Consider the following 57,671-nt stretch of genomic DNA (forward strand, 5'->3'; position numbering starts at 1 on the left):
GGTCCGCCCCGGCGACACCTTCGAAGTGTTCTTCGACTCCGACGGCAGCGACGGCGAGGAGATGGGCGAGCTGCTCTACACCTCCATGACCGTCGGCGGCGAGATGCGCAAATTCTACCGCTTCCGCACGCCGGACGACGCGGTCGACTACTATGACGAGCACGGCAACAGCGCCAAGAAGTTCCTGATGCGCAACCCCGTCAAGGGCGGCCGCTACACCTCGGGCTTCGGCAACCGCAAGCATCCGCTGCTCCGCCGCATCCGCATGCATACCGGCGCGACTGGGCCGCGCCCTCCGGCACGCCGATCCTCGCCGCCGGCGACGGCACCATCGAGATCGCCGAGCGTCACGGCGGCTACGGCAACTATATCCGCATCCGCCACGCCAACGGCTTCGCCACCGCCTATGGCCACATGACCCGCTTCGCCCCCGGCTCCGAACCCGGCGCCTCGGTCAAGCAAGGCCAGATCATCGGCTTCGTCGGCTCGACCGGCCGCTCCACCGGCCCGCATTGCCACTTCGAGGTCCTGGTCAACAACAAGTTCGTCAACCCGATGACCATCGCCGTGCCGCGCGGCCTCCAGCTCGAAGGCCGCGAGCTCGCCGCCTTCCAGAGAGAGCGCCGCCGCATCGAGGCCCTGATGCAGCTCGATCCCGTCACCAGCCGCGTCGCCCAAGTGGTCACCCAGTAGCTTCGTCACCCAGTAAGTTTCGCTTCCCGCGCCTCTCCTTCTCCTTCCCCTACATTTTGATCTTGTTGATCTTGCGCTAACCGGCCCTATTGGATGCCCGGATCACGTCCGGGCATGACGAATGAATATGCGCTCAAGTAGGCCAGCGGCCGGTAGCGCAAAGTAACATGCGGCCACGCCGCGACGTCTCGCCGGGAAGCACCCGCGAGGCATGAGGGACAGCGCGGGGCGCGCACGAAGACCGCGTCCTGCTCGAGCTCATGGGCGGCCTTATTGGCGCGCCCCGCGCGCGGCATCTTTTTAGAGCCTCGTATCGCCGCTTATCGCCAGTGGCACAGGCGCGGTGCGAAAGCAGATGCGCGCCTCACCCGATGGCCCACGCGTTACAGCGCAGGCGGGCGAAGTAGAGACCCCCGAGGCCGGTCCGTTAGCCATGGCGCGGTGGTCCGGGCCTATCGGGAATTCCGCATCCGAGATCGGCCCATCCGTACCGCGCCACCCCGGGCGCCGCGACCCTGCCCCACGATGTCAGGTCGGTCCTAGGCACCGCATCCCTCGCTGGGGCAGGGATGGAAGTATTCTACGGGAGGTTTTGCAGGCGGGTATAAAAGAGGGGAATGTTTGTCGTCAGCGCCCGGCAACGCGCCGATTCTCGCTGATGGAGTGCGGGATAGCCACGCTTGTAGAAGCCCCGCCAACGCAAATCGCCTCTCGATAGCGCCTGTCCCGAAGGGCAAGGTGAGCGGAGTGCAAGCGGGATTTGGGAGGCGGGGATAAGGTTTGCCGCTGTCGTGGAGCGCCCTGCTTCAGTCCAACGTGCCGAGGTTCTGGAGATCGCCGAGGTCTTCGGGTTTGTCCGCGGCTGTTGAACTGGCTCGGACACTCTTGGCCGCATCCTGTACCGGCGCGAGCGCCTTGAGCGCGGCCTTCGTGCCGGAGCCGAAGCGACCATCGATCTTGCCGTTGTACACGCCTTCCTGCTTCATCAGGCGCTGTAGTTCCCGGCGGGTCTCGATACTGAGTACGCCGCTTTGCTCTTCCAAATTCCTTTTCGCGTAAGCGTCACCGCCGCGATACGCCTCAAGGAGAAGCCGTGCGGCCTCCTTCCCGTCGCGTAGTACGCCCGTCCCGTCGTTGTAGAGCATGCCCAGATTGTTCTTCGCCGTGGCCTCGCCCTTGTCCGCAGCCTTGCGATACCATTCGACAGCTTGTGAGAGGTCTTTATCGGTGCCTCTTCCGGCGTGGAAGGCATATCCGAGATTGGTCATCGCCTGGATACTGCCTTTCTCGGCTGCCCTCTTGTACCACCGGATAGCTTCCGCCTCGTCCTTGGACACGCCCTCGCCATCGGCGTAAAGCTTACCGAGCACATACATGGACTCCACGAGGCCCATGTCGGCCGCTTGGCGATGAAGCCTTGCGGCTTCTTTCATATCCTTCGACACGCCGCGGCCCTCGGCGTACATCGATGCGAGACGACTGAAGCCATCCGGCTCATTTTTTTCCATGGCCTTGCGAAACCAAGCGACAGCCTCCTGATCGCTCTGCTCTACCCCGAGTCCTGCCTTGTAGAGGTAGCCAAGCGCGATCATAGCAACGGGGTCGCCGTCATCGGACGCCTGGCGAAGCCACCGCGCAGCCTGCGCATAGTCCTTCGGCACGCCACGACCATGCCCGTAGATGAGCCCGAGATTAAGCGCCGCGCCGGCATGCCCTTTCTCGGCGACCACTCGAAACCGCCGGCGTGCCTCCTCATAGACCTTGCCGCTGAGCAGCGCGCGCGCCAGCTGAAACTGGAAGCGCTCTGTTTCCGGAGAGGCCACCACCGCCGCGCGGCAGGCCCGGATTGCCTCGTCACTGGGAATATCGTCGAAATCGATGCCCGAGATACCCTCTGCCGTATAGAGCGGATGCGCGGCCAACCGATCGCATTCATTCACCGGCGGCGATGACGCGGCCTGCTCCACTTCGGAAGCCTCTTCCGTGGCGCCAGCTTCCTTCTCCGACGGTGACGACGGGGCAGGCTCCGGCTGAGCCGGTTCTGATGCATCGCTGCCCTTGAGCTTCTCAATGCGTATCCGCGCCAGCGGCGCGAACATGCCGTCCGGATAGGCCTTGAGATAGGCCTCAAGCTCCTGTGGCTGATCGCTGTCGCGCACGCTCTCCCAGAAGCTCAGTTCGGTGGCATCAGCCTGGGCAAAAGCCGGCGCCCCGTCGAGCGCGGTTAGCATCAAGATTGCAGCAAGCGTGGTGAGCAGCTTTCTCATGCTTTCTACTTCAATCCAGCGTGCCGAGGTCCTGAAGGTCGCCGAGGTTCGGCACAGACGAAGACGGCTGGGGTGGGGTCTCGGTCCTTGCAATCTCGGCAAGTGCGGTCTTACAGGCGTCCCAGAGCCTTGCGCTGGCGGCCCGTGCACCGGACGTCGAGGCGGCAAACACCATGGCCGCTATCAGAAGGACTAAACCTGCAGTATGTCTTGGCATGACCCATCCTCGCCGCATCATCGGATGCGACAACGCCCGACAAGCGTGCCTCCCACCGTTCAGCCGCCTCGACTCGCAGGAGGCTGCGGCTTCGCCTGTGGTGTCGGGGCATTGGCCTACCTTTCTCAATCCCGCTCTCCTAGTTGGAACCGCAATGTATTGTCCCATCGCGACGGCGGTGACACTTGCTGCGTGGCCTGCCTCCGCCTCCACTTCGTGCGATGCCCTCAGCAATGGCGCCGGCAATCGCTGCCCCCACCTCAGCGCCGGAAGGTCCACGCGGAGCACGTGGCTGAGCTTGCCTGGGCCCGTAACACATAAACGAGCCGTCCCCGCGCAGCTTGCCGGCGTACCAGCCGCTTCCATACTGCTGCCGGCAACTGGAGTTGCGAGCCGACTTACCCATATTGCAGTTGAATGAGCCATCGCTCTTCATATTGCCGGCATACCAACCGCTTCCGTATTTCTGCTGACAACTGGCGTTGCGAGCCGACTTGCCCATATTGCAGCTGAATGAGCCGTCGCTGTTGACCTTGCCGGCATACCAACCGCTTCCATTGTTGTTCTCGCACCAAGCATTCGCTGCCGTCTTATCTGGAATGCAATAGTAGCTCCCGTCGGCGAGACGCTGCCGGCGCTATAGCCGCTGCCGTATTTGTTCACGCAATCGGAGGTCGCTGCCTCGATGGCTTGCTGTCCGCATTTCGCCTTCGCTTGTTCCAGCTCCGTGGCCTTATAGCGGAAAGACTTGTGCGTGCCCGAGGCGGCGCCAAGCTTCGACTGCAGCGCATCGAGCTGCTCCACGTCGCAACTCCCGATCGCCGCGTCGGCCTGCGTGAGGACGTCCTCGATCCGGGTTATCTTGCCTCTCCCCGCTGCGATCCGGTCCAGCAGACCCGGACAGGGCGGGTTGCCGTTAAGGGCCCTGACCTCGTCCTCGGCACTTTGCAACTTTGCCCTTGCTTCAGAAAGCTCGCCCGCCTTGAACGCCACATTGGCCTCATCGAACGCCGCAGTCGCCTTCGCCGACCTCGCCGCAACCCGGTCGAGCTCCGCCATCTTCTCCTGAATTATCGGATGGGGATTCTGCACCCCAGCCAACTGCCGCCGATAGTTCTCCATGCCACGGGCGTCGCAGGAATCGATTGCGGCCGTGATCTTGTCCAGTGCGCTCGTCAACGTATCGATCTTGTCCAGCCCCTTTGCGATCCGCTCGCGCAGCTCCGGGCAGGCCGTGCCACCAAGCCCGCCAATCGCATCTCGCGCGCGCAACAGCGAAGCCCGGGCAGCGCCCAAATCGCCCGCAAGATAGCTTTGATTGCCGGCCTCGAACGCGCCATTGGCCTCCTTTACGATGGGGGCATTGCGCTCAAGCTGGTTCTTTATCTGGGCGGCCCGCGGGTCACTACTAAGCGCGGCGACTTCGCTTGCCGCATGGCTCAAGACTTGGGGGTCGCAACTGGAAAGCGCCTCCTGACCCTGCCGGATGATGCTGTCCGCCGCCGCCGCCGCCGCCTGTTCTATGGTCGCGACTTTTCCCGCCATCTCCGGGCATTCCGCAATTTGACCCTTCATCGTCGGAAGTTTGGTTTTGGCGGCGTCGATTTTCGCAGCCGATACGGGTCCTTGAAGTTCCGCTATGGCGCGATCAGCCTGGATGCCGGCGGTCGTGCATCGGGCAAGCCGAGCTTCTTCCTTGACGATCGGATCATCGAAATAGTCGGGAATGAATTCGCTCGGATGGGGCCCGGCAATGCTCCGATCGCGCTCATATCCTCCCAGTTGCCTCGGGTCCAGGGTGCGCACGGCGACCTTGGCATCGATGCTGGCCTTTTCCGGGTTGAACGGAGTTCCCCCAAACCAACCAAGCCATTTGGAGGCATGTTCCCAAAGAACGCCGCCGGTCGCATCGGTTCCGCCATGAACGGAGCCGAGCGCCATGACGCCGAACGTATGATACCACGGCCCCAATTTGTCTCCCGTGGCTGTCGGATCGGCGCGCAAGTTCTGCAGCCGCGACGCGATTTCGCTATGGGGCCGCAACTGCTTGCGAAGATCGGCCATCTGCCGGTCGTATTCGGCCTGCGAGATAGTGCCTCTGGACAATGCCGCGACGCGGGTTTGCATCTTTTCGATGATTTCACGACCGCGTTTGGTATGGCTCTTGAGCACGCTGTGGGCAGTCAGGGTGGCAATCGGATAGTTGCCGCCGGACGCATCAAGCGCCATGTCCATCACGCGCGCAGGTGTCAGACTCCCCTTTGGCGCGGCGAGCATGCTGTCCCGCAGCCGATCTTCGGTTTTGGCTGTAAGTCTGGCATACGGGTTCGTGTCACGAACGTCTTCCGGCAATGTGTCGCCGCGCAGAATCTCTCCCATCTGGGTCCCAAACAGAGGGTCGCCTGTGGCCCCGGTCGCATGCTCGCGCACCGACTCTCCGGGAATGGCAACATCCGTCGTGAGGTCCCTTCTGTTCTTAACCGTCTCGACCAGATCATCCAGGGAGCGATCGATGTCCCGCTCCCAGACGTTAGGGGCGGTCGGGGGATCGTGACGGCCTTGGAAATCTATGACCTCGGGAATTGAGTTCAGGTCCGCAGCTTCCGCTGTTACGACAGCAAAGATGGCCAGGCCGATACTGAACACGAGGCGACATGACAGCAATCTAGCGATGCCGCGAACCTGGCGCGCCCAATCCGCCTCAACCCGTGATGAAGACTCTGTCATGCCATGTCCGCGCCAACGCTACTTTCGTTGCGCCCCTGGTTCCTGCCAGAGATTTCGGGGACGACAGCTCGCGGACTGCCTCGCGGCTCTCCGCCCTCAGCTGAAGGCAAGCTAGATCATCGGAGCCTGAACTGGCTCTGATTCAGGTCAAGTTCGCGCGCAAATGGCCAAGCCCGACTCACGAGTCTGACATGGGTCAGAAGCGGACATCCGGCGGGCACACCCCAGCCGCCGGTAAACCCTAAGCCGCCTTGGCCTTGCTCGCAGCAGCCCCATTGAACATGAGCCCGTCCTTGCCGGCGGTGATCTTCACCGTCTCGCCGTCATGGATCTTGCCGGCGAGCACCATCTCGGCCAGCGGGTCTTGCACATATTTCTGGATCACGCGCTTTAAGGGGCGCGCGCCATAGGCCGGGTCGTAGCCCTTGGTGCCGAGCCAGTCCTTGGCCTGATCGTCGAGCTCCAGCGTGATCTTGCGGTCGGCCAGGAGCTTGGCGAGGCGCTTCAGCTGGATGTCGACGATCGCGCCCATATGCTCGCGGCGCAAGCGATGGAACAGGATGATCTCGTCCACGCGGTTGAGGAACTCTGGCCGGAAGTGCGAGCGCACCACATCCATGACTTGGGCCTCGACCGCCGATGAATCCTCGCCCTCCTTCTGGTTGACGAGATATTCGGAGCCGAGATTGGACGTCATGATGATGAGCGTGTTGCGGAAGTCGACCGTGCGGCCTTGGCCGTCCGTCAGCCTGCCGTCGTCGAGCACTTGCAGCAGCACGTTGAACACGTCCGGATGCGCCTTCTCGATCTCGTCGAACAGGATGACTTGATACGGCCTGCGGCGCACGGCCTCGGTGAGCGCGCCGCCCTCCTCATAGCCCACATAGCCGGGAGGCGCGCCGATCAGCCGGGCCACCGCGTGCTTCTCCATATATTCGCTCATGTCGACGCGGAGGATGGCGTGCTCGTCGTCGAACAGGAACTCGGCGAGCGCGCGGGAAAGCTCCGTCTTGCCGACGCCGGTCGGGCCTAAGAACATGAACGAACCCATGGGCCGGTTGGGGTCTTGCAGGCCGGCGCGGCTGCGGCGCACCGCGGTGGACACGGCCTCGACCGCCTCCTGCTGGCCGACCACGCGCTTGGCGATCTGCGTCTCCATCTGAAGCAGCTTCTCGCGCTCGCCTTCCAGCATCTTGTCGACGGGAATGCCGGTCCAGCGCGACACCACTTGCGCGATCATGTCGGGGGTGACGACCTCTTGCGCGAGGCTGCCGGCCTGGCCCTCTTCCTCTTCGATCTTGGCGAGCTTCGCCTCGAGATCGGGGATCTTGCCGTAGGCCAGCTCGCCGGCCTTGGCGAGGTCGCCCGCGCGCTGGGCCTGCTCCAGCTCGTTGCGCGCATGATCGAGGTCTTCCTTGATCTTCTGCGCCTGTCCGAGCTTCTCCTTCTCTTCCTGCCAGCGGCCGGCGAGCGCGTTGGCGCTCTCCTCCAGATTGGCGATCTCCTTCTCGAGCTTGGCGAGCCGGTCCTGAGAGGCGCTGTCGGTCTCCTTCTTCAACGCCTCGCGCTCGATCTTGAGCTGCATCAGGCGCCGGTCCGAGCTCGTCGAGCGCCTCGGGCTTGGAGTCCACCTGCATGCGCAGCGCGACGCCGCCTCGTCCATCAGGTCGATGGCCTTGTCGGGCAGGAAACGGTCGGTGATGTAGCGGTTTGACAGGGTGGCGGCGACCACGAGCGAGGCATCGGAAATGCGCACGCCGTGATGCAGCTCGTATTTCTCCTTCAGGCCGCGCAGGATGGAGATGGTGTCCTCCACCGTTGGCTCGGGCACGAACACCGGCTGGAAGCGCCGGGCGAGGGCCGCGTCCTTCTCCACATGCTTGCGATATTCGTCGAGCGTGGTGGCGCCGACGCAATGCAGCTCGCCGCGGGCGAGCGCGGGCTTCAGCAGGTTGGAGGCGTCCATGGCGCCCTCCGCGCCGCCGGCACCCACCAGCGTATGCATCTCGTCGATGAACAGGATGATCTGGCCGTGGGAGGCCTCGATCTCGCTGAGCACGGCCTTGAGCCGCTCCTCGAACTCGCCGCGATATTTGGCCCCGGCGATGAGCGCGCCCATGTCGAGGGACAGCACCTTCTTGTCCTTCAGGCTCTCCGGCACGTCGCCCTTGACGATGCGGTGCGCCAGGCCCTCGACGATGGCCGTCTTGCCGACGCCCGGCTCGCCGATGAGCACGGGATTGTTCTTGGTGCGCCGCGACAGCACTTGGATGGTGCGGCGGATCTCCTCGTCGCGGCCGATCACCGGATCGAGCTCGCCCTTCTCCGCGGCGTCCGTGAAGTCGCGGGTGTAGCGCTTCAGCGCGTCATATTGCTGCTCGGCGCCGGCGCTATCGGCGGTGCGGCCCTTGCGTAAGTCGTTGATCGCCTCGTTGAGGCTCTGCGGCGTCACGCCAGCGTCTTTGAGGATGCTGGCGGTGTCGCCCTCTTTCGTCATGGCCAGCGCCTGTAGCGCCCGCTCCACGGTGACGAAACTATCGCCGGCCTTCTTCGCCACCTGCTCCGCCTGGTCGAGCACCCGCGACAGCGCCGGGGTCATTTGCGGCTGGGTGGCGCCCGAACCGGACACTTTGGGCAGCTTGGCGAGCGCCGCGTCGGTCCGCATCAGGGCGGTCTTGGGGTCGCCGCCGGCGCGGCCGATCAGCCCCGCGGCCAGTCCTTCCGGGTCGTCGAGCAGGGCTTTGAGGAAATGCTCTGGCGTGATCTGCGGATTGCCGTCACGCACGGCGATGGTCTGCGCGGCTTGCAGGAATCCCTTAAGGCGGTCGGAAAGCTTCTCGAAATCCATAATCTTCCCTCTTGGATCGGGTCGGGCTTGAGGGTGGGCCGGCAAGGACGGTCAAACCGGCGGGGGGGGGTGCCGTTGTCGTGAACCTGATACCCCAGGCCCCGTTAACGGACATATAGCGAGCCGCTTAGCGCACAAAAAGAGGGGGCGACTTGATGGAGAGCAAACCGGCCGCGCGCGCCACCGTTAGCAAACGGTTAGCCGCAGCGCCGATATCGGACGCGCCGCGCCGTCAATCGAACCACCCGTAAGACTTTGAGACTGGAAGCTTAGCTCACGACGTCGGGAGCGTTCTCGCTTTCGTCGGAGGCTTGCGCCTCGCCCGGCTCGGCGCCATTGGCGTCACGCACGCCCCCGCCGCTCCCATTGCCGCCTTGCGGCCGGCGGCCCCGCTCGCGTCCGCCACCATGATGCTCCCGGTCGCCCGTGTGGCGCTCCCGGTCCTGGCTGCCGCCACCGGTCTGCCCGCTGGCCATGGATGCCGACTCGTCGGAGCCTTCTTCGTCGGAATCGGAGTGCCAGCGGCTCTGAGGCTGCTGTCCGCCGCCGCCATTCGGGGACTCGCCCGGCTGGGCGCCACCTTGCGGGCTGAGCTGCGTCTGAGCCGCCATGACGATGCGATTATAATGCTCAGCGTGCTGGAGATAGCTCTCCGCCGCGATCATGTCGCCGGAGGCCAGCGCGTCACGCGCTAGCGACATGTATTTCTCCGCCACATGGGACGCGGTCCCCCGGATCTTCACGTCCGGTCCGTTCGACTCGTAGTTCCGCGCCAGTGGATTTTGGGGCTTACGGCCGCGGCCGCGGCCCCTGCGATTCTGTTGTTGTCCTTGCCTCATGAGCCTTGTTCACCTGATTGGCGGCCGATACGCCGCGTCCTTCGTTCCCTGTCACTCTCCACGACCAGCGCTCAAGGTCCCACGCACTTTGCGCCGGAAAGCCGGATGGGCCACGCAGTCGTCAAAACGCTGTTTTTTCTTGCTGCCTTGTCTTGGGTCGGCCTCGGCGCTACGCGTCTTGAATCCTTGGGCCAGCGCCAGCCAACCAAATCTGATGGGCGGTTGAGCGTCTCCTGAACAACCCGAGAGGCACACCGCCTGTCAATCGAGGTTCACGAGATATCCGCTCTTGTTGCCATGCAACCGGCCGCGTTCAAAAGCCACGCTTGGCCGAAGATTTTCATTCCCTTGCCTCGAACCTACCCCGAACATCCCCGTTTTCCAAGCTCATTTTTGGGGGCCATGCGACCTTCTAGCCGGCCCTCGGAGGGGCCCCGGCGAGGACGCAGCGGGGCCGTCCGGCCAAATCGAACCGCACATCGTCCGCCTCGACCGTGAGGCCCGCCGCCCGGAACAGCGCGGCTACGGCCCCGGCCTGGGTGGGGCCGATCTCAACCAAAATGCTCCCCCCAGGCGCCAGCACCGAGCGAGCGCTCTCGGCGATGCGCCGGTAGGCATCGAGCCCATCCGCCCCGCCATCGAGCGCCGCCCGCGGATCGTAGGCCGCCACGTCCCGGGCAAGGCCGGCGATCTCCTCGGACGGGATATACGGCGGATTGGACACGATGAGGTCAAACGAGCCCTCGATCCCGTCGAGCCAATCGGCGGCGATGAACCGGGCGCGGGGCGCCAGCCCCAGACGCTCCGCGTTCTCAGCGGCAAGCCGCAACGCACCGTCGCACATGTCGGTGCCGAGGCCTTGGGCTTCCGGCAACTCGGCGAGCAGCGTGAGCAGGATGCAGCCGGAGCCGGTGCCGAGATCGAGGAGCTTGAGCGGCCGACGCTGCCCGCCATCCCGGCCAATGACGTCCAGCACCGCGGCGATCAGCGTCTCGGTGTCGGGGCGCGGGTCGAGCGTATCGCGGCCGACGAGAAAGTCCCGGCCGTAGAATTCCCGCACGCCGCGGATGCGCGAGACCGGCTCGCCCTGGAGTCGCCGCGCGACAAAACTCGCAAGCTGCGCCGCCACGTCCGACGAAACCTCATCGCGGCTTCGCGCGATCAGCGCCTCATGGCTGAGGCCTGCGGCATGGCAGAGCAGCAGCCGCGCATCCAGGGCCGGCGTGTCGATGCCGGCCTCCCGCAGCGTCCGCGTGGCCGCCCCGCGCGCCGCCTCGAGCGTCCCGGTCACGCTTCGTGCTCCTGCATGTCGGCAAGTTGGCTCGTCTGCTGCTCGGTGATCAGCGCATCGATGATCTCATCCAGCGCCGGCTCGCCCTCCAGCACCATTTGCAACTGGTGCGTGGTGAGACCGATACGGTGATCGGTGACGCGGCCTTGCGGGAAATTATAGGTGCGGATGCGCTGGGACCGGTCGCCCGTGCCGATCTGGCTGCGGCGGTCTTGCGCCCGCTCCTCGTCGAGCTTGGCGCGTTCCAGATCGTAGAGCCGCGCGCGCAGCACCTTCATGGCTTTCGCCCGGTTCTTGTGTTGCGACTTCTCGTCTTGCTGGATGACCACGAGACCCGAAGGGATATGCGTGATCCGGACCGCGCTGTCGGTGGTGTTCACCGACTGTCCGCCGGGACCGCTCGCCCGGTACACGTCGACGCGCAAATCCTTCTCGTCAACCTTGACGTCGACCTCCTCCTCGGGAAGCACGGCCACCGTCGCCGCCGAGGTATGAATGCGCCCTTGCGCTTCGGTTTCCGGCACGCGCTGCACCCGGTGCACGCCGGACTCGAATTTCATCCGGGCGAACACGCCCTTGCCGGTGATATTGGCGATGATCTCTTTATATCCACCATTGGCGGACTCGCTCGCCGACATGACATTGACCTTCCAGCCCTGCCGGTCCGCATAGCGCTGATACATGCGGAACAGATCGCCCGCGAACAGCGCCGCCTCTTCGCCGCCGGTACCTGCCCGGACCTCGAGGATCGCGCTCTTCTCGTCGGCTTCGTCCTTGGGCAGCAGCTGGATTTTCAGGTGGTGCTCTAGCTCTTCGATCTTCGCGTCGAGCCCTTCGATCTCCTCCTCGGCGAGCGTCAACATGGCCTTGTCCGAGGTGCGGTCGTCGATGATTTCCTGCAAGCCGTCACGCTCGTGCTGCGCCTCGCGCAGCGCCGTGATGGTGGCGACGATGGGATCGAGCTCTGAAAACTCGCGGGAGAGACGCACATAGCTCTCCTGGTCGGCACCGGCGGCAAGGCTGTCTTGCACCGTCTGCCAACGGGCGACGAGATGGTCGAGCTTCTCGGCTGGAATAGTCGTCATGGGATGAGGCGGGAAAGCCTAGAAATTGTTCGGAAGCCGGTCAGCCTTGCGGCTGCGCGGGTCGTCCGGATCCAAGACGGGATCGGAGGTGTCGAAAGACCCCGAGGACGACGTCGGACCGGATGAATCGCTCAACGCCATCCATAGTCCAAAGCCGATCACCGACGCAATCAGCGCGACGAGGCCCCATTTCAGCAAAGCGGGCCTCTTGCGCGCCGGCGCCGACTCCGCCTCGCCCATGAACGCGGCGTCTTCCACCGGTTGCGGCGCACCCCCGGCCTCGAAGCCCGCATCCGCCTCGAAGCTCGCGTCGCCTCGAAGCCCGCGTCCGGCGGGAGGCCGTAGGGATCGGGCTGGAAGCCGCCGGGGTCCGGCTGGAGGCCATGGGGATCCGGCTGGAATTGGGCATCCGGCTGGAACCCGTGAGGATCGGGCTGGAGGCCCTGGGGCTCAGGCGGGAAGGCTTGCGGTGCCGGCTGACGGGCCGGCTGCTGCGGCCGAACCGGTTGTTGCGGTTGCGCCGGACGGGCCTGCGGCTGCGGCGCGGCTTGCGGACCATTCTGCCAGGCGGGCGCCTGCGGCGCGGGAGCTTGCGGCGCCGAGGCCCTGGGTGCAGGTGCCTGGGGTGCCGGAGCCTGGCCGGCCTGCTTTGGCATGCCTTGCATCCCGCCTTGCGGGAATTGCGGCGCGCCGCCCGGCCACGGAGCCTGGGGCTGCGCCCTCACTTGCTGTCCGTTCGGCCAATTCGGCGCTTGCGGCATGGGCGGCAGGGACGGGGCGGCATTGCCGCCGCCCTGGGGCGCCATGACCGGAACGTCAGGCATGGTCTTCGGCCGCAACTCGACGATTCCCGCTTCGATCTGCGCATAAATGCGCCGTAGCAACGGACGGGTATCGAGATTGAGCAGCGTGCCATAGGCGTTGACGACGCGGCAGGTCTCCGGCCAGGGCGGCAGCGCGTAAAGCGCGCCCTGCTCAAGCGCCTGGACCACCTCGATGGGGGCGGCGATCTGGGCGGCGAGATCTGTTTCGGTCAGGCTGCTGGCAGCCCTCAAGTCCCGAAACAACTCGGCCACTTCCGCATCATAGCCGGCTGGCATTTCTCAATCCCGTGAATATCAAGACGCCCGCCGTCCGCGGGCGGCGACGGGTCTGCTGGTAACTGCTACGGCCCCGCTTTCGTTGCTCGGCCGGCCCCATCTCCTGCGATCCTTCGGCTAACACAAGCCCAATGTCGGCGAGTTTGCAAGCCTTCGAAAGGCTACCATATTGCTGCGCCAATTGCCGACTCCTCGCTCGCCCCTGCGGCTAAATCTGCACGCCACTGTCGGCGGCGAAGCGTTTCAAATCTTCGCGAAGCGAGGTCTTCTTGGTGTCGAGCAGCTCATCCAGCCGTTGCTGGAGATTGCCGGCGTCGAGCGACAAGATCATGGCCTTGACCGGGCCCACGGAGGCCGGCGCCATCGAGATCGAGCGGAAGCCGAGGCCGATCAGCGCCATCGCCTCGAGCGGCTTTCCGGCCATTTCGCCGCACAGCGTGAGCGGCACGTCATGCTTATCCGCCGACCGCACGATGTGGCGGAATGCTTTGAGCGCGGCCGGGTTGAGGCTGTCGAAGCGGTCCGACACGCGGACATTGCCGCGGTCCGCGGCGAACAGGAACTGCATCAGATCGTTGGACCCCACCGAGGCGAAATCGGCGAGCGGAAGGACGCTGTCGAGTTGCCACAGTAGGGCCGGCACCTCGATCATGGCGCCGACCATGAGCCGCTTCGGCTCCGGGCGGCCGTGCCGCATGAGGATCTTCACCTCGCGGTCGATCAGCCGGCGCGCCGCCTCGAACTCCGACACGTCGGAGATCATCGGCAGCATGATGCGGATCTCGCGCCCATTCGCCGCCCTGAGCAGTGCCCGGATCTGGGTGCGGAACAGGGCCGGCCGGTCGAGCGCCATGCGGATCGCCCGCCAGCCGAGCGCCGGGTTTTCTTCCCGCGCCGGCGCGGAAATAGGGCAGCACCTTGTCGCCGCCGTCGAGCGAGCGGAACACCACGGCCGATCGCCGGCGGCATCGAGGATCGCCTTATAGAGGCGCGTCTGCTGGTTCAGCCGCGGGAAGGTCGACGAGATCATGAACTGCAGCTCGGTGCGGAAGAGGCCGATGCCGTCGGCACCGGACTGGTCGAGATGCGGCAGATCGAACAACAGCCCCGCGTTGATGTTCAGGCTCACCCGCTGGTCGTCGAGGGTCATGGCGGGCACATCGCGCAGCGCCGCGTATTGCGCCTGCCGCCGCGCCATGAAGCGGACCTTGTCCGAATAGGCCGAGATGACCTCTTGGGTCGGCCGCAGATGCAACTCGCCGCCCGCAGCGTCGAGAATGGCCGCGTCGCCCTGCTCGACGGCATCGAGTACGCCGTCGCATTGTGTGATGGCGGCGATGCCGAGCGCCCGGGCCACGATGGCCACATGGCTGTTGGCGCCGCCCTCCTCCAGCACGAGACCGCGCAGGCGCTGGCGGTCGTAATCGAGCAGCTCGCCCGGCCCCATGGTGCGGGCGATGACGATGGCGTCCTCGGGCAGATTGCCCGTGGCGCCCGTCTCCGTGCCGCCCGACAACAGACGCAGCAGACGGTTGGACAGATCGTCGATGTCGTGCAGGCGGTCGCGGAACCGCTGATCGGGCATGCGCAGCATGCGCGCGCGGGTATCGTTGCGCACGCGCTGCACGGCGGCCTCGGCGGTCAATCCCGTGGCCAGCGCCTCGTCGAGCCGCCGCCGCCAGCCGTGGTCATGGGCGAACATGCGGAATGCCTCGAGCACTTCCCGGTGCTCGCCGGCCCGCGCCATGTCGCCCCGGTCCATCATCTCGTCGATCATGGTGGTGAGGTCTTCGATGGCCTGGAGCAGCCGCCGCCGCTCGAGCTCGACGTCCTCGGCGATGAGGCGAGTGACCACGATGCGCGGCTCGTGCAGCACGATATGGCCGAGCGCCACGCCCTCGGAGATGGGCTGGCCGGTGAACCGCGCATTGGCGTCGCGGCGGGTTTCGGCCGTGACCTCCTCGGTGACGAATCCGCCCGAGGCGATCATCTCGGCGATCACCATCGCCGTGGTCTGGAGCGCCTCGACCTCCTCGTCGCTATATTGGCGCATGGTCCGGTTCTGCACCGTCAGCACGCCGATCGTGTGGCCGCCGCGCAGGATCGGCACGCCGACGAAGGAGTGATAGATCTCCTCGCCCGTCTCCGGCCGGTAGGAGAAAGCCGGGTGATGCTGGGCGTCGGCGAATTGCTTCGGCTCGGCCTGCTCGGCGATCAAGCCGACCAGACCCTCGCCCGGCTTCAAATGGGTGTTGTGGACGGCGCCCGGGTTCAGGCCCTCCGTGGCCACCAGCTCCAGCGTGCCGTCGCGCCGCCGCAAATAGAGCGAGCACACCTCGGCCACGATGTTGGAGGCGATCAGCACCACCACCTTGTCGAGGCGAGCCTGCGCGCTCTCGTGCTCCGCCATCACCTCGCGGAGGCGACGGAGCATCTGTCTTGGGGCACCAACTGACGCAGGCATAGCTACCCGTCCTCGCCGACCGGAGAAGCGGCGGACCTAGCGTCTCAAAGAGAAGAGAGTAAGGCTGGCCGCTTCATCCGCTAACGGTCTAATCCGAACAAGGAATGCAAGGTCCGCACCGCAAGCTCGGCATAGGCCGCATCGATCAATACGCTGATTTTGATCTCGGATGTCGAGATCGCCTCGATATTGATGCCCTTTTCGGCAAGCGCGCTGAACATTTGCGCGGCAACCCCAGCGTGGCTCCGCATACCGACGCCAATCGCCGACACCTTGGCGATGTCGGTCGAGCCACGCAAGTCCAAATAGCCGATGGAGTCCTTGGAATTCCTCAAAACTTCGAGCGCCCGGTCGAGATCGGCGCTCTGCACCGTGAAGGTCATATCGGTGTGGCGCCCGTCGTCGGACACATTCTGCACGATCATGTCGACATTGATGTGGGCCTCGGCCAGCGGGCCGAACACTTGCGCCGCGACGCCCGGCTTATCGGCCACTTTGAGCAGAGTCACCTTGGCCTCGTCCCGCGCATAGGCAATTCCACTGACGACGTTTTGCTCCACGATCTCATCCTCATGGCAAACGAGTGTTCCCAGTCCCCCGCCGGTCTCGGCATCGCCCTTGCCGGCCAGGTCGGGCGCATCAAAGCTCGAGCGCACGAGCACCCGCACGCCCTTCTGCATGGCAAGCTCGACCGATCGCGTCTGTAGCACCTTGGCCCCTTGCGAGGCCATTTCCAGCATTTCCTCGTAGGAGATGCGGTCGAGGCGATGCGCCTTCGGCACCACGCGGGGATCGGTGGTGTAGACCCCATCCACGTCCGTATAGATGTCGCAGCGGTCGGCTTGCAACGCCGCCGCCAAGGCCACGGCACTCGTATCGGAGCCGCCGCGCCCGAGCGTCGCGATACGGTTCCCCGGCGCGATGCCCTGGAAGCCGGCGATGACGGCCACCTCGCCGTCGAGCATCCGCGCCTTGAGCTCGCCCACCTCCACGCCGGTGATGCGCGCGGCGCGGTGGGCCGCGTCGGTCCGCAACGGGATCTGCCAGCCCTGCCAGGACCGGGCCTGCACGCCGGCAGCCTGGAGCACGAGCGCCAGCAGCCCCGAGGTCACCTGCTCGCCGGAGGACACCACCGCGTCATATTCGCGGGTGTCGTAATGGGCCGAAGCCGCCGCGCCGTTCTGGCTGCGCACCTTGTAGCCCCACGCCTCCTCGACGAGCGCCACGAGCTGGTTGGTCTGCCCGGCCATGGCCGATACCACGACGGCGCAAGCGTTTCCGCCGTCGACCTCGCGCTTCACATGCGCCGCGACATTGCGGATGCGCTCGAGATCGGCCACCGACGTGCCGCCAAATTTCAACACCAGCAGGGACATGACTGCTCACAAGAAGAGGGCCGGCCCCATTTTTGGACCGGCCGGCAAAATTCGGCTCTTTCATACTGATTGGGGCCGAAAGCCGCAACATGGCTCTGGGCTCCTTGACAGGCGGTGAAGGCCAAAGGTCAATGGCCCTCCCATGGCCCCCGCCACCGACAAGTCCACGAGCGAGAGCTCGACCACCCTCGATACCGACGAGGTCGCCCGCTTCGCCAAGCTGGCCGCCGAATGGTGGGACACCAAGGGCCCGTTCGCGCCGCTCCACCGCATCAACCCGACCCGGCTCACTTATATCCGGGACCAGCTCTGCACCCATTTCGGCCGCGATCCCAAGGCGGCGCCCAGCCTCTCAGGCTCACGGTGCTCGATATCGGCTGCGGCGGCGGGTTGGTGGCCGAGCCCCTGACCCGCCTCGGGGCGCATGTCACCGGTATCGACCCGGCGCCAGAGACTATCGAGGCGGCCAAGACCCATTCCCAGGCGCGGGCCTCGACATCGCCTATCGGGCGGCGACCGCGGAAGAGCTCGCCGGCGAGGGCCAGCAGTTCGACGCCGTGCTTCTGCTTGAGGTGGTCGAGCATGTGCCGGACGTGCCGGCTTTCCTGAAGCGCCTCGCGCCCTGGTGAAGCCCGGCGGCGTGATGATCCTGTCGACCCTCAACCGCACGCTGAAGGCCTATGCGCTGGCCATCGTCGCGCCGAGCTCGTCCTGCGCTGGGTACCGGTCGGCACCCACCAATGGGAGCGGTTTGTCCGGCCGGAGGAGTTGAAATCAGCCCTGAGCGCCGCAGGCCTCACCCCGGGCGGCACCAAGGGCATGGTCTACAATCCGCTGACGGATGTGTGGAGCCTGTCAGGCGACACCGACGTGAACTATTTCGCCACCGCCACCAAGGCGTGAGCCGAAGATCCGCCTAGTAGCCCGGAGGACGGAACCAACGCTGGCCACGCTGACGCTGCTGGCGCTGGGCCGGAGGGGCCTCGTAATAGGGCTGGAACAGACGACGGCGCTTGCGGCGGACCGGCGGCGCCTCGTCGTAATAGCCGTAGCGGCCGTAATAGCCGTTCTGATCGCGGCCCCGGTAGTCGGGATAGGCCGGCTGCCGCTGACGCTGGCTCGCCACATTGGACTCACCGCCGGGCGAGACGCCCGTCAACACCACCTGGGTGTTTTTCAGGCCCTTCTCCTCGACCAGCTTGAACAGGGTCTCGGCGTTCTTCGGCGCCAGGCGCACGCACCATGGCTGGCGGGGCTGCCGAGCTTCTTCGTTTCATTGCTGGCGTGGATCGCGTGCCCCTTCTTCGTGAAGAAGATGGCGTGCGGCATGGCCGCGTTGTCCCACTGCTTGCTGTACCAAATCTTGTTCATCGACGAGGCGGTATAGCTCCCCGACGGGGTGGAATAGCCGCGCATGCCGGTGGACACGGGCCAGCTATACGTCTCGACGCCGTCCACGAACACCGTCATCTGCTGCGTGGTCTTGTCCACATCCACGAGCACCTGGGAGGCCGGCTCGGTGTCGACAGGGTCGGTATCGGCGGTTTCGGTATCGCTCGTGTCCGTATCGCCGGTCTCGGGATTTGCCTGCGGGTCGCTGGTGACGGTCTCGATCTCGGCATCGGTGTCCGCGTCCGGCTGGGTGGCCGCCGAATCGGTCTCCGATTCGTTTTGCGGACCGGCGAGACGCGACGGTGATTCGGTGGCTTGAGCCTCGGGCGCGGTGGCGTGATCGGCCGGCTCGGCGCTCACCGGAAAGGCCAGCATGACGGCCAAAAGACCGGCGGCGAGCACCTGAAATGGCAGATTTCTGTGATTTAGCAGATTAGAGAGGCGCATTTTGTCGTTCCCTGGTTACGCGCAAACCACCGCCCGGCAGCCTTAGAATACAGGCTAACAAGGCCTTACCAGGCGCCTCGCGAGAAGTTGTCCCGACTTTTGTACCGGAGGCCCCCAAACAAGACGTTACCTCACAATGACAAACCTATGATGGCAACGTCCGGATTTCAAACGTCCCCACCGCAATTCCGTTCCTCAGTTCCGCTCCTCAGTTCCGCTCCTTGGGCAATGGCGGCAACGGCAGGACCGGGACACCCTCCTCCTGGAGCGAGTTGGCCTCCTCCGTCGTCACCTCACCATAGATGCTGCGGGCTTCGGCCTCGCCGTAGTGAATCTTCCGGGCTTCCTCCGGAAACGCCTTGCCCACATCCTCGGCATTGGCTTTGAGATAGTCCCGCAAGCCTTCGAGGACCGCATAGGTTTGCTGACCGCCGCCCTCTTGCGGCTTTTCGCCCGGCTCCGATCCATCCTCGCCCTCGGACCTCGACTTGCCGCGGAGCACCGCGGGCGCCATCGGCGCCTTCTCCACCCTGTCGCTGCCACAATCCGGGCAAGTGATGACGCCGGCCTCCGCCTGCTCGTCATAGGAGGCTCCGGATGAGAACCAGGCATCGAAGCCGTGGCCTTGATCGCAAGCGAGCGCGAAGCGGATCATGACGCCTCCTTCTGGGCCGGCGTCGGCTTAGCGACCACGATCTCGAACGGCCGCCCATGCTTGAGGGCGGGGATCCGGGCCCGCGCCGCCTCCGACTGACCCACGTCGATATCGGCGAAAACCACGCAAGGAGCCTCGCCCGCCTCGGCCAGGATCTCGCCCCACGGCGACACGATCATGCTGTGCCCGAACGTCTCCCGGCCATTCTCGTGCAGGCCCCCTTGTGTGGCGGCGAACACGAAGGCGCCCGTCTCGATGGCCCGCGCCCGCACCAGCACATGCCAATGGGCTTGGCCGGTCTGCTTGGTAAAGGCAGCGGGGATGGCGATGAGGTTGGCGCCGGCGGTGGCGAGCGCGCGGTAGAGCGCGGGAAACCGCAAGTCGTAACAGATGGTCATGCCGAGCCGCCCGAACGGCAGATCGACGAGCACCGCCTTCGAGCCCGGCCCGTAATATTGCGACTCGCGGTAGCTCTCGCCGCCAGCAAGGTCGACGTCGAACATATGGAGCTTGTCGTAGCGCGCGGCGATCTCGCCATGCGGATCGAGAAGGAAGGAGCGGTTGGCGACGCGCTCGCCGAGCGTGATGCCGAGCGAGCCCACATGCAGCCAGATGCCGAGTTCGGCGGCCAGCGCCCGCAACCGGGCGAGCGGCTCGCTGTCGGCCTCGGACCGCACCAGCCTGAGCACCCGGGCCGGCTCGAGCTCCATCAGCGCCGTATTCTCCGGCGTCTGCACGTAAATGGCACCGCCCTTCGCCGCTCGGCGAATCAGCGCCTCGGCCCGATCGAGATTGGACGCAATATCGCGGCCCGCCCGCGTTTGCACGAGCGCCGCCCGGAACGTGGTCTCGGGCCCGGTGGTCATGGCTCGACCGGCTCGCGTTCGATCCAGGCTTCGAGCTCGCCGGCCCTCTCCAGCGCGCTGAGTTCGGCATGGCCGCCGACGTGATGACCGTGGATGAAGATCTGCGGCACGGTCCGCCGACCGCCGGCGCGGTCCATCATCTCGCTGCGCTTCTCGTTGTCGGCGCTCACATCGATTTCCTCGAAGTCGAGGCCCTTACTCGCCAGCAGGCGCTTGGCCGCCTGGCAAAAGCCGCAATACGGGGTCGTGTAGAGAACAATCATGATCTTTGTCTCAGGGAGAGGGCCGGAAGCCCCCGCCCATCGGGCCAGAGTTTCAGGTCATGGTAACTGGGTTGTTAACCGGCCCCGCGCAAGTCTTTTAGAGCACGAGGCGGTGGCTCGACCGCCCGCGCCAGCGCCAGCACATCCACCCGCGCCGCCTTTGCCCGCTTGAGCGCCCGCGCGCAAGCCTCCGCCGTGGCCCCCGTGGTGATGACGTCGTCCACGACCACGATCCGCCTGCCTTTGACGATTTGGGCCCGGGACGGCTCGACCTTGAAGGCGCCCGCCACGTTGCGGACGCGCTGCTCCGCGGAAAGCCCCACCTGGCTCGCCGTCCGCCGCACGCGCTTGAGGACGAAACAGTCGCAGGCGATGCCGGTCAGCTTCGAGATTCGTTGCGCCAGCATGGCCGACTGGTTGAACCGCCGCCACCACAGCCGTGAGCGATAAAGCGGCACCGGCAGGATCAAATCGGCGTCGGCCAGAAGCTCGGCCCCGGCATGGACCAGCCAGCGGCTGAACAGAGCCAGCCCCTCTTGGCGGTCGCGGTATTTGAAGCTCTGGATCAGATCGCGCATGGTCTGGGAATAGCGCGCCACGGCCCGCGCCCGGTCATAGACTGGCGGTGCGGCGATCGCCGCCGCCGACAGGCTCGGGGTCCCCGCGTCGTAGGGCAGCGGCACGCCGAGCCGCGCGCAGACGGGAGGCGCGATGAAGTCGACCTTGGCGAAGCAGTCGCCGCAGAGAAGGCCATGGCCCATGATGCGTGCCCGGCAAGCGATGCAGACCGGCGGCAGTAGCAGATCGGCGACCGCATCGAGGCCCGCCCGCCAAGACGGCGGGGGCATCACGGGCGTCGGGCGCGCCGCCCGAGGCTCTGTGTCGCTGGACCACATGGTCCCATGATACATCGTTTATCGAAGATGGGATTGTCAGGAACGCCATGAGCGACGAGCACCTGTTCGACCGTAAACTGCTGCGCCGGCGCCGCGCCCGCTTCGCTCACGAAATTGCGCGCGCGAGTTCGTCATCGCCCATGTGGCGCGCGAGATCGCCGAGCGCGTGGAGATCATGCTGCGGGAGTTTCCCTTGGGCCTCGACCTCGGCGCCTTTCACGGCCTGCTCGGGCGCACCGTCGCGGCACTCCCCTCGGTGGGCGACATGATCTATGCCGAGAGCGCGCTGGCGTTTGCGCAGCTCTGCCCGCGGCCGGCGCTCGTCTGCGACGAGGACCTGCTGCCCTTCAAGGACGCCAGCTTCAATCTCATCGTCTCAGGCCTCGCGCTTCACCGCGTCAACGACCTGCCGGGCAGCCTCATCCAGATCCGCCGCGCCCTCGCTCCCGACGGCCTGTTCATGGCGGCGGCGCTCGGGGCCCGCGCGCTCAGTGAGCTACGCGAGGCGCTGATCGAGGCGGAAGGCGAGATGGAGGGCGGCGCCTCCCCGCGCGTCTCGCCCTTCGGCGATGTCAGGGCCTATGGCGCGCTGCTTCAGCGTGCCGGCTTCGCCCTGCCCGTCGCCGACGCGGAAATTCTGAAAGTCGCTTACCCCTCGCCGCGCGAGGTGATGCGCGAGGTGCGCGCGCTGGGGGGCGGCAACGTTCTCATGGCACGCAAGCGCGAGCCGCTGCCCCGGCGCACATTGGAGCGGGCCGAGGAAATTTATCGCGCGCGGCACGGGACCCCCGACGGCAAGGTGACCGCGACTTTCGAGTTCGTGTTCATGAGCGGCTGGGCGCCGCATGCGAGCCAGCAGAAGCCGTTGCAGCCCGGCAGCGCCGCCCAGCGCCTGGCCGATGCGCTGCACACGCAAGAGCAACCGGCGGGCGACAAGGCATCCTTCCCGCAAGCAAAGAATAAGAAGACGGAGGACTAAGAGCGCGTCTAGCTGCCGAACAGGGCGGCCAAACCCGCATAGAGCTCGGACACCGAGCCTTTCAACACGCCGACCGCGGCCGCCACGGCCGCACCGAGAAGGGCGCCGATCAGGATATACTCCATGGCGATGGCGCCGGAGCGGTTGGACGCGAAGCGCCGCGTGGCGTGACGGAAGCGTGCCCGCACGCGTGCTGCCTGCATCATCTCGCGCACCATCGTTAGAAATCCCCTGACAGTCCCAACAACCCGGGCAGGATCTGCTTTAGCGGTTCGTCCGCCGGCGGCATGGCGTAGGCGGTTAGCGCCTCCGGCCTTACCCAAGCGAGGTCCTGCCCCTCGTTTGCAGCCACCTCGCCTGTCCAATGCCGGCATAGATAGACCGGCATGAGGAGGTGGAACGCGGGGTAAGTGTAACTGGCAAACGTTAAAGGAGTGAGAGCCGGCGCTGCGACGTCGATGCCGAGTTCTTCGTCGAGCTCGCGTATCAGGGCGTGTTCCGGCGTTTCACACGCCTCGACCTTGCCGCCGGGAAACTCCCAAAGTCCCGCGAGCGGTTTGCCTTCGGGGCGTTTGGTGATGAGCACGAGCCCGGCATCGTCCACCAGAACACAAGCCGCGACGAGAATGAGCACGGGAGCTTCGCCGCCGCTCGACGGCTTCACGACCGGTAGTCGGCGTTGATGGCGATATACTCTTTGGTCAGATCGCAGGTCCAAACCGTCGCCGCCGCCTCGCCGACGCCGACATCGACGGCGATCTCGAGCTCGGCGCGCTTCATATAGGCCGCGCCCTGTTCCTCGCGATAGCCGGACGCCACGCCGCCATTTTCGGCCACGAGGATGTCGCCGAAGCGGATGGCGAGCTTGTCGCGATCCGCCGCCTCGCCCGCCTTGCCGACCGCCATGACGATGCGGCCCCAATTGGGGTCCTCGCCGGCGAGCGCCGTCTTCACCAGCGGCGAGTTGGCGATCGACAACGCGATGGTCCGCGCCGCCGCCTTGGTCTCGGCGCCGGTGACCGTGAGCTTCACGAACTTGGTCAACCCTTCGCCGTCCTTGACGATCTGATGCGCCAGATCGGTCATCAGTTCGCCGAGCGCCTCACGAAAGCCCGCGAGCCGCTCGTCGTCGCCGCGCGCGATGCGTGGCGCGCCGCGCTTAGTGGCCGTGCCGGTCGCGAAGATGAGGCACGTGTCGCTGGTCGAGGTGTCGCTGTCGATGGTGATGGCGTTGAAGCTGTCCTCCACGAGCGGCGCCATAACGTCGTGCAAGGCGCCCGGCTCGATCGCCGCGTCGGTAAACAGAAAAGCCAGCATGGTCGCCATGTCCGGCGCGATCATGCCGGCGCCCTTGGCGATGCCGTTGAGGGTGACCGAGACCCCATCGATCTCGCAACTGCGCGTGGCGAGCTTCGGGAAGGTGTCGGTGGTCATGATCGCCCGCGCCGCCATCTCATAGGCATCGGCTTGCGCGTTCTCGGCGAGGCCGGCGAGCAGGCCTACGAACTTGCCCGGGTCGAGCGGCTCGCCGATCACGCCGGTCGAGGCGATATAGACATCGGACTCAAGACAGTCCGCCACATTCGCCGCGGCGTGCGCCGTCGCCTTCACCGCCTCACGGCCAGCCATGCCGGTAAAGGCGTTGGCATTGCCCGAATTGACCACGAGTGCGCGCGCCATGCCGTGCTTGAGATGCGCCCGGCACCACTCGACCGGCGCCGAGGCGGTCTTGGAGCGGGTGAGCACGCCGGCCACGGTCGTCGTCGGCTCGAACAGCGCCAAAAGCAGATCCGTGCGTCCCGGATAGCGGATGCCGGCCGCGCAGGCCGCCATACGCACCCCGTCAATGACGGGTAACGCAGGCAGCCGCGTGGGCGCGAATGGCGAGATATTAGCCAAGGCTCAATTCAGACCGGCTGATCGGGATCGGCTTAGTGATCCTCGTTATCCTCTGGCTCCGGCAGCGGCGGGGCTTCACCGCGCAGCGCGGCGTCATCCATGGACCGCTTGATCTCGGGATCGACGATCTCGATCTTGGCTGCATTGCGCAATCCCGTCACCACGGCTTGCGCCTTCTGCTGCACGAGTTGCGCCTCGATGGCCGACTTGACCTGGTCGAAGCTCGGCACTGCCTGGTCGCGCTTCTCCTCGACCTTGATGATGTGCCAGCCGAACTGGGTCTGCACCGGATCGGAGATCTCCCCGACATCCAGGGCGAACGCCGCATCCTCGAACGGCTTCAGCATCTGCCCGCGGGCAAAGAAGCCGAGATCGCCGCCTTCGGCATTGGTATCCTTCGACTTCTCCTTGGCCAGCGCGGCGAAGTCCTCGCCCTTCTTCAAGCGCTCGGCGATCTCCTTGGCCTCTTCCTCGGTCCCCACGAGGATATGCCGGGCATGCACTTCCTGCTCCGGCGTCATGCTGGCGATCTTCTCGTCGTAAATCTTCTTGGCGTCCGCGTCGGTCACCCCGCCGGTGATGCTCGCGTCGAAATAGGCATCGCGCAGCGCGCGCCGCGAATGATATTTGACCCGCGCGGGGAAGGTATCGGTCTGGTCGAGCTTGTCCTTCTCGCCCGCCGCCGCCATCAGCTCATTCTCGATGACATATTGCAGAAGGACGCGCTTGCGGTCCTCCGGGCGGTAATTGCCGAGCCGGGGTCCGACCTCGGAGGCGGCGAAATCGAGATCCGACTGTTTGATCTCGACGCCGTCGATGCGCGCCATGACCGCGTCGTCGGCAGCGGCAGACAGCGGCACAAGAGTGATGAAGGCTGCAAAGAGCAGCAACGATGAACGGGTTTTCACAGGTGGATCCTCGTCTTCTGCTCGCCCTTAAGTGCTCCGGATGAGGGCTGGCGAGCGGTTTGGGCGCTTCCCCCGCGCCATCTTTAGCGTTGGCCATGCCCATTGCCAAGCGGCGGAATTGACGGACGGCTAATATTTCGATATATCCAGAAACATGGATACATTGGATGCGGTCGGCGCCCTCGGTGCGCTTGCACAGGAAAGCCGGCTCAAGGTCTTTCGCCTGCTTATTCGAACTGGCCCGACCGGTATGGCGGCCGGGGACATCGCCCGCGCGCTCGACGTACCCGCCAACACGATGTCGTCGCATCTCGCCATTCTCTCCCGGGCCAAGCTGGTCACGCCCGGAAAGAAGGCCGCTCGGTGATCTACGCAGTGGACCTGACCGGCACCCGCGATCTGTTGCTGTTCCTGGTGGCGGATTGCTGTCAGGGGGAGCCATCGGTCTGCGGGCCGGCGATCGAATCCACCCTGAACGCATGCTGTACAAGTTAGCTGGAGGAAATCGCCATGAAGGTCGTCAGCAGCCAAGAACCCCTCAACGTCTTGTTTCTCTGCACAGGCAACTCGGCCCGGTCGATCCTGGCCGAATGCATCCTCAATCGCGAGGGAATGGGCCGCTTCCACGCCTTTAGCGCCGGCAGCATGCCACCGGCAAGGTCAATCCGCATGCCCTCCATCTTCTGAAGCGGCTCAATTACGACGTATCCGGGCTGCGCTCGAAATCCTGGGAGGAGTTCGCCGAGGATGGCGCACCGAAGCTCGATTTCGTCTTCACCGTCTGCGACAACGCGGCCAACGAGGTCTGCCCGATCTGGCCCGGCCAGCCGATGACCGCTCATTGGGGCGTGCCGGATCCGGCGGCGGTCGAGGGCACCGACGCGGAGAGGGCCTTCGCCTTCGACGACACCTACCGCATGCTCAATCAGCGCATCTCGATCTTCGTCAATCTGCCGTTGCAGAGCCTGAGCAAGCTCTCGCTCCAGAAGCAGCTGGACGAGATCGGCCAAACGGCCTCCTCCAAGGAGCCCGCCTGAGCCACCGGCCCGGCCCGCGCCTCGCGTTGACAAGGGTTGGGCTGCCTCTTATGTCTCAACCGCGTTGATCCCGGCACTTTTCGTCACATTTCTCTAGCCTGACGAGGACCGGCGGGGACCGTCGCGCTCAAGACACCACACGGCCTCAGGGGCTTTCGTCGCAAAGCCCCGCGGGACCGTATCATGCCATAAGAGGCTCCTGATCCATGCTTTCCTTTGGCGCCCTCGCCACCAAGGTCTTCGGCTCCGCCAACGACCGCAAGCTCAAGCCCTACGCGGCCGTCGTCGCCCGCATCAACGCGCTGGAGCCTGAAGTCGCCGCGCTCTCGGACGAAGCCTTGCGCGCCCGCACCGACGAGTTTCGCAAGCGCCTCGACGGCGGCGAGACTCTCGACGATCTGCTTCCCGAAGCCTTCGCCACGGTGCGCGAAGCCGCCAAGCGCACGCTTGGGCAACGCCACTTCGACGTTCAGCTCATCGGCGGCATGGTTCTGCATGAGGGCCGCATCGCCGAGATGAAGACCGGCGAAGGTAAGACGCTGGTGGCGACGCTGCCCGTCTATCTCAACGCGCTTACCGGGCGCGGCGTGCACGTGGTCACGGTCAACGACTATCTCGCCGCCCGCGACGCCGCGTGGATGAGCGCGGTCTACAAATTCCTGGGCCTCACCGTCGGCACCATCGTGCACGACATGAACGACCAGCAGCGCAAGGTGCAATATGCCTGCGACGTCACCTACGGCACCAACAACGAGTTCGGCTTCGACTATCTGCGCGACAACATGAAATACGCCGACTCGGAGCTTGCGCAGCGTGGCCACTACTTCGCCATCGTCGATGAGGTGGACTCGATCCTGATCGACGAAGCGCGCACGCCGCTGATCATTTCCGGCCCGCTCGACGACCGCTCGGACTTCTACACCACGATCGACGTGTTCATTCCGAAGCTAAACGACGAGGACTTCGAGCTCGACGAGAAGACCCGTCACGTGAGCCTGACCGAAGCCGGTAATGAGCATGTCGAGCAGCTGCTCAGCGACGCGGACCTCCTCAAAGGCGAGTCCCTCTACGACGTCGAGAATGTCAGCGTCGTCCATCATGTCCAGCAGGCGCTCCGCGCGCACAAGCTGTTCCTCAAGGACCGCGACTACATCGTCAAGAACGACGAGGTCGTGATCATCGACGAGTTCACCGGCCGCATGATGTCCGGGCGGCGCTATTCGGAAGGTCTGCACCAGGCGCTCGAGGCCAAGGAGCACGTGACCATCCAGCCCGAGAATCAGACGCTGGCCACCATCACCTTCCAGAACTATTTTCGCCTCTACGACAAGCTCGGCGGCATGACCGGCACGGCCGCCACCGAGGCCGACGAGTTCATCGACATTTACGGCCTCGACGTGGTCGAGGTGCCGACCAACGCCGACATGATCCGGCTCGACGAGGATGACGAGGTCTATCGTACCGCCAAGGAAAAATACCGGGCGATCATCGAGCTCATCAAGGATGCGCAGAAGCGCGGCCAGCCCATGCTGGTCGGCACCACCTCCATCGAGAAGTCGGAGCTCCTGGCCGAGTTGCTCAAGAAGGACAAGGTTCCGCACAAAGTGCTGAACGCGCGCTATCACGAGCAAGAGGCGCATATCATCGCCCAGGCCGGCGTGCCCGGCGCCGTCACCATCGCCACCAATATGGCCGGCCGTGGCACCGACATTCAGCTCGGCGGCAACCCGGATAGCTCGAGGACTGGCTCGCGACGCAGAAGGAAAAGGGCAAGGAGCCCACGCCCGAAGAGGTCGAGAAGCAGCGCGCCGAGATCGCCGCCGACATCGCCAAAGAAGAAGAGGCAGGCGCTGGACGCCGGCGGCTTATACGTGATCGGCACCGAGCGTCACGAAAGCCGGCGCATCGACAATCAGCTGCGTGGCCGTTCGGGCCGCCAGGGCGACCCGGGCCGCTCGCGCTTCTTCCTGTCGCTCGAGGACGACCTCATGCGCATCTTCGGCTCGGAGCGCATGGACGGCATGCTCAAGGCGCTTGGGCTGAAAGAGGACGAGGCCATCGTCCATCCTTGGATCAACAAGGCGCTGGAGAAGGCGCAAGCGAAGGTCGAGGCGCGGAACTTCGACATCCGCAAGAACCTGCTCAAATACGACAACGTGATGAACGACCAGCGCAAGGCGATCTTCGATCAGCGCCGCGAGTTGCTGGGTGACGCGGATCTCAACGAGACCGTCGCCGAGATGCGCCGCTACGTGGTCGACGATCTGGTCGCGCAAGCCATTCCCGAAAAGTCCTACGCCGAGCAGTGGGACATCGACGGGCTGAAGGAGCAGGTCCACAACATCTTCGATCTCGACCTGCCGGTCGCCGATTGGGCCGCCGAGGAAGGGATCGCCGAAGCGGAGATCCACGAGCGGCTGATCAAGGCGACCGACGAGCGCGCCGCCAAGAAGGCGGCCGAATTCGGCCCGCAGATCATGCGCCAGATCGAACGCGCCGTGCTGTTGCAAACCCTCGACGGGCTATGGCGCGAGCATCTGGTGACGCTCGAGCATCTGCGCCAGGTCATCGGCTTGCGCGGTTACGGCCAGCGCGATCCGCTGAACGAGTATAAGAGCGAGAGCTTCACCCTGTTCGAGCAGATGCTGGCGCGGCTGCGCGAGGCGGTGACCGGGCAACTGATGCATGTGGAGATTGCCCAGCAGGACGACGTGCCGCCGCTCGACGCCGCGGAGCTGCCGCCCATGGAGGCACATCACATCGATCCCACCACCGGCGAGGACGAGTTCGCCTTGGAGGCGGCCAATGCGGGTCCGGCCAGCGGCGGGACGAGCGCGGCGAAGGCGGCGCGCGTGCGAAAGGCGGCGACGGCCGTCAATCCCGCCGATCCCTCCACCTGGGGCAAGGTCCAGCGCAACGCGCCGTGCCCGTGCGGGTCCGGCAAGAAATACAAGCACTGCCACGGCGCCTATAGCTAAGGGCCCCGCTCCGCACTAAGACTTGGGCGCTCGTAAAGCTCGAGTGCTTCCAAGCGGCGTTTTGGCTCGTGATTCACGGGAACTGAAACCGTCCTTGGGCTCTTTGGTCTGGACGCAGGGGAACCCCAGAACACCATGACGCTCGACCAGGCGCTCGCTTTCGCTGTCATTGCCGGCATGATGGCGCTCTTCATCTGGGGGCGCCTTCGCTACGACCTCGTCGCCGTACTGTCGCTTCTGGCGGCCATCGCCGCGGGCATCGTACCGCCGGACAAGGCCTTCTCCGGCTTCAGCGACGACATCGTGATCATCATCGCCAGCGCCCTCGTGGTCAGCGCCGCCGTGGCCCAGTCGGGCGTGATCGAGCGCGTGGTCCGCAAGTTCGGACCCTATCTCACCAACGTCTATCGCCAGGTCGCGGCACTCGTCGGCTCGGTCACGGTGATGTCGGGCTTCGTCAAGAATATCGGCGCGCTGGCCATGCTGATGCCCATCGCTTTCCAGTTCGCGCGCCGTACCGGCACTTCGCCCTCGTCTCTGCTCATGCCCATGTCGTTCGGGGCGCTGCTTGGCGGCATCGTCACCCTGGTCGGCACCTCGCCCAATATCATCGTGTCGCGCGTGCGCGAGCAGATCCTCGGCGAGCCGTTCCATATGTTCGACTTCACGCCCGTTGGGGCGAGCCTGGCTGTCATCGGCTTCGTGTTTCTGATCTTCGGCTGGCGCCTTCTACCCACCGGCCGCAAGGGCGCCGTATCCATGGACGCCGCCTTCAATCTGTCGGGCTACACCACGGAGGTCACGGTGCCGAAGGACTCGCCCGCCGCGGGATTGACGGTGAAAGGACTGGAGGATCTCGGCGAGAACGAGATCGAGGTCATCACCTTGGTCCGCGCCGGCAAGCGGCGCGCCGAGCCTGCCGGGAACGTCGTCATCAAACCCGACGACATTCTGATCATCCGCGGCGAGCCGTCCGCGCTGGAGCGCATCGTGGCGCTGGAGAAACTGACCCTCTTGCGTGACGAGGACAGCAGGGCCTCGGACACGCCGACCGACGAGATCGGCATCATGGAGGCGGTCATCACGCCGGACTCGCAGTTGATCGGGTCATCCGTCGGCCAGCTCCGGCTCTACGACCATTACGGCATCAGCCTCCTCGCCGTAAGCCGCACCGGACGGCGCATCGCCAACCGCTTGCGCACGGTGAAGCTCCGGGCCGGCGACGTCATCGTGCTGCAAGGCAATCTCTCGATCATGCCGGAGACTCTGGGGGAGCTGCATTGCCTGCCGCTGGCCGAGCGCGATCTTCGCATTGGCCGCAAAGGGAGCCTCGTTCCCATCGGTATTCTCGCCGTGGCCATGGGACTGGTCGCCTTCAATCTGGTTCCAGTCGCCATCGCCTTCTTCGGCGCCGCCGTCCTGTTGCTGCTGTTCCGCTCGCTCTCTTTGCGCGAGGCCTATGAGGCGATCGAATGGCCGATCCTGGTGATGCTCGGCGCCCTGATCCCGGTCAGTGACGCGCTGCGCACCACCGGCGGCACCGAGCTCATCGCCGCGTGGCTGTCGGACACGGCCATGTCGCTGCCGGCCTGGGGGGCGCTCGCCCTCCTGATCGCCGCCGCCATGGCGGTGACGCCCTTCCTGAACAACGCGGCCACCGTGCTGGTCATGGCCCCCATTGCAGCGACCTTCGCCACCAACCTCGACTACAACCCCGATCCGTTCCTCATGGCGGTGGCGATCGGCGCGGCCTGCGACTTTCTCACGCCCATCGGGCACCAGTGCAATACCCTGGTGATGGGCCCGGGAGGCTACCGGTTCGGCGATTACTGGCGGCTGGGGTTACCGCTCTCCGTCCTCGTGCTGATCGCCGGTACGCCGCTCATTCTGTTTTTCTGGCCGCTCTAGCACGTCATGAGTTGCCGGCCATGTCGGGCGGGCAGCGTTCCTCGACGTCGCTTGCGACCGTCGCCGCGCTTCCCGGCTCGAACACGTAACGGCCCTCGCACACGCTGACCACCGGCGGGACGCGGGATTGCTCGAACAGGTCGGAGCCAGTCTTGAGATTGGCCCAGAAGCCGCTCCACTCATCCCCCTGACGTAGCCGCAAATTGCGCTCGGTCATGCGGAACGGGAAGGCATGCACCGGGATGCGCGCCTGGCCCTGGTCGAGCGCCGCGGTAACGAAGGCCCAGATCTCGTCCACCACGGCATCGGTGACGGCATAGCAGCCAATCGACGCGCAGCCGCCATGGACCATGAGGAAGGACCCGGTCCGCCCCTTGCCGCGGTCATACACGTTGGGGAAGCCGAGATTGAAGGACAGATGCATGCGGCTGTTCGGATTGAGCGCGTCCTTGCTCACCGTGTAGAAGCCTTCCGGCGCCTGCTGGTCGCCCTCTCTCAGCTTCGGTCCGAGCCGTCCCGACCACATGCACATCGGATAGGTGGCAAACAGCTCGAAGCGGCCATCCTTCTCGACCCACAGCTCGATCTCGGACTCGAGCTTGAACACGCGGAGATAGACCGGCATGCCGGGCGCGATCCCCGCCGCCTTGAGGCGCGCATCGAGCCGGGCCAGGTCCGGCGTGCCCGGCAGCGGCTTACCGGCCTCGTGATGCGCCCTGTTCTCCGCACGCTGCATGTTGATATGCACGCGGTCGATGAGCTGACGGCCTTGCGGCGTGAACAGGAAATAGCCGCCGGCGGCGAGCGCCACGAGAACAAGGGAGACGAGGAGGTGCCGCAACATCACCGCTCACTGAAAGCCGATTGAAAGGGCGAGATGATGAAGTATAGCGCGAGACGGGCGGCTGTCCGCGCCGCATCGAAACGCTATTTTTTCTTCTTCTTGTCGCTCGCGATCGAAGGCGTCGCGGGACCAAGCGTCATCGCGCGATAGGTCGGCGTGACCGAGCCGAAGCTCAAGCCCATGACGCTGCCCAGCGGCTTGGCCAGCGAAGCCTGCGACATGGTCTTCTTGCCGTCATCCTTCGACGGCTTGAAGGCCACCACCGGCAGCTTCCGGTAGGCCGGGCAGGCGCCGGCCGGGTTCGGCCTGACATTGTTGTTGAATGCCGCATTGACGAGATAGCGCTTCTCGCACACCGCCACCGTCGGCGGCAGCCGCGTCGTTTCGAAATAGTCGTAGCCTTCTTTCAGGTTCCGCCAGAAATCGTACCAGTCGTCCTTGGTATGCGCCGCCAGATTGGCGGACGTCATGCGGAACGGATAGGCCTGGACCTGAAACGACGCCTGGCCCGCGTTCAACGCCTCGCGCGCCAGGATGTAGATTTCCTCGATCACCGCATCGGTCATGGCGTAGCAGCCCGCCGACGTGCAATCGCCATGCACCATCAGGTTGGAACCGGTACGGCCCAAGGAGCGGTCATAGGCGTTGGGGAAGCCGATATTGAAGGCGAGGTGATATTTGCTGCGCGGATTCAGCTGGTCGCGGCTGATGAGGTAGAACCCTTCCGGCGCTTGCCGGTCGCCTTGCTTCACCTTCGGCCCGAGCCCGCCGGAATAGGCGCAGATCGGATAGGTCTTGAAGTGGTAATAGCGCCCGTCGTCCTTCTGCTTCCAAACTTCAAGTTCCGACTCGGCCTTGAAGATGCGGACGAGGACCGGCTGCTCCTCGGTCATACCCTTTTCGGCGAGCAGCGCGCGCGTCTGCGGCGCGAGCGGCTTCATGTATGGCGGAGAGAATTGACCACAGCCGGATAGCGCGGCGGCAAAAGCCACCACGCTCGCCGCGAAGACGGCCGTGATAAACCTTGAACGAAGCATACGCAGTGCCCCTCGCGCACCTCGGCCAAGATCAGTTTGATGGGTTAAAGCACGGTTAGCGCGACCCCCGCGCCAAGCCTCCGGCTTCCCCCGATTTGGCCCCTTATTATACGCTCGCCAGCAGCCCAGGTGGACTAAAAAAAAGGCGGTTTTTGGGGCAAATACCCAGGTGTTAGACGGTGCGGCCCATGGCCAGGAATTTTTCGCGCCGTTCCTTACGAATCTCATCCGGGGTCATGTCGTCATACTCGACAAGGGCCCGGACCAGTAGGTCGCCCGCCGCCTGCACCACCCCGGCCGCGTCCCGATGGGCCCCGCCGACCGGCTCGGGGATGATTCCATCGATAATTCTGAGCCTTAGCAGGTCCTGAGCGGTGATTTTCATGTTCGTGGCGGCATCCACGGCCCGGGTCGAGTCGCGCCACAGGATAGAGGCCGCCGCCTCCGGCGAGGCCACCGTGTAGATCGAATGCTCCAGCATGTAGATGCGGTTCGCCGTGGCGATGGCCACCGCGCCGCCTGAGCCGCCCTCGCCGATGATCAGCGACAGGACCGGCACCCGCAGGCCCATGCAGCAATCGGTGGACCGGGCGATCGCCTCGGCCTGGCCGCGCTCCTCCGCGCCGATGCCGGGATAGGCGCCCGCCGTATCGACGAGGCTGATGACGGGAAGCGAGAAGCGGTCGGCCATCTCCATCAGGCGCACCGCCTTGCGGTAAGCCTCGGGCCGGGCCATGCCGAAATTATGCTTGATGCGGCCCTCGGTGTCGGAGCCCTTCTCGTGGCCGATGACCAGGACCGACCGGCCCGACATCCGTCCGATGCCGCCGATGATCGCCTGGTCCTCGCCGAAATAGCGGTCGCCCGCCAGCGGCGTGAAGTCCCGCACGAGACCGTGGATATAGTGCTTGAAATGGGGCCGCTCGGGGTGGCGGGCGACTTGCGTCTTCTGCCACGGCGTGAGTTCCGAATAGGTCTCTTGGAGCGCTTCCCGCGCCTTGCCCTCGAGCCTGGCGAGCTCATCCGCGATCGCCACGGAGGCCTGCTCACCGGCGAGCGCTTTCAGCTCGGCGACTTTGCTCTCAAGCTCGGCGATCGGCTTTTCAAAATCGAGATAGGTACGCATGCGGCTTGGGACCCCTTGGGGAACCCCGATTTCCCGGGCGGCCATCCATGGAACTGGGATAAGGCAACGGGAATTCGGTTGTAAGTGGCCTTGCTAGGATACCCTGTCAACAGGTGACCCGCTCGTGCCCGGCCAAGAGATTAGCGCCGCTTGGTTAAATGAGCCTGAGCCAAGGGGTGATGTTCCTCCACCAGCCGACGCAAGCGCTCCTCGATAACATGGGTATAGATCTGCGTCGTCGAGATGTCGGCGTGGCCGAGAAGCTGCTGCACCGTGCGCAGATCGGCCCCCCGCTCCAGCAGGTGGCTGGCGAAGGCATGGCGCAGCACATGCGACGACACCCGGGCCGGATCGAGATTGGCGGCGAGCGCCAGCCCCTTCAATTCCTGGCCGAAGCGCTGGCGGGTGAGGTGCTGACCGCCGTCGCCAGTGGGAAACAGCCATCCCGAGACGGCTTTGCCGGCCGCTTCGGCCTCCGCCATGGCCGCCACATGGGCGGCAAGCGCGCCCCGCGCCGCGTCGTTCAACGGCACCAGCCGTTCGCGCCCGCCTTTGCCCTTGATGGTCAGCACCCGGTCGTCAGCGGCGAGCGCGTTGCGAGGCAGCGCGATCAGCTCCGATACCCGCAGGCCCGAGGCATAGAGCGTCTCGATCAGCGCGTAGAGGCGCAAAGCGCGGCGGCGCGGCGCGCCATCCGCCGCCGTCATGGACGCCTGCTTCGCGGTCTCGATCAGCGTCTCGACCTCGGCGAGAGACAGGATCTTGGGCAGCGGCCGGCCGAGCTTCGGGCTGTCGATGGCCGAGGACGGATCGTCGGTGCGCAGGCCCTCGGCCAGAAGAAAGCGGAAGAACTGACGGATGGCCGACAGCTTCCGCGCCCGCGACGTGGGCGCCAGCCCTTTGCGCGAAAGCCCGGCGAGATAGGCCCGCAAGTGATCGGCGTCGGCCCCTCGCGCCGTCGCGCCCTTGCTCGCCAGGAAGGCGAGAAAATCGGAGATGTCCCTCGTATAGGCCTGGATGGTATTGGCGGTGGCGCCGCGCTCGGCCATGAGCATGTCGAGAAACAGCGCAAGCTCGGAGCTCCCAGCCCCCTTCGATGCGGTTTTCCCGGGGCTCAAGGCCTCAAATCCCTGCAAATGGGGGATTATTGCGCGCGATGGCTCGGCGGCGCGGTGAAGGATGGCGCGGCCGAAGTATCCGTGGACGCCGTGGAGTTCGGCTCGTCCACGGGTTGCGCCTTGACGTTGCGCAGAGCTTTGGAGATTTCCTTGGGCTCAGGCTGAAAGTATTCGGCGAGCACATAGAGGCTTCCAGCGACGACACCGACGATCGTGCACAAAATCATGAGGAAACGAAACAATGTTGGCATCGAGGCGCTCGTGTTCCTAACTGTCTATCGGTCCCGGACAGGGCCCCAGTATGACTCAAAACCACCGGGCGCCTTAACCCACAAATCGTATCATGGATGATTCGACACTGCCCTGTCAGCATGGGACAAATAAGGCCCTCCCTTCGAAGATGACCCTAGACTTGGCTGAACATAGCAAAGACGACCGCGACCGTCGGTTGGCGGAAATCCGCCAATCCCTGGGCGCGCGCTCGATCGTGCTGATCGGGCTGATGGGCGCGGGCAAGACCGCGGTCGGCCGGCGCTTGGCCAACCGGCTCGATCTGCCCTTCATCGACGCCGACACCGAAATCGAGCTGGCCGCGGGTCAGAGCATCAAGGAGATCTTCGCCGAGCACGGCGAGGACTATTTCCGCGAGGGCGAGCGGAAAGTCATCGCCCGCCTCCTCGAAGGGGGCCCGCAAGTGCTTGCCACCGGCGGCGGGGCCTATATGAACCCGCAGACGCGGGACGCCATCAAGGCGCATGGGCTCTCGGTCTGGCTCAAAGCCGATTTGCGCGTGCTGATGAAGCGCGTGCAGCGCCGCGACCACCGGCCCTTGCTGGCCACCGGCGACCCCGAGACCGTGATGAGGAAACTGATGGCCGAGCGCAATCCCGTCTATGCCGAGGCGGACATCACCGTGGAGAGCCGCGAGGTACCCCATGACGTCATCGTCGGCGCGGTGATCGACGCGCTCGCCGCTAAGCTCGGCTGCATGACAGCGAAGAGCGCCCCCGCCGCGCGCCGCAAGGGAGGCCGATGATGGGCGACGACACAGCCACGCTCAGCCAGCCCAAGAGCGACAAACCCAACAGCGAGACGACCATCGCCGTAGACCTGCCCGAGCGGCGTTACGACATCGTCATCGGCGAGGACCTCCTCGCCACGGCGGGCGAGCGTCTCGCCGCGGCCCTGCCCCGCGCCCGCTACGCGGTGGTCAGCGACTCGAATGTCGCGGCCTTGCATCTGGCGCCGCTCAAGGCGAGCCTCGAGCGGCAGGGCAGCTTCCTCGGCTCCGCCGTGGTGGCGCCGGGCGAAGCGACCAAATGCTTTCCCGTTCTGGCCAAGCTCTGCGAGACCCTGCTCGATCTCGGCGTCGAGCGCGGCGATTGCGTCATCGCCTTTGGCGGCGGTGTGGTGGGCGACCTGGGCGGCTTCGCCGCCTCGATCCTGCGCCGCGGCGTGCGCGTGGTGCAGATGCCGACCACGCTCCTCGCCCAAGTGGACTCCGCCATCGGCGGCAAGACCGGCATCGACACCAAGCAGGGCAAGAATCTGATCGGCACCTTCCATCAGCCGAGCCTGGTGCTCGCCGATGTCGCGGTGCTGTCGACCTTGAGCGAGCGCGAGTTCCGCGCCGGCTATGCCGAGGTGGCGAAATACGGGCTCCTCGGCGATGAGCCCTTCTTCGCCTGGCTCGAGCAGAATTGGGGCGATGTGTTCTCCGGTCACGACGGCAAGCGCCGCCACGCCGTGGAGACGAGTGCCCGCGCCAAGGCCGAGGTCGTCGTCGCCGACGAGCGCGAGGAGAGCGGCCGGCGCGCGCTGCTCAATCTCGGTCACACCTTCGGCCACGCGCTGGAAGCCTTCGCCGGCTATTCCGACCGTCTGCTGCACGGCGAGGCCATCGCCATCGGCATGCGGCTCGCCTTCACCTATTCCGTCGAGCATGGGCTGTGCCCGCCCGAGGACGCGGTACGCGTCGAGAAGCATTTCGCCGCCGTCGGCCTGCCAACCGAGATCGCCGCCATTCCGGGCGACAAGCCCACCACCGGCGAGCTGTTGCGGCTCATGGCCCAGGACAAGAAGGTCAAGGGCGGCAAGCTCGCGCTCGTGCTCGCCCGTGGCATCGGCCAGGCCTTCGTCGAGGACGACGTCGCCATGGATCGGCTGACCGAGTTCCTCAAGAAGGAGTGCGCCGGCCGATGACCTTAGGGTTAGGCATCACGCTCGGCGCCATCATCGGCCTGCTCATCGTCTCGGCCTTCTTCTCGGGCTCCGAGACGGCGCTGACGGCGGCGTCGCGCGCGCGCATGCATGGGCTCGAAGAGGACGACAACAAGCGCGCCAAGCTCGTGAACCGGCTGCTGTCCTCTCGCGAACGGCTGATCGGCGCCATCCTGCTCGGCAACAATCTCGCCAACATCGCCGCTTCGGCGCTCGCCACCACCTTGTTCCTGTCGGTGTTCGGCGAGGCCGGCGTCGCCTATGCGACGATCGTGATGACCGTCGTCGTCGTCGTGTTCGCCGAGGTGCTGCCCAAGACCTACGCCATCGTCAATGCTGACCGCATGGCGCTCGCCGTGGCGCCTCTCATCCGCGTCATCGTCGCGGTGTTCGCGCCGGTGACCCGCGCCATGCAGCTCCTCGTGCGCCAGACACTCAAGCTGTTCGGCGCCGAGGTGGGCGAGGATACCGACGTGCTGGCGGCCCATGAGGAGATCCGCGGCGCCATCGAGCTGCACCACAAGGAAGGCGGCGTGGTGAAGGTCACCCGCGACATGCTGGGCGGCGTGCTCGATCTACGCGAGCTCACCGTGTCGGACATCATGGTGCACCGGACCAATATGGATGCGCTCGACGCGGACCTGCCGCCCGGCGAGATCGTCGATGCGGCGCTGAAGAGCTCGCACACGCGGCTGCCGTTGTGGCGCGGCGAGCGCGAGGAGATCGTCGGCGTGCTCCATGCGCGGCCCCTACTGCGCGCGCTGCGCGATTCCAAAGGCGACGTGAGCAAGATCGACGTCATGGCGCTCGCCACGCCGCCCTGGTTCGTGCCCGACACCACCAATCTCAAGGATCAGCTCAACGCCTTCCTCAAGCGCAAGGCGCATTTCGCCATCGTCGTCGACGAGTACGGCGAGGTCATGGGCGTGCTGACGCTCGAGGACATCATCGAGGAGATCGTCGGCGAGATCACCGACGAGACCGACATCGCCGCGGCGCTGGCCAAGCCGCAAGTCGACGGCTCGCTGATCGTGGACGGCATCGTGCCCATCCGTGACGTGAACCGGCTGATGGATTGGGACCTGCCCGACGAGGAGGCGACCACCATCGCCGGGCTCGTGATCCACGAGGCCCAGACCATCCCCAACCCGGGTCAGGCCTTCACCTTCCACGATTTCCGCTTCGAGGTGCTGCGCCGCCAGCGCAATCGCGTCACCTCCTTGCGCGTGACGCCGCTCGGCAAGGCAGCCACGGTCGCCGCCAAGGAAGACAACGCGGCCTCATGAGGCCCGCTTGCCTTCCTCCGGGCTCAGCGCCGTGATGGCGAGCGCGTGGATCTTGCCGGCGAGCTCGTCCGCCAGCACGGCATTGACCATGCGGTGACGCTCCACCCGAGACTTGCCGTCGAACGCCGCCGATACCACTTTAACGGTGAAATGACTCTCGCCGGTGCCAGGCGACCCGGCATGGCCGGCATGGTGGTGGGAGTCGTTGACGACGTCGAGCGCCTCGGGGGCGAAGGCTTGCGTCAACTTTTCTCTGATTGAATTCTCGATGGTCATGCTGCGAAGGTCCTTCGAAAGTATGATGCATGCGCCGGCGCTCAACCGATCAGACTATCGCTTTTGCTGGCGCGGAGCCATTCTTGTTGTGACGGACACCGCTTCCCATAATGCCGAGTCCATGAAGCTCGATTCAAAATTCCTCGACCGCTTGCGGGTTAAGCCTGACAAGGATCGCCTGCTGCGCGACGCCTGCCCGTCATGCGATTGGGAGGGCTGCAACCAGCCGGGTCTGCACCCCGCGCCGAAAGGCCGCGGCCTGGAAGGGCAGTATCATCGCTACTGCCTGGAGCACGTGCGCGAGTACAACAAGGGCTACAACTATTTTTCCGGCCTGCCCGACGAGGAGGTCGTCGAGCAGCAGAAATCCGACGCCACGGGCAACCGCCCGACCTGGTTCGTGGGCGTGAATTCCTGGGCCCGTAACCGGAGCAAGAAGGGCAGCCCCCCGCCACGCAGCGGTTTTGCCCATCGTTTTTCGACGCAGGACCCGTTCGGCGTGTTCGGCGACGGGGCGCCAGGCGGGGCCCAGCCGGGCGCCGCGCCGCGCCGGCCGCTGAAGCGGCTCGAGCGCAAATGCATGCGCCACCTCAATCTCGACGACAATGCCACCAAGGCGGAGATCAAGGCCCGCTTCAAGGAATTGGTTAAGCGGCTCCATCCCGATCACAACAACGGCGACCGGTCCTCGGAGGACAAGTTGCGCGAAGTGATCCAAGCCTATAACTATTTGAAGCAGGCGGGGCTTGCTTAAGCCGCCCTGCCGCCCCCAGCAAAATCAGGGCTTTGCTCCAGGCGAGCCCCAACGCAAACGCGACATATAGGCTCTCATCGATCATGACACTTGAAGCGGCTCAGAACGGCGCACGCTTGCCGGACATGACAGTGTCCGCGCGCCAGGTCTTCGGCATCGACTCCGATTTCGAGGTGCCGGCTTACTCACAGCCCGACGAGCACGTTCCCGACATCGACCCCGATTACCTCTTCAACAAGGAGGTGACGCTCGCCATTCTCGCCGGCTTCAAGCACAACCGCCGCGTGATGGTCCAGGGCTACCATGGCACCGGCAAGTCGACCCATATCGAGCAGGTCGCGGCACGGCTCAACTGGCCATGCATGCGCATCAATCTCGACAGCCATGTGAGCCGCATCGACCTTGTCGGCAAGGACGCCATCGTCATCAAGGACGGCATGCAGGTGACCGAGTTCCGCGAGGGCATCCTGCCTTACGCGCTCCAGTCCAACACCGCCTTGTGCTTCGACGAGTACGATGCCGGCCGCCCCGACGTGATGTTCGTCATCCAGCGGGTGCTGGAAGTCTCCGGCAAGCTCACCCTGCTCGACCAGTCCAAGGTCATCAAGCCGCACCCCGCTTTCCGCCTGTTCGCCACCACGAACACGATCGGTCTCGGCGACACGAGCGGCCTCTATCACGGCACCCAGCAGATCAATCAGGGTCAGATGGACCGCTGGTCCATCGTCGTCACCCTCAACTATCTGCCCCATGACGACGAGGTGGACATCGTTCTCGCCAAGGCCAAAGCCTGGAACACCGAGGAAGGGCGAAAGACCGTGTCGAACATGGTCCGTCTCGCCGAGCTGACGCGCAACGCTTTCATCAACGGCGACCTGTCGACGGTGATGAGCCCGCGCACGGTGATCACCTGGGCCGAGAACGCCGAGATCTTCGGCGACGTGGGCACCGCCTTCGAGCTGTCCTTCCTCAACAAATGCGACGAGTTGGAGCGCGGCCAGATCGCCGAGTTCTATCAGCGCTGCTTCGGTGAGGATCTGCCGCAATCGACGGCCAACGTGGCCTTGAGCTAGTCCCATGACGGCGACCAAGCGGAAAGAGGCGCCCCTCGATCCGTTCAAGCGCGCGCTGACGCTGACCCCGCTCCATCGCCGCCGACGGATCGTCGAGGTGGTCTTCACCAGCGAGCCACCGGGCCTCGCCGGCAAGACCGCCCGCGTGCCCGAGCCCTCGCGCGTTCCCACCAAGGACGAGATCGCCGTGATCCGCGGCCACGCGGACGCGGCCGCCCTCGCCGTGGCCTGCCACGACGACGGCCTGCACCCGGCGCTGGCGCCGTCGGGCGGCGATGCCCGCGCCGTGTTCGAGGCCATCGAGCAGGCGCGCGTCGAGGCGATCGGCGCCAAGCGTATGGAAGGCGTGGCCGCCAATCTCAATGCCCGCATGGAAAACCGCTATGCGCGGAGCCGCGTGACGCCGGAGACCGAACGGTCCGAGGCGCCGCTGTCCGATGCGCTGGCGCTTCTGGTGCGCGAGCGGCTGACCGGCCTCGCGCCGCCGGCCAAGGCGCGTGCTCTCGTCAATCTGTGGCGCCCCTGGATCGAGGAACGCGCCCGCACCCTGCTTGATCGCATGCCGGAGACACTGCTCGATCAGGACGCGTTTGGCCGGCTGGCACGCGATCTCCTCGCCGCCCTCAATCTCGCCGATCAGCTCGACCAGGGCGACGAGCAGAGCGAGTCCGACCAGAACGGGGAATCCGATCCGGACGCGTCCGACGATCAGGACGAGAACGCCGAAAGCCAGGACCGGGCCGAACTCGCCTCGGAATCCCGGGCCGAGCAGGACGACGCCAGCGACGAGACCCTGGACGACCAGGAGGACGGCGCCACCGATCAACTCGACCGCGACAGCGAATCGGCCGATCTACCGCGCCGCTCCGAACCGTGGCGGCCCAACACCTCCGTCCTCGATGACCCGGAGGCCTTCGGCTACAAGGTCTTCACCCGCGCCTATGACGAGATCGTCGCCGCCGAGGATCTGTGCGACCAGGACGAGCTCGACCGCTTGCGTGCCTTTCTCGACAAGCAGCTGCAAGCGCTGCATGGGGCCGTCTCCCGCCTCGCCAACCGCTTGCAGCGGAGATTGCTGGCCCAGCAGAACCGCGGCTGGGACTTCGACCTCGACGAAGGGACCATCGACGCCGCCAGGCTCGCCCGCGTCGTCGTCGATCCCATGCATCCCCTGATGTTCAAGCAGGAACGCGAAACCCAGTTCCGCGACACCGTGGTCACGCTCGTGCTCGACAATTCCGGCTCCATGCGCGGCCGGCCCATCATGGTGGCCGCCTGCTGTGCCGACATCCTGGCGCGGACCCTTGAGCGTTGCGGCGTGAAGGTCGAGATCCTCGGATTCACCACCCGCGCCTGGAAGGGCGGCCATTCGCGGGAGGCTTGGTTGAACGCCATGAAGCCGCCTTTGCCCGGGCGCCTCAACGACCTGCGCCACATCATCTACAAGTCGGCCGACATGCCGTGGCGGCGCGCCCGGCGCAATCTCGGCCTGATGATGCGCGAGGGATTGCTGAAGGAGAATATCGACGGCGAGGCGCTGGCCTGGGCGCATCAGCGCCTGCTGGCGCGGCCGGAGCAGCGGCGCATCCTGATGATGATCTCGGACGGCGCCCCGGTCGACGATTCCACCCTGTCGGTCAACTCCGGCTCCTATCTGGAGCGCCATCTGCGCCAGGTGATCGAGGAGATCGAGACCCGCTCGCCGGTCGAGCTGCTGGCCATCGGCATCGGCCACGATGTCACCCGCTACTACCGGCGCGCCGTCACCGTCACCGATGCCGAGGAACTCGCCGGCGTGATGACCGAGAAGTTGGCCGAGCTGTTCGATGAGGAGCACGCGAGGCGGCAACTCCACCGGTCCACCCCGTCGATGGTCCGCGCCAAGCGGCGGAAGCTGCACTAGGTGCATCGCCCGCGACGCAAGAGGTTGCTCGTCCCGGCGCTGGCCGGACTTGCGGCGATCTCGATCTTCGGGCTGGGTGCCCTCCTCGTCGCCCCGGCGCTCGCCGACAAGCCGGCGGACGCGCTGACCGCGCCGATCACCACCCCCGTCACCGCCATCCCCATCACCTTCGACCGCGACGAGCCCGAGCGCACGGCCTTCGGCAAGCTCGTGTTCCGGGGCGGGCTCAACCTGTTCGGCAAGTCGCGCCATTTCGGCGGCTTCTCGGGTATCGCGTTGGATGCCTCGGGAACGACGCTGCTGGCGGTCTCCGACGCCGGCACGTGGATGCGCGCCAAACTCGACTATGACGGCCGCAAGCTGAAGGCGCTTCAGAACGTGGTGCTCGGCCCGATCCTCGGCCATGACGGCAAACCGCTGAAGACCGATGCCGAACGCGATTCCGAGGGCCTGGCGCTCGCCACCGGCGACACACGCCAGGGGGCCGCCTTCGTCTCCTTCGAGCGCGAGCAGCGCATCATGCGCTATCCGTTCACCGCTACCCGCTTCGGCCCGCCCGACCGTGCCGTTCCCTTGCCGAAGGAGTCGAAGCGCATGAGCGCCAATCGCGGCATCGAGGCCGTGGCCCTGATCCGGGCCGGGCGGCTGAAGGGGACGATCGTCGCCTTCTCCGAGCGCCTGACCGACCGGGCCGGCAATCTCAAGGGCTGGCTCATCGGCGGACGCGGAGCCGACACCATCACCTTACGGCGCCTTGGCGGCTTCGACATCACCGACGCGGCTGGCCTGCCGGATGGGGGGATCGTTCTGCTCGAGCGCCGCTTCCGCTACAGCGAGGGCGTCAAGATGCGCATAAGGCGGATCGCCGCCACCGAGCTCAAGCCCGGCGCACTGATCGAGGGCGAGACCCTGCTCGAGGCCCACGACAATCTCAACATCGACAATATGGAAGCGATCACGGCAACCCGGTCGGCCGCCGGCGAGACCATCCTGACGCTCATGTCGGACGATAATTTCAGCCCGCTTCAGCGCTCGCTGATCATGCAATTCGCGCTGCCCGCGGACAAGCGCGTGGCCGCCGAGCCACGCCGCTCCGCGAACTGACGTCTTCGAATTGGAGCCGGAAAGCCTTAGGAGGCGGCGGCTTGCGCCTCATGCGCCTTGGCAACCTGGCGCTTAAGACGCCGGGCCTTCAAGGACAGCTCGTCGTCGCCAGCCTTGAGCAGATAGGCGTCAAGGCCGCCGCGATGCTCGACCGAGCGCAGCGCATTGGCGGAGATGGTGAGCCGGACGTGCTTCTTGAGCGCATCGCTCTGCAGCGTCACGTTGCACAGATTCGGCAGAAAACGGCGCCTTGTCCTGCGTTTGGCATGGCTCACATTGTTCCCGGTGAGCACGGCCTTGCCGGACAGCTCGCAGCGACGGGCCATAGTCCTTGTCCTTCTTCGTATCTCTATGAAAGCCGGTTGCGGCTCGTGACTATCCACAAGCGCGGCAGCCATTTGCCGGAGATATACGGGGATGGCCCTATTCGGTCAAGGCACCGCCTAGATTACCGCCTATGTTGCCGGAATTGACGAATCCGCGAAATACCTGGACATTCGCGGACCCCGGGGCTTTCTCGCGGGTTGACGTCTTCTAGGGGCCGGGACGGATGTGGGCAGCACGACATGGCTTGAGCCTTTTGGCTGTCGCTGGCTTGACCTTGGGTCTCGGCGGCACCTTCGAGGACGAGCGCGCCCATGCCGAGTCGGCCCCTGCCTCCGCCCGCATCGTCGCCATCTACCGGGTCGATCTCGGCAGCTTCAACCTGGGCGATTTTCGGGTCACCACCACCTTCCGCGGCGACGGCTACGAGATGCGCGGCGAAGGCCGCTTCTCCATTCTCGAGGGCCTGGTCTATGACTGGCGCGGGTCCTCGGCCAGCGCCGGCCGGGTGACGCCCGATGGCCCCGAGCCGTCTATGTACGCCCTGAACTATACGGACGGCGGCAAGCGGGGCGAGCAGCTGCGCATGACGTTCGACGACGGCGCCGTGCGGAACATCTCCATCCAGCCGCGCACGCGCGCCCTCCCCGGCACCATTCCGGTGACGCGCGAGCAGCTCGAAGGCGTGCTCGATCCCTTGAGCGGCGCCTTCCTCACCGCCCGCTCGGCAATCCCAACGGCGACCTCAGCGTCTGCAACCAGATGCTGCCGGTGTTCGATGGCAAGCAGCGCTTCGATCTCGTGCTCAAGCCGAAGAAGGCGGTGCGGGTGCAGAACCGCTCGGCCACCGCCTATTCGGGACCGGCGGTGATCTGCCGGGTGAAGTTCATCCCCATCGCCGGCTACAAGGCGAACGATCCCGGGATCAAGTTCATGGCGCAGAGCAACGAGATCGAGGTTTGGCTGATCCCCGTCAGCAGGACCAACATGTATGTGCCCTATCGGATCGTCCTGCCGACGCCGGTGGGCTATGGTACGGCCGTAGTCACGTCGATCCAGGTCGCCGGCTCGAAACGCGCGAGCGCCGACTGAGCGGAACCTCCGAGGCGCCCTCCCGAAAGCACCAAGTGTTAACGCGAAAGCCCCAAAACCCAACATGTCGTAGGGAACGGATGACGAAAATTTACGCTCCCCTGATTCGACCACGCTCCGTTCCCGTTGTGACCCCGAAAAGCTAGAGGCCCGACGCGCAGCAAAATCGAGATGTAGGTTCGAGCCCGATCACGCGAGGGTCGCCGCCGGAGCAGGGCCGAGGCGCGACGGTTGTGCCATTTTGGGGCAGGAACGAAAACGGACTCGGCAGAGTCAGCGATTCGGACGAGATTCGTTCTGCCCCCGTTCCTGTCCGGACGAGAGTCACGTAAAGAACACCATAAGATGAGCCGGTCCTTTTCCCCGCAATCCACAGGTCTCGCCAAAGGCCGCGGCGTCACCGCCGTGCTTGGGCCCACCAACACGGGCAAGACCCACCTCGCCATCGAGCGCATGCTCGCCCATGACGTCGGCGTCATCGGCCTGCCCCTGCGCCTGTTGGCGCGCGAGTCTACGACAAGGTGGTGGCCCGCGCCGGCGTCGGCCAGGTCGCGCTCATAACCGGCGAGGAGAAGATCAAGCCGCCGGGCGCGCGCTTCTATGTGTGCACGGTCGAGGCCATGCCCCAGGAACTCGAGGCGGACTTCGTCGCCGTCGACGAGATCCAGCTCGCCGCGGACGCCGAGCGCGGCCACGTGTTCACCAACCGCCTGTTTCACGCACGCGGCCTCAACGAGACGCTGCTGCTCGGCGCGGCGACCATGCGCGATGCCATTCGCGAGCTGCTTCCCGGCGCCAATCTCGTGTCGCGCCCGCGCCTGTCTCACCTCTCCTATGCCGGCGAGAAGAAGATCACCCGCCTGCCCCGCCGCTCGGCCATCGTCGCCTTCTCGGTCAACGACGTTTACGCCATCGCCGAGCTGGTGCGCCGTCAGCGCGGCGGCGCCGCGGTGGTGCTCGGCGCGCTCAGCCCGCGCACGCGCAACGCCCAGGTCGAGCTCTATCAGAACGGCGACGTGGATTTTCTGGTGGCGACCGACGCCATTGGCATGGGGCTAAACCTCGATCTCGACCATGTGGCTTTCGCCGGCATCCGCAAATTCGACGGCCACAACCATCGCAACCTGACCCCGGCGGAGATCGGCCAGATCGCCGGCCGCGCCGGCCGCCATATGAATGACGGCACCTTCGGCGTCACCGGCCAGGTGCCGCCCTTCGAGGCCGAGCTGATCGAGCGGCTGGAGAACCACAATTTCGATCAGGTCGGCGTGCTGCAGTGGCGCAGCCGCAAGCTCGATTTCACCTCGATCGACGCGCTGAAGGAGAGCTTGCGCGAGATGCCGGACCACCGGCGCCTCACCCGCTCCCGCATGGTCGACGACGTGATCGCGCTCGAGAACGTGACCCGCGACGAGGCCGTGCTCGATGCGGCCCGGGGACCGGCGGCGGTGGGCCTCCTATGGGAGATGTGCCAAATCCCCGACTATCGCCGGGTGTCGCCGGCAAATCATGCCGAGCTCGCCGCCACGCTCTACCGCTTCGTCATGAGCGAGGAGGGCAAGATTCCGGAGGACTGGTTCGCCAATCAGGTCGCCCAATCCGACCGCACCGACGGCGACCTCGATACCCTGTCGAACCGCCTCGCCCAAATTCGCACCTGGACATTCGTGTCCCATCGCGCCCAATGGCTGCACGATCCCGAGCATTGGCAAGACCGGACGCGGGCGATTGAGGACACATTGTCCGACGCCCTTCATGAACGCCTGACACAACGTTTCGTTGACCGCCGCACCAGCGTCCTCATGCGGCGACTACGCGATAAGGAGGAGATGATGGCCGAGATCAGTTCTGACGGTCAGATTCTTGTCGAGAATCATTATGTCGGCCGCCTCGACGGCTTCCGCTTCACGCCCGATGGGGCAAGCGATGGCATCGACGGCAAGGCGGCGCGCCACGCGGCCACGCAAGTGCTCGCCACCGAGCTCGCCACGCGGGCCGCAGCACTTGCCGCCGCGCCCGACGCCGCCATCACGTTGTCGCCCGGCGGGCGGATCATCTGGCAGGCGTCCGAGATCGGGAAGCTTGAGCGCGGCGAGACCGCGCTGAAGCCCCGCTTCCAGATCTTCTCCGACGAGCATCTCGCCCCCGCCGACTTGGAGCGGATCGAGACCCGCCTGCAAGGCTGGCTCGCCGCGCATCTCGAGGAGCGGCTGAAGCCGCTGGTGGCCTTGAGCGAAGCCCCGGACCTCTCCGGTCTGTCGCGCGGGCTTGCCTTCCGCCTGACCGAGAATCTCGGCGTGCTCCGCCGCGATACGGCCTCCGCCGAGATCAAGGCGCTCGACCAGACGCGCGCGGCCAATTGCGCAAATACGGCGTCCGCTTCGGCGCCTTCAATCTCTACTTCCCCGCCCTGCTCAAACCGGCGGCGGCGGAGTTGCTGTTGCTGCTGTGGGCGCTGCACGACGGCCAAGCCCACGGCGTCGACCCAGACAACCTCCCGGCGCGCCCGCAACAGGGCCTCACCTCGGTCCCCGCCGACCCGGCCCTGCCCGAGCCCTATTGGCGCACCGCCGGCTTCCATGTGGCCGCACCCGCGCCGTGCGCATCGACATGCTGGAGCGGCTGTCCGATCTGATCCGCACGCGTGTCACTTGGCGGCCGACGAAGAACGAGGGGAACGAAGCCACCGCCGCGGCGGAAGCCGCGGCCGAAGGCGACTCCCCGACGGAAGCCGCCGCGCCCGCGCAAGACGCAGCCCTCAACAAGCCGGACGGCGCCTCAGACAACCCGGCGCCCGTGCCATCTGGCGCCACCGGCGACGGGGGCTTCCGGGTCGTGCCGGAGCTCATGTCCATGGTCGGCTGTTCGGGCGATGAGTTCGCCTCGATCCTGCGCGCGCTCGGCTTCCGGCTGGAACGGCGCAAGCTCGAGGCCGGCAACGGCGCCGGCGAGGCGGCCGTCTCCGAGCCAGCGCCGCAAGAGGCCGCAGAGCCCGAGCAGACCGCGAAGGCCGAAGTGGTGGCTTCGTCTGAAGACGCTCCCGCGAGCGCCCAGCCGGCCGAACCGGCCTTTGATGAGATTTGGCGTCCCGGCAGGCGCAAGGAGCCCCATCGCCCACCCCGTGCCGCGGCCAAGTCGCCGCGGGGCGACCGGGCCAGAGAGGGCGCCAAGGACCGCACGAAGGACCGCCCCAAGGGCGCCCAGCGCCCACCGCGCCGGGGTCACGGTCAGGGCAAGGGCCGCGACCATGCCGAAGCGCAGCGCCAGGCCGAGCAGCGCCAAGCCAAGCGCGAGCGCGCCGCCGCCGCCATGGAGAACTCGCCCTTCGCCGCCCTCAAGGAGCTGCGGGCGACCCTTGTCGCGCGCGACCGGTCCGAGACCAGCTGACGCTCGCCTCTCATGCTTGAGCAGCGGCTCGACAAATGGCTCTGGTGCGCCAGGCTCACGAAGACCCGCACCGGCGCCGCACGCCTGATCGCCGAGGGCAAGGTCCGGATCAACGGCGACCGCGTGCTCAAGCCGAGCCGACTGGTTCATGGCGGCGACGTGGTGACGGCGACCCATGGGGGACGGCTGTCGGTTGTGCGCGTGGCCGATTTCACCGAGCGCCGCGGCCCGGCGAGCCTGGCACAGACACTCTATGACGACCTCACGCCGGCGGACGCGCCGGAGCCCGACAAGGCTTCACGAACCGGCAAGCGGCCGACCAAGCGTGATCGCCGCCGCCTGGACGCCTTTCTCGGCGGCGACAGCTAAACCTCGTCACGCCGCCGAGGTGAATTGGGCTTCGCCGGGGCCGGTGCGATCCGTCCTTCGCGGAGGATCGCGGTGGCATCGCGGCCGTCACCGGCCGGCTGAAATAATAGCCTTGGGCCTGCTCGCAACCGGCGCCGATCAGAAAGCGCATCTGCGCTTCGGTCTCGACACCCTCGGCGATCACGTCGAGACCGAGCTCGTGCGCGAGCCGGATGGCGGCCCTGACCACCGCGGCGTTGCGATAGTCGACGGTGACGCGGAACACGAACTCCTGCGCCAGCTTCAGCCGGTTGACCGGATAGGTGGTCAGATATTTGAGCGACGAGTAGCCGGTGCCGAAATCGTCGATGGCGATCCTCGTCCCCAGCCGGCGCAAATTCTCCAGCGTGTTGCTGTGCCGCTGGGTAACCTCCATGAGCACCGACTCGGTGAGCTCCAGCTCAACGTCATTCGGATTGACGTTCCATCTCACCAGGCTCGCCTCGACTTCACGCTCGAGCTCGGCCCCGCTCTTGAGTTGAATGCCGGAAACATTGACCGCGAGCACTTCCGGCGCCACCCCCTCGGCGTGCCACGCCTTCATCTGCCGGCACGCCTCGTCGAACACCCAATTTCCGAGCGGCAAAATGGCGCCTGTCCGTTCGGCGATCGGCACGAACGAGGCGGGCGTCAGCAACCCCCTTGTCTTGTGGTTCCAGCGCACCAACGCCTCAAGACCCGTCACGCGGCCCGTGGCCAGCTCCACCTGCGGCTGGTAATAGAGTTCGAGCTCCCCTTCATCCAGCGCCGTTCGCAGTTCGTCGGCCACCCGCACGCGTTCGTGCACCTGCTGGTCGAGATTCTCGCTATGAAAGCGGAAGCAGTTGCGCCCTTCATCCTTGGCGCCATAAAGCGCCAGATCGGCTTGAACCATCATCGCGTCCGGTCCGGAGACCTCCCGCGAGAACATCGCGATGCCGATACTCGAGGTGACGGAGATCTTGTGGTCGTCGATCATGAAGGGTTCGGCAAGCACCTCGCCGATCCGCGCCGCCAATGTGCCGGCCTCCGTCGGCTCGCTCACATTCCCGGTCAGGACCGCGAATTCGTCACCGCCGAAGCGCGCCACCAGGTCGTCTTCCCGCACGACGGCCTTCAGCCGTTCGACGATGGCCATCAACAGCTTGTCACCCATGGCATGACCGAGCGTATCGTTCACGTCCTTGAAATCGTCGATGTCGAGATAGAGCACCGCAAAGGGCGGAGCGCCACGCAAGCTCGCCGCGAAGGCCATGGTCAGACGCTTCATGAAGGCCCGGCGGTTCGCCAGCGTCGTCAGAATATCGGTCTGGGCGAGCTGGAGGATCCTTTGGTTGGCGCGCTCGAGCCGCAATGCGTCGCGCAAGCTTGCCCACATATAGGCCAGCACGGCGGCGAACACCAAAGCGACCAGAGCTGCGGCGAACCAAGACCGATAGAAATTGATCAGCCCCGCTTTCGTCGGCACGGCGAACAGATCCCAATGCACATCGCCGACAGAAATTGGTCTTGACCAGTGGGGCAGGCCTTCGACTTGCGCCTTGGTCACGGGCGGGACGGACAGATGGGGCACGGAAGCGACTTCACGCGCATAGACGGGCATGGTGTTGCCCTCAGCGTTCGCCGAATAGAGATAGAGGTCAACGCTCTGGGGCAGCTCAACCTCGTCAATGATGCGATTGATCAGCGGCTTGGTGCGAAAGGAAGCGGCGACCACGCCGAGAAGATCTTGGCGCCGACTCTGTAGTGGGCTGCCTCTGTAGACCGGCAGCGCAACGAAGAAGCCGCGCGCCTCGCCGCCCCCGCGCCGGAGCGTGACGTTCTGGGCCGTCGCCATGCCGCCGTCGGCCAAAGCACGCTGAATAGCGTCGCGGCGCGAAGGCTCCGAATAGAGGTCGAGGCCGATCAGAGACGATGCCTCGGGACCCGTCGCGAACAACACCGGGAAATATTCGGGCCGCTGCGCTTCGGGCCGGATAGGACCGGTCAATGTCCAACGCGCGATTGTGAAGTCCGTCAGTCCGCGTCCTCTCTGTGCCCGCTCGAATGCCGACCGCTCCTGGCCGGTCACAAGGGGGCTCCAGGTGACTTGCATCAGGGAGTCGTGACCGTGGCTGTCGATGACGCGACTCGTGAAGAGGATGAACTCCTCGGCGTCGACAGTCTTGGAAGCGTCGTAGAAGGCGCGCACCGCGAAGATGTCGCCGACATAGTGGTCAAACCCGTTTTGCAGAACCGTCGCATAGTCGCCGGCGACGTCGTTGAACTTCGCCTTGGCGAGCCGCTTCTCCCACACCGACACGGCGACCCAGGCGGCCACGGCCAGTGCCAAGCCAAGCATCCCGACGGCGAGCAATGGCCAGACATGCGTCATCTGCTGACGCTTGCCGCTCACCTCGGTCAGGTCGTGCATCGGGTTATTCCATCCCCCAGTGGCGAGCGCTCGTGCTCAAACTCTTCGGGTGCCATAAATTGATTGACGCGGGCTTAGGGAGAACCGTGAAATTCAACCTAAAGCTGCCCGCCACAACCCGGGGGCCATCCTGAAAATCACCGTTTGCCGGGCGGTACAGCGCCTTGTGCTGCTGGCGCGATTGTTATAGGCAGGGCGCTCCCAGGGCTCATCCGTCAGCCCGCAAGGGCTTAGAATAATGGGCTGGGCGAAGCCGAAAGCGTGTGGGAACGATGACGTACGTCGTCACTGAAGTCTGCATCAAGTGCAAGTACACCGACTGTGTCGAGGTCTGCCCCGTGGATTGCTTCTACGAGGGCGCCAACATGCTGGTCATCCATCCGGACGAATGCATCGATTGCGGCGTCTGTGAGCCGGAATGCCCCGTGGACGCCATCAAGCCCGACACCGAGCCGGAGCTCGACCAGTGGCTCGAGGTGAACCGGCAATATTCCGAGACTTGGCCGAACATCACGACCAAGAAGGATGCCCCAGCCAACGCCGACGATTTCGTGGCCGAGCCCGACAAATTTCAGAAATATTTCTCCGCCGACCCCGGCGAAGGGGACTAAGCCCTTCAACGGGTTAAGCGTTAACCTTAGTGCCAAAATGTCGCATATTGCGGCGCCGAAAGGGCCGTGCTGCGGCACAGCACGCCTTTCAGATTCACTAAATTTGTGTTATGGTCCTTTTGAAATGGCGCAGACTGTCGGCGCGTGAAGCACCAAGAGGGCGACGCCGTTTAGGCGCGCTTTTTTTTCTGACTTGGGGGAGTTGGCGCGATCAGGCCACCTGATCGACCGCTCATCTTGTGCCCGCACCCCGCCCAAAGGCGGATGCCAGTATATTTTCGCTGGCATAAAGAAGCGGGCGAGCTCACGCCACTCGGTTTTGCGCCCACTAAACAATTTCAATAGATGAGGCGAGAGTATGCCCGAGAAAAAGAGACCCCAGCAAAGACACGGTTTCCGGACGAACGAGTATATCGTTTATCCGGCGCACGGCGTTGGCCGAATCGTGAGCATCGAAGAGCAGGAAATTGCTGGTGCTAAGCTCGAGCTATTCGTGATCAACTTCGAGAAGGACAAGATGACCCTGCGGGTCCCGACCTCGAAGCTTGAGAGCGTCGGCATGCGCAAGCTCTCGGAAGACAAGATCCTCAAGAAGGCCCTCACCACGCTCAAGGGCAAGGCGCGCGTCAAGCGCACCATGTGGTCCCGGCGCGCCCAGGAATACGAAGCCAAGATCAACTCCGGCGATCTCATCTCCATCGCGAGGTGGTCCGCGACCTGTACCGCTCCGAGGCCCAGCCCGAGCAGTCCTATTCCGAGCGTCAGCTCTATGAAGCCGCGCTGGACCGCATGGCCCGCGAACTGGCCGCCGTGGAGAAGCTGGACGAGGCGTCCGCCATCGCCAAGATCGACGATGTGCTCGCCAAGACGGCCCGCCACAACAAGATGGCCGCAGAAGACGCCGCGCGCACCAAGGCCGCGTAAGGCACCTCGGCCGCGACATCCGCAATTCGGTCAGGGCCGGGCGACAACGCCCGGCCCTTTCCTTTTGTGGGGCAGCCCGCTCAGAGCGCGGGCGCCGGGTCCAGGACCTCGATCTGCTCTGGGGTCGTGGCGGCGATCATCGGTCCATTCCACCATTCGACGACGCCCCGCACCCGCACGCGTTTGCCGGCAAGCCGCTCGAGGTCGAGACCGGCGGCCTCGAACGCGGCCAAGTCTTTTCGCGCGATGGTGATGGTGAAGTCGTGCCGCCAGTCCTTGGCGAAGTTCACATAGATCAGCTTGCGCCCCTCGCCGACCGCGTGAACCTGTCCCTCGACCAGCTGATAGCTATGGGTGAGCCGGCCCAGGCGCTTCACGTCGCCGGCGTCTTCCACGCGATAAGCCCATGAACGCCAAAGGCCGCGCCGGGTACGGCGTGCCTCATCCTCCCGCGCCAAGAGTTCGGCGACACAAGCGCGGGTGCGGGAAAGGGAGTAGACCCGGGCAAAGCCGCGCGCGACGAGGTCGTCTTGCAGCCACAGCCTCTCCTCGCCCCGTAGCACGGTGACCTGGGCCAGGAGATGGCCGTACCGGTCCTGCCGGCGCTCGTCGAAGCCGAGCTCGACCGTGGCACCCGTCGCAAGCCGCGCGAGCGCCGCTGTCGCCTCCGCAACGAACGGCCAAGGATCCTCGCCCTTCCAGCCGAGCGGCGCCGACGGAGCCTTGATACCAAGCAGCCGCACCTTGCGGCCGTCGGTGAGCTCGAGGGTTTCTCCGTCTTCGACCGAGGCAACGGTCGCGGTCTCGGCTACCGGCAGGTCGCAAGCAACGGCGGGCGGCGCAAGCCAGAGGGCTGCGCCGACAAACCCAATCAAGCGGCGCGTGAACCGGCATCCCATGGCAGACTCTTATGCCGGCGGATGCGCCCTGATGCCGAAAATGGCGATGGCGCCCTTGCCTTTGACCTCGATCTCGCCCAACGACTCGCCGTGGAAGGAGGACGACAGCTGCTCCCAGATTTCCCGCGTGGCGGCGACGCTCCCCGATGCGCCCATGCCGACCATGCGCGCCGCGAGATTGACCGTGTCGCCCCAGATATCGAACTGATACCGCTCCTGGCCGACGACACCGGCGACCACGGGCCCGGCATGGACGCCGACCCTCACCTCCCAGCCGAGATGCGCTTCGACCAGGGTCGAGGCCATCTCCAGACCGCAGCGCACCGCCGAGCCGATAGGATCTTCGATCTCGTGCAGCAAGCCCGCCGCCGCCATGAAGCCGTCGCCGATGGTCTTGATTTTCTCCAACCCGTGCTTCGCCGCGACGCGCTCGAAGATGACGAACAGCGCGTCGAGCCGTGACACCACCTCCTCGGGCTCATGCTGATCGCAATAGGCGGTGAAATTAGTCACGTCGCAGAACAGCACGGCGACATTCTCATAGCGCCGCGGAATCACGGTTCCGAAATTACGAATCTCGTCGGCGGCCTTTTTCGGCAACAGCGCATGGAGCAACTGGTCGGCTTGCGCGCGCGCCTCTTGCGCCTCGCTCACCGCCTCCTGCAACGCCAGTTGCGTCTTCACCCTGGCGAGAACGATTGGCGTCGAGAACGGCTTATGAATGTAGTCGACGGCGCCGACCTCGAACCCCTTCTCCTCGTCGACGGAGTCGGTCTTCGCCGTCAGGAAGATGATGGGGATCTCGGCCGTGTCGGGATTCGCCTTGAGGCGGCGGCAAACCTCGTAGCCGTCCATGCCCGGCATCATCACGTCGAGCAGGATGAGATCCGGCTTCTCAAGCCCCATGGCGATCGCCAGCGCCTTCTCGCCATTGGTCGCCACCTTGGTGCGGAACTGATCCTTAAGCACTCCCGACACCACGGTGACGTTGGTCGGCGTGTCGTCGACGATGAGCACGAGCTTCCGGTGCGAGCTCAACATCACTGCCCTCCAATGTCGAGCGAGAGGCGGGAGGCGATTCCCGATAGGCATTTCAGCGCCGCCTCGAACTCGAAATTGCCGACCTGATCGGTGAGCGCTTTGACCTCCGCCGGGGTGAGAACGCCGGCGAGCTGAGGCTTGACCTCGATCATGAAGTCCGCGGCCTCCCCGTCGTCGGTTTCCAGAAGCTGCTTGAGACGGGCGAGCGGCGCGGCGACGGCGTCCGGATCTCCGCCCGGGGCTTGGCTGGAGCCATCGGCTTCGGCGGGCAGTGAGGTCATGATGGACTTGATCACCGGATCGAGCTCATCGACAAGGATCTCAGCGTATCCTCCGCATCCCGCCCTTCCCTGACGGCGCTCTCCGTCTCGGCCGCGGCGACCGCCAGCTGTGCCGCCCCGAGCGTCGCGGCGGAGCCTTTGAGCGAGTGGCCGCGCGCTCAGCCGCCGCCGCGTCGCCATTCGACAGCGCCAGCCGAATGATCTCTACCGTGCCACCTTGTTGTTCGGCGAATTTGCCCAAGAGAGCCACGTAGCGTTTGCGGCTCCCCCCGGTGAAGCGCAAGCCCGCATCGGCATCGATGCCCTTGAGCTCCAAGGACTCCCAGCCCCCGTCGTCTTCCGCGCCGCGCTTGGCCTCCGCGCCATTCGTGGCCTCAGGACCACTGTCAGGCTCGTCCCGACGGATCCACCGCAGTAAAGTGCCGAACAACTGGTGGGGAATCGATCGGCTTGGCGATGTGATCGTTCATGCCGACCTCCAGGCACAACTCACGATCGGTCGACAGTGCGTTGGCGGTCATGGCGATGATCGGCAAGTCCTGATAGCGCCGGTCGGACCGCAAGATGCGCGTAGCAGCGACCCCATCCATCACCGGCATCTGCATGTCCATCAGCACCACGTCGTAATCATTCTTCTCGATCAACCGGATGGCCTGCTCGCCGTTCTCCGCCACGTCGACGAAGACGTCGGCGTCCTCGAGCTGGCCCACGGCCACTTCCTGATTGATCACATTGTCTTCGACCAACAGGACTCTGGCGCCACGCAAGCGAGCGACGTCCAAGGATGGACTCGTGTTGGCCGGCTCCATGCCGCCCAGCTCGCCGCCGAGCGCCACGACCGCGGTGTCGAACAGGATCGACGATGTCACCGGCTTGATCAGGACATTCTCGAAGCCGCTCTCTTCGGCTTGCTTCAGCACCTCCTCGCGGCCATACGCCGTGACCATCACCAGATGAGGCGGCTTTGCGCCGTCGAGCAACTCGCGGATGCGCTTGCCCGTCTCGATGCCGTCGAGGCCGGGCATCTGCCAGTCGATGAACACGATCTCGTAACGGGCGCCCGACTGCCCCGCCTGGCGCAGCATCTCGAGCGCTTCCTCGCCCGACGCCGCCTCGTCGGCCATGAAAGTCATGCTATTCAGCATCGTCGCCAGCACGGTCCGCGCATGCGAATTGTCGTCGATGACCAGGACGCGCCGGCCGCGCAGGTCGGACTGCAGCAACCGCGGACGCGGCGCCGCGGAACTCTTGCCGAGCCGCGCCGTGAAGCGGAACACGCTGCCCTCGCCTGGCGTGCTCTCGACCTCGACGGACCCGCCCATGAGTTCGATGAGCTGTTTGGAGATGGCAAGCCCGAGGCCTGTGCCGCCATACCGGCGGGTGGTCGAGGCGTCCGCCTGCTCGAAAGCCTGGAACAGGCGCTCGACCTGCTCCTGGGTCATGCCGATCCCGGTATCGGTGACCGAGAAGTCGACGAGCTGGCTGTCGGCGCAGTCCTCGGCTACGCGGACCTGTACCCAGATCTCGCCGGTCTCGGTGAACTTCACGGCATTCGAGCAGAAATTGATCAGGATCTGTCCGAGGCGCAACGGATCGCCCTTGAAATGGGCCGACACCCCTTGCTCGACGTCGAAGATCAACTCCAGCCCCTTGGCCGAGGCTTTCTCGGACATCAAGTTCGCGACATTCTCCAGCACCTTGTCGAGATCGAAGTCGATATTCTCGATCGACAACTTGCCTGCCTCGATCTTCGAGAAATCGAGAACGTCGTTGATGATGCCGAGCAGATGCTGGCCCGAGCTCTTGATCTTAAGCACGTAGTCGCGCTGGCGCGGGCTCAGGTCCGTTTTCAGCGCGAGATGGGACAGGCCGATAATGGCGTTCATCGGCGTCCTGATTTCGTGACTCATATTGGCGAGGAAGATGCTCTTGGCCTCGTTCGCCTCGAGCGCGGCCTCGGTCGCCTTGGCCAACTCGATCTGGGACGCCTGGAATGCCTCTTCAGCCTCTTTGCGCGCGTCGATATTGCTCCACGAGCCCACCACCTCGATCGGGTTTCCCTGCTTGTCACGGATGAGCTGCTGTTCGTCGCTAAGCCAGCAATAGGAGCCGTGCTTGTCGAGGAAGCGGTATTCGGCGAGATGCATACCCTTGCTGAACACTTCCGACTGCTGCGCCTCGAGTCTCGGCAGATCGTCGGGATGCACGTGATCCCGCCAGAAGCCGGCGCCCTCCAGATACTCTTCCTGCCGGTAGCCGAGCAGCCGCTGGATATTCGCGCTCACGAAGGTCGGCGCGAAATCGCCGGTCGCGGCGAAGCTGTAGATCACCACGGGCGCCACATCGAGCAGCAGGTCGAGCCGCTCCCGTGCCGCGCGCCTCTCCGCCTCTGCTTCCTTGCGCTCGGTCACGTCGGTCCAGGAGCCCGCGATCTCG

The 57,671-nt window shown here is 65.3% G+C and carries 46 protein-coding genes and 7 pseudogenes (2 of these 53 running past the window's edge); 21 read left to right on the forward strand and 32 right to left on the reverse strand.

Going from position 1 to position 57,671, the window contains the following annotated elements:
• Positions 1–418, forward strand: the end of a protein-coding gene (locus AUC69_RS06690) for a hypothetical protein (protein ID WP_069441452.1). Its footprint begins 488 nt before the window's first position; 418 of the gene's 906 nt are visible here — the last part of the coding sequence; the start codon falls outside the window, past its left edge; it ends in the stop codon at positions 416–418.
• Positions 337–693, forward strand: a complete 357-nt coding sequence (locus AUC69_RS06695; protein WP_244500149.1) for a M23 family metallopeptidase — start codon at positions 337–339, stop codon at positions 691–693. Before AUC69_RS06690 ends, AUC69_RS06695 begins: the two co-directional genes overlap by 82 nt.
• 806 nt (positions 694–1,499) lie before the next feature.
• Here the strand turns inward: AUC69_RS06695 and AUC69_RS06705 are convergent.
• The 9 genes and pseudogenes from AUC69_RS06705 to AUC69_RS06750 all read right to left on the reverse strand — a co-directional run bounded on the left by AUC69_RS06705 (position 1,500) and on the right by AUC69_RS06750 (position 16,907).
• Complete coding sequence (locus AUC69_RS06705) at positions 1,500–2,960, reverse strand: SEL1-like repeat protein (RefSeq protein WP_069441455.1); 1,461 nt, start codon at positions 2,958–2,960, stop codon at positions 1,500–1,502.
• A 649-nt stretch (positions 2,961–3,609) separates the two neighbouring features.
• Positions 3,610–5,904: a hypothetical protein gene (locus AUC69_RS06710; protein ID WP_141700638.1), complete on the reverse strand. Its 2,295-nt coding sequence runs from the start codon at positions 5,902–5,904 to the stop codon at positions 3,610–3,612.
• A 241-nt stretch (positions 5,905–6,145) separates the two neighbouring features.
• Entirely contained in the window at positions 6,146–8,752 is a 2,607-nt protein-coding gene (gene clpB, locus AUC69_RS06715; protein WP_069441457.1) for an ATP-dependent chaperone ClpB, read from the reverse strand.
• A gap of 533 nt (positions 8,753–9,285) precedes the next feature.
• Positions 9,286–9,591 (reverse strand): annotated as a pseudogene (locus AUC69_RS18420) (DUF4167 domain-containing protein); the annotation flags it as partial.
• Positions 9,592–10,003: 412 nt separating this feature from the next.
• A complete protein-coding gene (gene prmC / locus AUC69_RS06725; protein WP_069441459.1) occupies positions 10,004–10,882 on the reverse strand; it encodes a peptide chain release factor N(5)-glutamine methyltransferase in 879 nt (292 codons plus the stop codon).
• Entirely contained in the window at positions 10,879–11,967 is a 1,089-nt protein-coding gene (gene prfA, locus AUC69_RS06730; RefSeq protein ID WP_069441460.1) for a peptide chain release factor 1, read from the reverse strand. Before prfA ends, prmC begins: the two co-directional genes overlap by 4 nt.
• Positions 11,968–12,158: 191 nt before the next feature.
• Positions 12,159–13,067: a hypothetical protein gene (locus tag AUC69_RS06740; RefSeq protein ID WP_069441462.1), complete on the reverse strand. Its 909-nt coding sequence runs from the start codon at positions 13,065–13,067 to the stop codon at positions 12,159–12,161.
• A 208-nt stretch (positions 13,068–13,275) separates the two neighbouring features.
• Positions 13,276–15,501 (reverse strand): phosphoenolpyruvate--protein phosphotransferase, encoded by a 2,226-nt coding sequence (gene ptsP / locus AUC69_RS06745; protein ID WP_244500143.1) that lies wholly within the window; start codon positions 15,499–15,501, stop codon positions 13,276–13,278.
• 110 nt (positions 15,502–15,611) lie between these two features.
• Positions 15,612–16,907, reverse strand: a complete 1,296-nt coding sequence (locus AUC69_RS06750; RefSeq protein WP_069441463.1) for an aspartate kinase — start codon at positions 16,905–16,907, stop codon at positions 15,612–15,614.
• A 142-nt stretch (positions 16,908–17,049) separates the two neighbouring features.
• Here AUC69_RS06750 and ubiG point away from each other — a divergent pair.
• Positions 17,050–17,810, forward strand: a pseudogene (gene ubiG / locus AUC69_RS06755) (bifunctional 2-polyprenyl-6-hydroxyphenol methylase/3-demethylubiquinol 3-O-methyltransferase UbiG).
• Between the two features lie 13 nt (positions 17,811–17,823).
• Here ubiG and AUC69_RS06760 read toward each other — a convergent pair.
• The 6 genes from AUC69_RS06760 to AUC69_RS06785 all read right to left on the reverse strand — a co-directional run bounded on the left by AUC69_RS06760 (position 17,824) and on the right by AUC69_RS06785 (position 21,378).
• On the reverse strand, positions 17,824–18,144 hold the full coding sequence (locus tag AUC69_RS06760) for a hypothetical protein (RefSeq protein WP_069441464.1): 321 nt from the start codon (positions 18,142–18,144) through the stop codon (positions 17,824–17,826).
• Positions 18,084–18,746, reverse strand: coding sequence for a L,D-transpeptidase (locus AUC69_RS06765; RefSeq protein WP_069441465.1), 663 nt, complete (start codon positions 18,744–18,746; stop codon positions 18,084–18,086). Before AUC69_RS06765 ends, AUC69_RS06760 begins: the two co-directional genes overlap by 61 nt.
• A 208-nt stretch (positions 18,747–18,954) precedes the next feature.
• Positions 18,955–19,401, reverse strand: a complete 447-nt coding sequence (locus AUC69_RS06770; RefSeq protein WP_069441466.1) for a DUF1178 family protein — start codon at positions 19,399–19,401, stop codon at positions 18,955–18,957.
• Positions 19,398–20,267 (reverse strand): carbon-nitrogen hydrolase family protein, encoded by an 870-nt coding sequence (locus tag AUC69_RS06775; RefSeq protein ID WP_069441467.1) that lies wholly within the window; start codon positions 20,265–20,267, stop codon positions 19,398–19,400. Before AUC69_RS06775 ends, AUC69_RS06770 begins: the two co-directional genes overlap by 4 nt.
• On the reverse strand, positions 20,264–20,530 hold the full coding sequence (grxC, locus tag AUC69_RS06780) for a glutaredoxin 3 (RefSeq protein WP_069441468.1): 267 nt from the start codon (positions 20,528–20,530) through the stop codon (positions 20,264–20,266). Before grxC ends, AUC69_RS06775 begins: the two co-directional genes overlap by 4 nt.
• Positions 20,531–20,604: 74 nt before the next feature.
• Entirely contained in the window at positions 20,605–21,378 is a 774-nt protein-coding gene (locus tag AUC69_RS06785; protein ID WP_069441578.1) for a ComF family protein, read from the reverse strand.
• Between the two features lie 190 nt (positions 21,379–21,568).
• Here AUC69_RS06785 and AUC69_RS06790 point away from each other — a divergent pair, with 190 nt between their 5' ends.
• Positions 21,569–22,405 carry a class I SAM-dependent methyltransferase gene (locus tag AUC69_RS06790; RefSeq protein ID WP_342018545.1) on the forward strand — a complete coding sequence of 279 codons (837 nt, stop codon included), beginning with the start codon at positions 21,569–21,571 and terminating at the stop codon, positions 22,403–22,405.
• 8 nt (positions 22,406–22,413) lie between these two features.
• Here the strand turns inward: AUC69_RS06790 and AUC69_RS06795 are convergent, their stop codons facing one another.
• Genes AUC69_RS06795 through AUC69_RS06810 form a run of 4 tightly spaced genes read right to left on the reverse strand, consistent with a single transcriptional unit; the run spans position 22,414 to position 25,212 of the window.
• Positions 22,414–22,623 carry a hypothetical protein gene (locus AUC69_RS06795; protein ID WP_069441469.1) on the reverse strand — a complete coding sequence of 70 codons (210 nt, stop codon included), beginning with the start codon at positions 22,621–22,623 and terminating at the stop codon, positions 22,414–22,416.
• A 2-nt stretch (positions 22,624–22,625) separates the two neighbouring features.
• Positions 22,626–23,039: an 8-oxo-dGTP diphosphatase MutT gene (mutT, locus tag AUC69_RS06800; protein WP_069441579.1), complete on the reverse strand. Its 414-nt coding sequence runs from the start codon at positions 23,037–23,039 to the stop codon at positions 22,626–22,628.
• A 26-nt stretch (positions 23,040–23,065) separates the two neighbouring features.
• Positions 23,066–24,304 (reverse strand): bifunctional glutamate N-acetyltransferase/amino-acid acetyltransferase ArgJ, encoded by a 1,239-nt coding sequence (argJ, locus tag AUC69_RS06805; RefSeq protein WP_083239172.1) that lies wholly within the window; start codon positions 24,302–24,304, stop codon positions 23,066–23,068.
• 32 nt (positions 24,305–24,336) lie between these two features.
• A complete protein-coding gene (locus AUC69_RS06810; RefSeq protein WP_069441471.1) occupies positions 24,337–25,212 on the reverse strand; it encodes a peptidylprolyl isomerase in 876 nt (291 codons plus the stop codon).
• A gap of 154 nt (positions 25,213–25,366) precedes the next feature.
• On the opposite strand from AUC69_RS06810, the pseudogene AUC69_RS06815 reads away from it, so the two are divergent.
• From AUC69_RS06815 to AUC69_RS06830, 4 genes and pseudogenes are all read left to right on the forward strand, one after another.
• Positions 25,367–25,707, forward strand: a pseudogene (locus AUC69_RS06815) (ArsR/SmtB family transcription factor).
• A gap of 15 nt (positions 25,708–25,722) precedes the next feature.
• A pseudogene (locus tag AUC69_RS06820) lies at positions 25,723–26,249 on the forward strand (arsenate reductase ArsC).
• Positions 26,250–26,455: 206 nt separating this feature from the next.
• Positions 26,456–29,227, forward strand: coding sequence for a preprotein translocase subunit SecA (gene secA, locus AUC69_RS06825; protein WP_069441472.1), 2,772 nt, complete (start codon positions 26,456–26,458; stop codon positions 29,225–29,227).
• Between the two features lie 135 nt (positions 29,228–29,362).
• Positions 29,363–31,135, forward strand: a complete 1,773-nt coding sequence (locus AUC69_RS06830; protein WP_069441473.1) for an SLC13 family permease — start codon at positions 29,363–29,365, stop codon at positions 31,133–31,135.
• A gap of 4 nt (positions 31,136–31,139) precedes the next feature.
• Here the strand turns inward: AUC69_RS06830 and AUC69_RS06835 are convergent, their stop codons facing one another.
• From AUC69_RS06835 to AUC69_RS06855, 5 genes are all read right to left on the reverse strand, one after another.
• Positions 31,140–31,979 carry a L,D-transpeptidase family protein gene (locus AUC69_RS06835; protein ID WP_083239174.1) on the reverse strand — a complete coding sequence of 280 codons (840 nt, stop codon included), beginning with the start codon at positions 31,977–31,979 and terminating at the stop codon, positions 31,140–31,142.
• A gap of 83 nt (positions 31,980–32,062) precedes the next feature.
• Positions 32,063–33,016, reverse strand: coding sequence for a L,D-transpeptidase family protein (locus AUC69_RS06840; RefSeq protein ID WP_069441475.1), 954 nt, complete (start codon positions 33,014–33,016; stop codon positions 32,063–32,065).
• Between the two features lie 172 nt (positions 33,017–33,188).
• Positions 33,189–34,142 (reverse strand): acetyl-CoA carboxylase carboxyltransferase subunit alpha, encoded by a 954-nt coding sequence (locus tag AUC69_RS06845; RefSeq protein WP_069441476.1) that lies wholly within the window; start codon positions 34,140–34,142, stop codon positions 33,189–33,191.
• 140 nt (positions 34,143–34,282) lie between these two features.
• The gene (locus AUC69_RS06850) at positions 34,283–35,260 is read right to left on the reverse strand and encodes a site-specific tyrosine recombinase XerD (protein ID WP_280136625.1); all 978 of its coding nucleotides are present in this window, start codon (positions 35,258–35,260) and stop codon (positions 34,283–34,285) included.
• 26 nt (positions 35,261–35,286) lie between these two features.
• Positions 35,287–35,511, reverse strand: coding sequence for a hypothetical protein (locus tag AUC69_RS06855; protein WP_083239176.1), 225 nt, complete (start codon positions 35,509–35,511; stop codon positions 35,287–35,289).
• Between the two features lie 161 nt (positions 35,512–35,672).
• Between AUC69_RS06855 and AUC69_RS06860 the strand changes: the two genes are divergently transcribed.
• Genes AUC69_RS06860 through AUC69_RS06870 form a run of 3 tightly spaced genes read left to right on the forward strand, consistent with a single transcriptional unit; the run spans position 35,673 to position 38,766 of the window.
• Positions 35,673–36,296, forward strand: coding sequence for a shikimate kinase (locus tag AUC69_RS06860; protein WP_244500144.1), 624 nt, complete (start codon positions 35,673–35,675; stop codon positions 36,294–36,296).
• Positions 36,296–37,462 (forward strand): 3-dehydroquinate synthase, encoded by a 1,167-nt coding sequence (gene aroB, locus AUC69_RS06865; RefSeq protein ID WP_069441480.1) that lies wholly within the window; start codon positions 36,296–36,298, stop codon positions 37,460–37,462. Before AUC69_RS06860 ends, aroB begins: the two co-directional genes overlap by 1 nt.
• Positions 37,459–38,766 carry an HlyC/CorC family transporter gene (locus AUC69_RS06870; RefSeq protein ID WP_069441580.1) on the forward strand — a complete coding sequence of 436 codons (1,308 nt, stop codon included), beginning with the start codon at positions 37,459–37,461 and terminating at the stop codon, positions 38,764–38,766. The genes aroB and AUC69_RS06870 overlap by 4 nt, the downstream gene beginning before the upstream one ends.
• Here AUC69_RS06870 and AUC69_RS06875 read toward each other — a convergent pair.
• A complete protein-coding gene (locus AUC69_RS06875) occupies positions 38,761–39,042 on the reverse strand; it encodes a BolA family protein (protein ID WP_069441481.1) in 282 nt (93 codons plus the stop codon). The genes AUC69_RS06870 and AUC69_RS06875 overlap by 6 nt on opposite strands.
• Positions 39,043–39,130: 88 nt before the next feature.
• On the opposite strand from AUC69_RS06875, the gene AUC69_RS06880 reads away from it, so the two are divergent.
• The 4 genes from AUC69_RS06880 to AUC69_RS06895 all read left to right on the forward strand — a co-directional run bounded on the left by AUC69_RS06880 (position 39,131) and on the right by AUC69_RS06895 (position 43,876).
• Entirely contained in the window at positions 39,131–39,796 is a 666-nt protein-coding gene (locus AUC69_RS06880) for a J domain-containing protein (protein WP_342018546.1), read from the forward strand.
• Between the two features lie 83 nt (positions 39,797–39,879).
• Positions 39,880–40,869 (forward strand): cobaltochelatase subunit CobS, encoded by a 990-nt coding sequence (gene cobS, locus AUC69_RS06885; RefSeq protein ID WP_069441482.1) that lies wholly within the window; start codon positions 39,880–39,882, stop codon positions 40,867–40,869.
• A 4-nt stretch (positions 40,870–40,873) separates the two neighbouring features.
• Positions 40,874–42,772 carry a cobaltochelatase subunit CobT gene (gene cobT / locus AUC69_RS06890; protein ID WP_069441483.1) on the forward strand — a complete coding sequence of 633 codons (1,899 nt, stop codon included), beginning with the start codon at positions 40,874–40,876 and terminating at the stop codon, positions 42,770–42,772.
• Positions 42,773–43,876 (forward strand): esterase-like activity of phytase family protein, encoded by a 1,104-nt coding sequence (locus AUC69_RS06895; RefSeq protein WP_083239177.1) that lies wholly within the window; start codon positions 42,773–42,775, stop codon positions 43,874–43,876. It begins immediately after the preceding gene.
• Positions 43,877–43,902: 26 nt separating this feature from the next.
• On the opposite strand, the gene rpmB is transcribed toward AUC69_RS06895, so the two are convergent.
• Positions 43,903–44,202, reverse strand: coding sequence for a 50S ribosomal protein L28 (gene rpmB, locus AUC69_RS06900; protein WP_069441485.1), 300 nt, complete (start codon positions 44,200–44,202; stop codon positions 43,903–43,905).
• A gap of 254 nt (positions 44,203–44,456) precedes the next feature.
• Between rpmB and AUC69_RS06905 the strand changes: the two genes are divergently transcribed.
• The 4 genes and pseudogenes from AUC69_RS06905 (at position 44,457) to AUC69_RS16155 (ending at position 49,048) form a co-directional block, all read left to right on the forward strand.
• A complete protein-coding gene (locus AUC69_RS06905; protein WP_158008040.1) occupies positions 44,457–45,071 on the forward strand; it encodes a DUF3108 domain-containing protein in 615 nt (204 codons plus the stop codon).
• The gene (locus tag AUC69_RS18980; protein WP_083239179.1) at positions 44,963–45,292 is read left to right on the forward strand and encodes a DUF3108 domain-containing protein; all 330 of its coding nucleotides are present in this window, start codon (positions 44,963–44,965) and stop codon (positions 45,290–45,292) included. The genes AUC69_RS06905 and AUC69_RS18980 overlap by 109 nt, the downstream gene beginning before the upstream one ends.
• 345 nt (positions 45,293–45,637) lie before the next feature.
• Positions 45,638–48,679 (forward strand): annotated as a pseudogene (locus tag AUC69_RS06920) (helicase-related protein).
• A 12-nt stretch (positions 48,680–48,691) separates the two neighbouring features.
• Entirely contained in the window at positions 48,692–49,048 is a 357-nt protein-coding gene (locus AUC69_RS16155) for an RNA-binding S4 domain-containing protein (RefSeq protein ID WP_083239180.1), read from the forward strand.
• Here the strand turns inward: AUC69_RS16155 and AUC69_RS06930 are convergent.
• Positions 48,942–51,479: a putative bifunctional diguanylate cyclase/phosphodiesterase gene (locus AUC69_RS06930; protein ID WP_069441491.1), complete on the reverse strand. Its 2,538-nt coding sequence runs from the start codon at positions 51,477–51,479 to the stop codon at positions 48,942–48,944. The two genes, AUC69_RS16155 and AUC69_RS06930, sit on opposite strands and share 107 nt — an antisense overlap.
• Positions 51,480–51,751: 272 nt before the next feature.
• Between AUC69_RS06930 and fdxA the strand changes: the two genes are divergently transcribed.
• Positions 51,752–52,090: a ferredoxin FdxA gene (gene fdxA / locus AUC69_RS06935; protein WP_069441492.1), complete on the forward strand. Its 339-nt coding sequence runs from the start codon at positions 51,752–51,754 to the stop codon at positions 52,088–52,090.
• A gap of 364 nt (positions 52,091–52,454) precedes the next feature.
• Positions 52,455–53,014, forward strand: a pseudogene (locus tag AUC69_RS06940) (CarD family transcriptional regulator); the annotation flags it as partial.
• 80 nt (positions 53,015–53,094) lie between these two features.
• Here the strand turns inward: AUC69_RS06940 and AUC69_RS06945 are convergent.
• The 5 genes and pseudogenes from AUC69_RS06945 to AUC69_RS06965 all read right to left on the reverse strand — a co-directional run.
• On the reverse strand, positions 53,095–53,913 hold the full coding sequence (locus tag AUC69_RS06945; protein ID WP_069441493.1) for a thermonuclease family protein: 819 nt from the start codon (positions 53,911–53,913) through the stop codon (positions 53,095–53,097).
• Positions 53,914–53,922: 9 nt separating this feature from the next.
• On the reverse strand, positions 53,923–54,954 hold the full coding sequence (locus AUC69_RS06950; protein ID WP_069441494.1) for an adenylate/guanylate cyclase domain-containing protein: 1,032 nt from the start codon (positions 54,952–54,954) through the stop codon (positions 53,923–53,925).
• On the reverse strand, positions 54,954–55,235 hold the full coding sequence (locus tag AUC69_RS06955; RefSeq protein ID WP_141700640.1) for a hypothetical protein: 282 nt from the start codon (positions 55,233–55,235) through the stop codon (positions 54,954–54,956). The genes AUC69_RS06950 and AUC69_RS06955 overlap by 1 nt, the downstream gene beginning before the upstream one ends.
• Positions 55,236–55,246: 11 nt before the next feature.
• Positions 55,247–55,372: pseudogene (locus AUC69_RS19670) on the reverse strand (hypothetical protein); the annotation flags it as partial.
• 249 nt (positions 55,373–55,621) lie between these two features.
• Positions 55,622–57,671 carry the 3' portion of a response regulator gene (locus AUC69_RS06965; RefSeq protein ID WP_069441497.1) on the reverse strand. The gene runs 503 nt beyond the window's last position, so the window shows 2,050 of its 2,553 coding nt (coding positions 504–2,553); the start codon falls outside the window, past its right edge; it ends in the stop codon at positions 55,622–55,624.

The organism is Methyloceanibacter superfactus, from assembly GCF_001723305.1.
GTDB lineage: Bacteria > Pseudomonadota > Alphaproteobacteria > Rhizobiales > Methyloligellaceae > Methyloceanibacter > Methyloceanibacter superfactus.

Bases quoted from the DNA above. Each gene is read 5' to 3' on its own strand.
- AUC69_RS06705 (WP_069441455.1), bottom strand. From the start codon at position 2,960: ATGAGAAAGCTGCTCACCACGCTTGCTGCAATCTTGATGCTAACCGCG.
- AUC69_RS06710 (WP_141700638.1), bottom strand. From the start codon at position 5,904: ATGACAGAGTCTTCATCACGGGTTGAGGCGGATTGGGCGCGCCAGGTT.
- clpB (WP_069441457.1), bottom strand. From the start codon at position 8,752: ATGGATTTCGAGAAGCTTTCCGACCGCCTTAAGGGATTCCTGCAAGCC.
- prfA (WP_069441460.1), bottom strand. From the start codon at position 11,967: ATGACGACTATTCCAGCCGAGAAGCTCGACCATCTCGTCGCCCGTTGG.
- AUC69_RS06740 (WP_069441462.1), bottom strand. From the start codon at position 13,067: ATGCCAGCCGGCTATGATGCGGAAGTGGCCGAGTTGTTTCGGGACTTG.
- ptsP (WP_244500143.1), bottom strand. From the start codon at position 15,501: ATGCTCCGTCGCCTCCGCGAGGTGATGGCGGAGCACGAGAGCGCGCAG.
- AUC69_RS06750 (WP_069441463.1), bottom strand. From the start codon at position 16,907: ATGTCCCTGCTGGTGTTGAAATTTGGCGGCACGTCGGTGGCCGATCTC.
- AUC69_RS06765 (WP_069441465.1), bottom strand. From the start codon at position 18,746: ATGCGCCTCTCTAATCTGCTAAATCACAGAAATCTGCCATTTCAGGTG.
- AUC69_RS06770 (WP_069441466.1), bottom strand. From the start codon at position 19,401: ATGATCCGCTTCGCGCTCGCTTGCGATCAAGGCCACGGCTTCGATGCC.
- AUC69_RS06775 (WP_069441467.1), bottom strand. From the start codon at position 20,267: ATGACCACCGGGCCCGAGACCACGTTCCGGGCGGCGCTCGTGCAAACG.
- grxC (WP_069441468.1), bottom strand. From the start codon at position 20,530: ATGATTGTTCTCTACACGACCCCGTATTGCGGCTTTTGCCAGGCGGCC.
- AUC69_RS06785 (WP_069441578.1), bottom strand. From the start codon at position 21,378: ATGCCCCCGCCGTCTTGGCGGGCGGGCCTCGATGCGGTCGCCGATCTG.
- AUC69_RS06795 (WP_069441469.1), bottom strand. From the start codon at position 22,623: ATGGTGCGCGAGATGATGCAGGCAGCACGCGTGCGGGCACGCTTCCGT.
- secA (WP_069441472.1), top strand. From the start codon at position 26,456: ATGCTTTCCTTTGGCGCCCTCGCCACCAAGGTCTTCGGCTCCGCCAAC.
- AUC69_RS06830 (WP_069441473.1), top strand. From the start codon at position 29,363: ATGACGCTCGACCAGGCGCTCGCTTTCGCTGTCATTGCCGGCATGATG.
- AUC69_RS06835 (WP_083239174.1), bottom strand. From the start codon at position 31,979: ATGTTGCGGCACCTCCTCGTCTCCCTTGTTCTCGTGGCGCTCGCCGCC.
- AUC69_RS06840 (WP_069441475.1), bottom strand. From the start codon at position 33,016: ATGCTTCGTTCAAGGTTTATCACGGCCGTCTTCGCGGCGAGCGTGGTG.
- AUC69_RS06845 (WP_069441476.1), bottom strand. From the start codon at position 34,142: ATGCGTACCTATCTCGATTTTGAAAAGCCGATCGCCGAGCTTGAGAGC.
- AUC69_RS06855 (WP_083239176.1), bottom strand. From the start codon at position 35,511: ATGCCAACATTGTTTCGTTTCCTCATGATTTTGTGCACGATCGTCGGT.
- aroB (WP_069441480.1), top strand. From the start codon at position 36,296: ATGGGCGACGACACAGCCACGCTCAGCCAGCCCAAGAGCGACAAACCC.
- AUC69_RS06870 (WP_069441580.1), top strand. From the start codon at position 37,459: ATGACCTTAGGGTTAGGCATCACGCTCGGCGCCATCATCGGCCTGCTC.
- AUC69_RS06875 (WP_069441481.1), bottom strand. From the start codon at position 39,042: ATGACCATCGAGAATTCAATCAGAGAAAAGTTGACGCAAGCCTTCGCC.
- cobS (WP_069441482.1), top strand. From the start codon at position 39,880: ATGACACTTGAAGCGGCTCAGAACGGCGCACGCTTGCCGGACATGACA.
- cobT (WP_069441483.1), top strand. From the start codon at position 40,874: ATGACGGCGACCAAGCGGAAAGAGGCGCCCCTCGATCCGTTCAAGCGC.
- rpmB (WP_069441485.1), bottom strand. From the start codon at position 44,202: ATGGCCCGTCGCTGCGAGCTGTCCGGCAAGGCCGTGCTCACCGGGAAC.
- AUC69_RS18980 (WP_083239179.1), top strand. From the start codon at position 44,963: ATGCTGCCGGTGTTCGATGGCAAGCAGCGCTTCGATCTCGTGCTCAAG.
- AUC69_RS16155 (WP_083239180.1), top strand. From the start codon at position 48,692: ATGCTTGAGCAGCGGCTCGACAAATGGCTCTGGTGCGCCAGGCTCACG.
- AUC69_RS06930 (WP_069441491.1), bottom strand. From the start codon at position 51,479: ATGCACGACCTGACCGAGGTGAGCGGCAAGCGTCAGCAGATGACGCAT.
- fdxA (WP_069441492.1), top strand. From the start codon at position 51,752: ATGACGTACGTCGTCACTGAAGTCTGCATCAAGTGCAAGTACACCGAC.
- AUC69_RS06945 (WP_069441493.1), bottom strand. From the start codon at position 53,913: ATGGGATGCCGGTTCACGCGCCGCTTGATTGGGTTTGTCGGCGCAGCC.
- AUC69_RS06950 (WP_069441494.1), bottom strand. From the start codon at position 54,954: ATGTTGAGCTCGCACCGGAAGCTCGTGCTCATCGTCGACGACACGCCG.
- AUC69_RS06955 (WP_141700640.1), bottom strand. From the start codon at position 55,235: ATGACCTCACTGCCCGCCGAAGCCGATGGCTCCAGCCAAGCCCCGGGC.